General features: G+C 72.4%; 48 protein-coding genes and 1 riboswitch. Of the genes, 27 read left to right on the top strand and 21 right to left on the bottom strand.

All coding sequences use genetic code 11. The features are described 5' to 3' along the window. Positions 1 to 117: 117 nt before the first annotated feature. Positions 118 to 393 carry a DUF6343 family protein gene (locus AC07AL_RS02450; RefSeq protein ID WP_363585870.1) on the bottom strand — a complete coding sequence of 92 codons (276 nt, stop codon included), beginning with the start codon at positions 391 to 393 and terminating at the stop codon, positions 118 to 120. A 77-nt stretch (positions 394 to 470) separates the two neighbouring features. Here AC07AL_RS02450 and AC07AL_RS02445 point away from each other — a divergent pair, with 77 nt between their 5' ends. Beyond that, on the top strand, positions 471 to 671 hold the full coding sequence (locus tag AC07AL_RS02445; RefSeq protein ID WP_063350104.1) for an I78 family peptidase inhibitor: 201 nt from the start codon (positions 471 to 473) through the stop codon (positions 669 to 671). A gap of 32 nt (positions 672 to 703) precedes the next feature. Here AC07AL_RS02445 and AC07AL_RS02440 read toward each other — a convergent pair whose 3' ends face one another. Continuing rightward, positions 704 to 1,471: a phosphatase PAP2 family protein gene (locus AC07AL_RS02440; protein ID WP_363585871.1), complete on the bottom strand. Its 768-nt coding sequence runs from the start codon at positions 1,469 to 1,471 to the stop codon at positions 704 to 706. Positions 1,472 to 1,702: 231 nt separating this feature from the next. After that, positions 1,703 to 2,470, bottom strand: coding sequence for a 3-oxoacyl-ACP reductase FabG (fabG, locus tag AC07AL_RS02435; RefSeq protein ID WP_350875567.1), 768 nt, complete (start codon positions 2,468 to 2,470; stop codon positions 1,703 to 1,705). Positions 2,471 to 2,845: 375 nt separating this feature from the next. Here fabG and AC07AL_RS02430 point away from each other — a divergent pair, with 375 nt between their 5' ends. Further along, the gene (locus AC07AL_RS02430; protein WP_363585873.1) at positions 2,846 to 3,742 is read left to right on the top strand and encodes a MarR family winged helix-turn-helix transcriptional regulator; all 897 of its coding nucleotides are present in this window, start codon (positions 2,846 to 2,848) and stop codon (positions 3,740 to 3,742) included. 242 nt (positions 3,743 to 3,984) lie between these two features. Here AC07AL_RS02430 and AC07AL_RS02425 read toward each other — a convergent pair whose 3' ends face one another. Next, positions 3,985 to 4,848 carry an aldo/keto reductase gene (locus AC07AL_RS02425; RefSeq protein ID WP_478316531.1) on the bottom strand — a complete coding sequence of 288 codons (864 nt, stop codon included), beginning with the start codon at positions 4,846 to 4,848 and terminating at the stop codon, positions 3,985 to 3,987. 457 nt (positions 4,849 to 5,305) lie between these two features. On the opposite strand from AC07AL_RS02425, the gene AC07AL_RS02420 reads away from it, so the two are divergent. The 11 genes from AC07AL_RS02420 to AC07AL_RS02370 all read left to right on the top strand — a co-directional run bounded on the left by AC07AL_RS02420 (position 5,306) and on the right by AC07AL_RS02370 (position 16,150). After that, positions 5,306 to 7,078, top strand: a complete 1,773-nt coding sequence (locus tag AC07AL_RS02420) for an ABC transporter ATP-binding protein (RefSeq protein WP_363631513.1) — start codon at positions 5,306 to 5,308, stop codon at positions 7,076 to 7,078. A gap of 64 nt (positions 7,079 to 7,142) precedes the next feature. Next, positions 7,143 to 8,915: an ABC transporter ATP-binding protein gene (locus tag AC07AL_RS02415; protein WP_478316529.1), complete on the top strand. Its 1,773-nt coding sequence runs from the start codon at positions 7,143 to 7,145 to the stop codon at positions 8,913 to 8,915. A gap of 149 nt (positions 8,916 to 9,064) precedes the next feature. Further along, positions 9,065 to 9,310 (top strand): LapA family protein, encoded by a 246-nt coding sequence (locus AC07AL_RS02410; RefSeq protein WP_363616943.1) that lies wholly within the window; start codon positions 9,065 to 9,067, stop codon positions 9,308 to 9,310. Between the two features lie 47 nt (positions 9,311 to 9,357). Continuing rightward, the gene (locus AC07AL_RS02405) at positions 9,358 to 10,086 is read left to right on the top strand and encodes an amino acid ABC transporter ATP-binding protein (protein ID WP_363585905.1); all 729 of its coding nucleotides are present in this window, start codon (positions 9,358 to 9,360) and stop codon (positions 10,084 to 10,086) included. A gap of 10 nt (positions 10,087 to 10,096) precedes the next feature. Beyond that, positions 10,097 to 11,017 carry a glutamate ABC transporter substrate-binding protein gene (locus tag AC07AL_RS02400; protein ID WP_363585877.1) on the top strand — a complete coding sequence of 307 codons (921 nt, stop codon included), beginning with the start codon at positions 10,097 to 10,099 and terminating at the stop codon, positions 11,015 to 11,017. A 12-nt stretch (positions 11,018 to 11,029) separates the two neighbouring features. Continuing rightward, positions 11,030 to 11,674 (top strand): amino acid ABC transporter permease, encoded by a 645-nt coding sequence (locus tag AC07AL_RS02395; RefSeq protein WP_363585878.1) that lies wholly within the window; start codon positions 11,030 to 11,032, stop codon positions 11,672 to 11,674. Further along, on the top strand, positions 11,671 to 12,540 hold the full coding sequence (locus tag AC07AL_RS02390; protein WP_063350111.1) for an amino acid ABC transporter permease: 870 nt from the start codon (positions 11,671 to 11,673) through the stop codon (positions 12,538 to 12,540). The genes AC07AL_RS02395 and AC07AL_RS02390 overlap by 4 nt, the downstream gene beginning before the upstream one ends. Positions 12,541 to 12,647: 107 nt before the next feature. Continuing rightward, the gene (locus tag AC07AL_RS02385; protein ID WP_363585879.1) at positions 12,648 to 13,562 is read left to right on the top strand and encodes a LysR family transcriptional regulator; all 915 of its coding nucleotides are present in this window, start codon (positions 12,648 to 12,650) and stop codon (positions 13,560 to 13,562) included. A gap of 108 nt (positions 13,563 to 13,670) precedes the next feature. Then, positions 13,671 to 14,252: a cysteine dioxygenase family protein gene (locus AC07AL_RS02380; RefSeq protein WP_363585880.1), complete on the top strand. Its 582-nt coding sequence runs from the start codon at positions 13,671 to 13,673 to the stop codon at positions 14,250 to 14,252. Between the two features lie 13 nt (positions 14,253 to 14,265). Next, a complete protein-coding gene (locus tag AC07AL_RS02375; protein ID WP_363585906.1) occupies positions 14,266 to 15,357 on the top strand; it encodes a YeiH family protein in 1,092 nt (363 codons plus the stop codon). Positions 15,358 to 15,442: 85 nt separating this feature from the next. After that, the gene (locus AC07AL_RS02370; RefSeq protein ID WP_363631511.1) at positions 15,443 to 16,150 is read left to right on the top strand and encodes a spermidine synthase family protein; all 708 of its coding nucleotides are present in this window, start codon (positions 15,443 to 15,445) and stop codon (positions 16,148 to 16,150) included. Positions 16,151 to 16,290: 140 nt separating this feature from the next. On the opposite strand, the gene AC07AL_RS02365 is transcribed toward AC07AL_RS02370, so the two are convergent. The 3 genes from AC07AL_RS02365 to AC07AL_RS02355 form a co-directional block, all read right to left on the bottom strand. Next, positions 16,291 to 18,009, bottom strand: a complete 1,719-nt coding sequence (locus AC07AL_RS02365; protein ID WP_400805244.1) for a hypothetical protein — start codon at positions 18,007 to 18,009, stop codon at positions 16,291 to 16,293. Between the two features lie 129 nt (positions 18,010 to 18,138). Then, positions 18,139 to 19,050 (bottom strand): TetR/AcrR family transcriptional regulator, encoded by a 912-nt coding sequence (locus tag AC07AL_RS02360; protein WP_400805246.1) that lies wholly within the window; start codon positions 19,048 to 19,050, stop codon positions 18,139 to 18,141. Between the two features lie 33 nt (positions 19,051 to 19,083). Beyond that, positions 19,084 to 19,593, bottom strand: coding sequence for an NUDIX hydrolase (locus AC07AL_RS02355; RefSeq protein WP_400805248.1), 510 nt, complete (start codon positions 19,591 to 19,593; stop codon positions 19,084 to 19,086). Between the two features lie 157 nt (positions 19,594 to 19,750). On the opposite strand from AC07AL_RS02355, the gene AC07AL_RS02350 reads away from it, so the two are divergent. After that, positions 19,751 to 20,974 carry a serine hydrolase domain-containing protein gene (locus AC07AL_RS02350; protein WP_478316526.1) on the top strand — a complete coding sequence of 408 codons (1,224 nt, stop codon included), beginning with the start codon at positions 19,751 to 19,753 and terminating at the stop codon, positions 20,972 to 20,974. Positions 20,975 to 20,996: 22 nt separating this feature from the next. Here AC07AL_RS02350 and AC07AL_RS02345 read toward each other — a convergent pair whose 3' ends face one another. From AC07AL_RS02345 to AC07AL_RS02335, 3 genes are all read right to left on the bottom strand, one after another. Next, on the bottom strand, positions 20,997 to 21,320 hold the full coding sequence (locus AC07AL_RS02345) for a nuclear transport factor 2 family protein (RefSeq protein ID WP_363377241.1): 324 nt from the start codon (positions 21,318 to 21,320) through the stop codon (positions 20,997 to 20,999). A gap of 248 nt (positions 21,321 to 21,568) precedes the next feature. After that, the gene (gene exaC, locus AC07AL_RS02340) at positions 21,569 to 23,092 is read right to left on the bottom strand and encodes an acetaldehyde dehydrogenase ExaC (RefSeq protein ID WP_363585886.1); all 1,524 of its coding nucleotides are present in this window, start codon (positions 23,090 to 23,092) and stop codon (positions 21,569 to 21,571) included. Positions 23,093 to 23,361: 269 nt separating this feature from the next. Beyond that, a complete protein-coding gene (locus AC07AL_RS02335) occupies positions 23,362 to 24,309 on the bottom strand; it encodes a terpene synthase family protein (protein ID WP_363631502.1) in 948 nt (315 codons plus the stop codon). A gap of 323 nt (positions 24,310 to 24,632) precedes the next feature. On the opposite strand from AC07AL_RS02335, the gene AC07AL_RS02330 reads away from it, so the two are divergent. Together AC07AL_RS02330 and AC07AL_RS02325 are read left to right on the top strand one after the other, a co-directional pair. Then, on the top strand, positions 24,633 to 27,644 hold the full coding sequence (locus AC07AL_RS02330; RefSeq protein WP_363585887.1) for an ATP-binding protein: 3,012 nt from the start codon (positions 24,633 to 24,635) through the stop codon (positions 27,642 to 27,644). A 181-nt stretch (positions 27,645 to 27,825) separates the two neighbouring features. Beyond that, positions 27,826 to 28,890 (top strand): aldose epimerase family protein, encoded by a 1,065-nt coding sequence (locus AC07AL_RS02325; RefSeq protein WP_371521041.1) that lies wholly within the window; start codon positions 27,826 to 27,828, stop codon positions 28,888 to 28,890. Here AC07AL_RS02325 and AC07AL_RS02320 read toward each other — a convergent pair. Continuing rightward, positions 28,883 to 29,476: a GNAT family N-acetyltransferase gene (locus tag AC07AL_RS02320; RefSeq protein ID WP_371521043.1), complete on the bottom strand. Its 594-nt coding sequence runs from the start codon at positions 29,474 to 29,476 to the stop codon at positions 28,883 to 28,885. The genes AC07AL_RS02325 and AC07AL_RS02320 overlap by 8 nt on opposite strands. Positions 29,477 to 29,785: 309 nt before the next feature. Here AC07AL_RS02320 and AC07AL_RS02315 point away from each other — a divergent pair, with 309 nt between their 5' ends. The 5 genes from AC07AL_RS02315 (at position 29,786) to AC07AL_RS02295 (ending at position 35,921) form a co-directional block, all read left to right on the top strand. Continuing rightward, entirely contained in the window at positions 29,786 to 31,063 is a 1,278-nt protein-coding gene (locus AC07AL_RS02315) for an extracellular solute-binding protein (protein WP_063350123.1), read from the top strand. 109 nt (positions 31,064 to 31,172) lie between these two features. After that, positions 31,173 to 32,174: a carbohydrate ABC transporter permease gene (locus AC07AL_RS02310; protein WP_363616967.1), complete on the top strand. Its 1,002-nt coding sequence runs from the start codon at positions 31,173 to 31,175 to the stop codon at positions 32,172 to 32,174. Between the two features lie 40 nt (positions 32,175 to 32,214). Continuing rightward, entirely contained in the window at positions 32,215 to 33,120 is a 906-nt protein-coding gene (locus AC07AL_RS02305) for a sugar ABC transporter permease (RefSeq protein ID WP_363585891.1), read from the top strand. 37 nt (positions 33,121 to 33,157) lie between these two features. Next, positions 33,158 to 34,876, top strand: coding sequence for a glycoside hydrolase family 13 protein (locus AC07AL_RS02300; protein ID WP_478316522.1), 1,719 nt, complete (start codon positions 33,158 to 33,160; stop codon positions 34,874 to 34,876). Positions 34,877 to 34,901: 25 nt separating this feature from the next. Further along, positions 34,902 to 35,921: a LacI family DNA-binding transcriptional regulator gene (locus AC07AL_RS02295; RefSeq protein ID WP_208869121.1), complete on the top strand. Its 1,020-nt coding sequence runs from the start codon at positions 34,902 to 34,904 to the stop codon at positions 35,919 to 35,921. Between the two features lie 109 nt (positions 35,922 to 36,030). On the opposite strand, the gene AC07AL_RS02290 is transcribed toward AC07AL_RS02295, so the two are convergent. Both AC07AL_RS02290 and AC07AL_RS02285 read right to left on the bottom strand, forming a co-directional pair. Next, positions 36,031 to 37,413 (bottom strand): transglycosylase family protein, encoded by a 1,383-nt coding sequence (locus AC07AL_RS02290; RefSeq protein ID WP_478316520.1) that lies wholly within the window; start codon positions 37,411 to 37,413, stop codon positions 36,031 to 36,033. Beyond that, positions 37,400 to 37,570: riboswitch (cyclic di-AMP (ydaO/yuaA leader) on the bottom strand. (Overlaps the previous gene by 14 nt.) Before the next feature lie 424 nt (positions 37,571 to 37,994). Next, entirely contained in the window at positions 37,995 to 38,972 is a 978-nt protein-coding gene (locus AC07AL_RS02285; RefSeq protein ID WP_363631498.1) for a hypothetical protein, read from the bottom strand. 559 nt (positions 38,973 to 39,531) lie between these two features. Here AC07AL_RS02285 and AC07AL_RS02280 point away from each other — a divergent pair. Continuing rightward, the gene (locus AC07AL_RS02280) at positions 39,532 to 39,795 is read left to right on the top strand and encodes a DUF397 domain-containing protein (protein ID WP_363585895.1); all 264 of its coding nucleotides are present in this window, start codon (positions 39,532 to 39,534) and stop codon (positions 39,793 to 39,795) included. Between the two features lie 379 nt (positions 39,796 to 40,174). Here AC07AL_RS02280 and AC07AL_RS02275 read toward each other — a convergent pair whose 3' ends face one another. After that, a complete protein-coding gene (locus AC07AL_RS02275; protein ID WP_363585896.1) occupies positions 40,175 to 40,696 on the bottom strand; it encodes an ATP-binding protein in 522 nt (173 codons plus the stop codon). A 418-nt stretch (positions 40,697 to 41,114) separates the two neighbouring features. Here AC07AL_RS02275 and AC07AL_RS02270 point away from each other — a divergent pair, with 418 nt between their 5' ends. After that, the gene (locus AC07AL_RS02270; RefSeq protein ID WP_063350131.1) at positions 41,115 to 41,981 is read left to right on the top strand and encodes a helix-turn-helix domain-containing protein; all 867 of its coding nucleotides are present in this window, start codon (positions 41,115 to 41,117) and stop codon (positions 41,979 to 41,981) included. Positions 41,982 to 42,058: 77 nt separating this feature from the next. On the opposite strand, the gene AC07AL_RS02265 is transcribed toward AC07AL_RS02270, so the two are convergent. Both AC07AL_RS02265 and AC07AL_RS02260 read right to left on the bottom strand, forming a co-directional pair. Continuing rightward, positions 42,059 to 42,637: a TetR/AcrR family transcriptional regulator gene (locus tag AC07AL_RS02265; RefSeq protein WP_244293512.1), complete on the bottom strand. Its 579-nt coding sequence runs from the start codon at positions 42,635 to 42,637 to the stop codon at positions 42,059 to 42,061. 263 nt (positions 42,638 to 42,900) lie between these two features. Next, on the bottom strand, positions 42,901 to 44,415 hold the full coding sequence (locus AC07AL_RS02260; RefSeq protein ID WP_363585897.1) for an MFS transporter: 1,515 nt from the start codon (positions 44,413 to 44,415) through the stop codon (positions 42,901 to 42,903). 87 nt (positions 44,416 to 44,502) lie between these two features. Between AC07AL_RS02260 and AC07AL_RS02255 the strand changes: the two genes are divergently transcribed. After that, positions 44,503 to 44,934 (top strand): MarR family winged helix-turn-helix transcriptional regulator, encoded by a 432-nt coding sequence (locus tag AC07AL_RS02255; RefSeq protein ID WP_363585898.1) that lies wholly within the window; start codon positions 44,503 to 44,505, stop codon positions 44,932 to 44,934. A gap of 62 nt (positions 44,935 to 44,996) precedes the next feature. On the opposite strand, the gene AC07AL_RS02250 is transcribed toward AC07AL_RS02255, so the two are convergent. From AC07AL_RS02250 to AC07AL_RS02230, 5 genes are all read right to left on the bottom strand, one after another. Continuing rightward, positions 44,997 to 45,944: a M56 family metallopeptidase gene (locus AC07AL_RS02250; RefSeq protein ID WP_363585899.1), complete on the bottom strand. Its 948-nt coding sequence runs from the start codon at positions 45,942 to 45,944 to the stop codon at positions 44,997 to 44,999. A 140-nt stretch (positions 45,945 to 46,084) separates the two neighbouring features. Beyond that, positions 46,085 to 46,651, bottom strand: a complete 567-nt coding sequence (locus AC07AL_RS02245; protein WP_478316517.1) for a DUF5134 domain-containing protein — start codon at positions 46,649 to 46,651, stop codon at positions 46,085 to 46,087. A 207-nt stretch (positions 46,652 to 46,858) separates the two neighbouring features. Then, positions 46,859 to 47,614 (bottom strand): amino acid ABC transporter ATP-binding protein, encoded by a 756-nt coding sequence (locus tag AC07AL_RS02240; protein ID WP_063350137.1) that lies wholly within the window; start codon positions 47,612 to 47,614, stop codon positions 46,859 to 46,861. Further along, a complete protein-coding gene (locus AC07AL_RS02235; RefSeq protein WP_350875703.1) occupies positions 47,611 to 48,432 on the bottom strand; it encodes an amino acid ABC transporter permease in 822 nt (273 codons plus the stop codon). Before AC07AL_RS02235 ends, AC07AL_RS02240 begins: the two co-directional genes overlap by 4 nt. A 161-nt stretch (positions 48,433 to 48,593) precedes the next feature. After that, complete coding sequence (locus AC07AL_RS02230) at positions 48,594 to 49,487, bottom strand: ABC transporter substrate-binding protein (protein WP_478316515.1); 894 nt, start codon at positions 49,485 to 49,487, stop codon at positions 48,594 to 48,596. A gap of 516 nt (positions 49,488 to 50,003) precedes the next feature. Between AC07AL_RS02230 and AC07AL_RS02225 the strand changes: the two genes are divergently transcribed. From AC07AL_RS02225 to AC07AL_RS02215, 3 genes are read left to right on the top strand one after another with little or no spacing between them, the layout of a single operon-like run. Further along, the gene (locus AC07AL_RS02225; RefSeq protein ID WP_363585902.1) at positions 50,004 to 51,404 is read left to right on the top strand and encodes a DUF6421 family protein; all 1,401 of its coding nucleotides are present in this window, start codon (positions 50,004 to 50,006) and stop codon (positions 51,402 to 51,404) included. Beyond that, positions 51,401 to 52,159, top strand: a complete 759-nt coding sequence (locus AC07AL_RS02220) for an SDR family NAD(P)-dependent oxidoreductase (RefSeq protein WP_350875646.1) — start codon at positions 51,401 to 51,403, stop codon at positions 52,157 to 52,159. The genes AC07AL_RS02225 and AC07AL_RS02220 overlap by 4 nt, the downstream gene beginning before the upstream one ends. Further along, positions 52,156 to 53,232: a threonine aldolase family protein gene (locus AC07AL_RS02215; RefSeq protein WP_363585907.1), complete on the top strand. Its 1,077-nt coding sequence runs from the start codon at positions 52,156 to 52,158 to the stop codon at positions 53,230 to 53,232. Before AC07AL_RS02220 ends, AC07AL_RS02215 begins: the two co-directional genes overlap by 4 nt. Positions 53,233 to 53,343: the final 111 nt, after the last annotated feature.

The following is a 53,343-nucleotide window of genomic DNA, read 5'->3' as shown; positions in this document are numbered from 1 at the left end:
AGCGGGTGTGGGGGGGGGGGGGGGGGGGGGTGGGGGGGGGGGGGGGGGGGGGGGGGGAGGGGGGGGGGGGGGGGCCCCTCCCCCCCCCCCCCCCCCCACTCCGTGGGAGACACCGTGTCAGAGCTCGGTCCGGCGGCGCCGGATGACCACGATGAGATCGACGGTGGCGAACAGGGTGAGCAGACCGCAGGCGACGGCGAAGCCGGTCAGGGTCCCCTGGCTGGGGGCGCCGTTGGCGGGGGAGGCCGCCGCCCAGATCGCGAAGCCCGCCGTCGCGAGCGCGAACAGCGGTGTGAAGGTGAGCGACAGCAGGTAGCGGAGCTTGAGGTCGCTGCGGGCGGTGGCCGGCTCGGTGCCGCTGCGCCACGGCCGTCGCGGGGTGGTGGTGCGCATGGCCGTTCACCTCCGGGCCGCGCGGGTGGGGGCTACGATTCCAGCGTACGTCCGTGGGGGAGAGCGGGGGAGACGCGATGACGGGGTCGGACGCGGCGGCGGACGCCGAGGGCTACGCGGGGCTGCGGATCGAACGGGCCCGGGAGCTGGCCCGGCGGCACGGCTGGGCCTCGGTCCGGGTTCTGGAGCCGGGGGCGATGATGACCATGGACCACCGTGAGGGCCGGCTCAACCTCGCGGTGCGCGACGGCGTGGTCGAGCGCAGCTGGGAGGGGTAGGGCCGTCCTCCCGGTGGTCTTGGCGTGCGGGCTCAGTGGCCCGGCCGCCGGGCCAACCGCTGTTCGGCGGCGACGACCATCGGCTCCAGCAGCGGCAGCGAGAGCAGCACCAGCAGTCCGGCGGCCCAGCCGGCCAGCACGTCGGTGACCCAGTGGGTGCCCAGGTAGAGCGTGGTCAGGCCGATCGAGCAGGCGGTGGCGGCGGCGATCACCGCGCCGGTGCGCCGCCAGCGGACCGCGAGGTAGGCGAGCACGCCCCAGGTGACGACCGCGTTGGCGGTGTGACCGGACGGGAAGATGGTGCCGCCGGAGAACAGTTCGGGCGAGCCGACGTACTGGGCGTAGTGCGGGCCGAGCCGGCCGGTGACGATCTTGACCGCGCCGACCGTGACGTTGAGCAGCAGCAGCGCGACGGCCATCACCAGCAGCGGGCGCAGCCGCCCCAGCCGGTGCGCGCGCCAGCCGAGCCAGACGAAGGCGGCGATGGCGGAGGGGCCGCGTTGCCCGGCGACCACCCAGGTGTCGAGCAGCGGTTCCAGGCTGGGCCAGTGGTCGTAGGGGCGGAACAGCCGGACCGACCAGTCGAGGTCGACCAGGGCGGTGTTGAGCAGGACACCGGCCAGGACCAGCAGGTAGGCGACGCAGGTCACGGCGAGCAGGGCGGCCTGTCGGCGGCTCATCGGCGGCCAGCCGGGCTCGCGGCGGTGGACTCGTTCGGGGCTCGGGCGCTCGCGGTGGGTGGTGGTGAGCTGCTCCGGCCCCTGGTTGGGATAGGGCGCGGGGGTACTCGGGGCTTGCACGGGGGTGACCTTACCCATCCGGCCGGGGCTATTCCGGAGGGATTTGTCATTTTCCCGTGAAATCGACAATTGGCGGGGAGAGGTCCGCCCGGGGAGTGATTTCCGTGATTCTCGGATCGAATGCCAGTGTGGTGTTCGAATGATTCTGCAAAAGCCCCGGTAAAGAAAACGGAGTGGGAGGTCGGTGCGGCCGGCTTCCCACTCCGTGGTAACCCTGTGTAGGTTCCGTGCTCAGTCGAGGGGGCCGCCCGCGACGTAGATCACCTGCCCGGAGACGAAGCCGGCGCCCTCGCTCGCGAGGAAGGAGATGGTGTGGGCGACGTCCTCAGGCAGACCGACCCGCTGGACCGGGATCTGGGAGGCCGCAGCCCGCTTGAAGTCTTCGAAGTCCATGCCGACCCGGGCGGCGGTGGCCGCGGTCATGTCGGTGGCGATGAAGCCGGGCGCCACGGCGTTGGCGGTGATGCCGAACTTGCCCAGCTCAATGGCCAAAGTCTTGGTGAAGCCCTGCAGACCGGCCTTGGCGGCCGAGTAGTTGGCCTGACCGCGGTTGCCCTGGGCGGAGGAGGAGGACAGGTTGACGATGCGGCCGAAACCGGCGTCCACCATGTGCTTCTGCACCGCGCGGGTCATCAGGAAGGCCCCGCGCAGGTGGACGTTCATGACCGTGTCCCAGTCGGACTCGGACATCTTGAAGAGCAGGTTGTCGCGGAGCACGCCCGCGTTGTTGACCAGCACGACGGGGGCGCCGAGTTCGGCGGCCACCCGGTCGACGGCGGCCTGCACCTGGTCGGCGTCCGAGACGTCGGCGCCCACGGCCAGGGCCCGCCCGCCGGCCGCGGTGATCCGGTCGACGGTGTCCTTCCCGGCGGTCTCGTCCAGGTCGAGGACGGCCACGGCGTAGCCGTCGGCGGCCAGTTGCACGGCGGTGGCGGCGCCCAGGCCGCGGGCGGCGCCGGTGACGACGGCGACCCGGGGGGCGGTGCTCTGCTCGGTCATGCGCGCTCTCGTCTCTCTCGGGGTGGTCTCCGCGGGGAGCGCCCCGGGGAGGGTGGCCACACCCTACCCGCGAGTAGGGAGGGCGAACAGGGTCGGAGAGCCGCACGTGACGGTCGGTAAGGACCGACCGGTCGGCTTTCTACTGAGAACGGGTTACCGAGAGGGCGTGGCGGCCGCGTAAATATGCCAATGTTGCCGAACCTGCGTCTACTATCCGCCCCTGCCTGCCAGCAAGGGCCCGCCGTTTGTATAGTGTCCGCCAGCAGCCACCGGCTGCACGGCTGGAGCGCCCTCCCTCATAGCTGGACGCCCACTCGCCGTTACTGCCCCACCCGGGTGTCCCACACACACCGGGTGTGACATCGGGACGGATACATGGTGCTGGGGGAGATCCCGACGACCCGCGTGTCCGCGCGACTGCAACAGTCGCCCGGACACCTGATTCGCGTTGCACAGCAGGTTCACACCAGGCTGTGGTCCGAGCATGTCGGAGCCGATCTCACGGCTCCGCAGTTCGCCGTTCTGCTGGTCCTGGCCCTCGAACCGGGTGCCGACCAGCGGACGGTCGGCGAGCGAGCCTCGCTGGACAAGGCGACGATGGCGGAGATGGTCGCGCGGCTGGTCCGCCGCGGCTTGGTGCTGCGAAGGCGTGACCCGGCCGACGGCCGGCGAAAACTGCTCGCGCTCTCGCAGAGCGGTGCCCAGGCGGTGCGTGAGGCCACCGGTGGTGTGGTCCGCGTGCAGCGCACCCTGTTCGAGCCGCTGACGGCGGAGGAGCAGGTGGAGATCGTGCGGGTGATGGCCAAGATAGCCAGGCTGGAGCCCGCCGCGGTCGCCGTGTTCTCCGACGCGCGGCCGACACTGGACGCGCAGCGGGCGATCGGCTACCTGATCAGGGTGGGCCAGCAGGTGCACACCAAACTCTGGTCGGAGCACGTCGGTGCGGAGCTGACGGCTCCGCAGTACGCGGTGCTGGACGCGCTGGAACTGGAGCCGGGCGCCGACCAGCGTACGGTCGGTGAGCTGGCCTCGCTGGACAAGGCGACGATGGCCGAGATGGTCAGCCGGCTGGTGCGCCGCGGTCTGGTGCAGCGCCGGCGCGACCCCTCGGACGGGCGCCGCAACCTGCTGTCGCTCTCGCCGGCGGGCCAGGACCTGCTGCACCGTTCGACGGCCGGCGTGGCCGAGGTCCAGCGGCTGCTGCTCGCCCCGCTGGACGAGGGTGAGCACGGGCCCGCGCTGGCGCTCCTCGGCAAGGCGGCGCGGCTCTAGAGGGATCCTTTGAGCGCCAGCCAAAACGATTCGCCAACGTACGGAAGGCCCGGTGTGTTGAGGGCTTGAGGCGTTGGTGGTTCAAGGAGTTGGCGGCTCAAGGCGTTGGTGGCCTGACCCGCCGGAGGCCGTTGCTCGTTGGCGCCGGCGGATCGTGGCACACCGAAGACCGCCCACCCCTGATCGGGGTGGGCGGTCGTTCGACATGACCGCTCGTCAGAGAAGTCGGACGGCGGGTGCCGTCAGTTCCAGTCGAACTCCTGCGGGTCCGGACCGATCCGCGTGCCGGTGGCGACACCGGCGATCGCGGCGAGGTCCTCGGCGTCCAGCTCGAAGCCGGCGACGTCCAGGTTCTCCCGGATGCGGGCGGGGGTGACCGACTTCGGGATCGCGATCACGCCGCTCTGCAGGTGCCAGCGGAGCACCACCTGGGCGACCGTGCGGCCGTGCTTCTCGGCGATCTTCGCCAGCGCCGGCTCGGCGAGCAGTTCCTTGCCCTGGCCCAGCGGGCTCCAGGCCTCGGTGGCGATGCCGTGCTGGGCGTGGAAGGCGCGCAGCTCGGTCTGCGGGAAGTACGGGTGCAGCTCGACCTGGTTCAGCACCGGGACGACCGAGGTCTCGTCGAGCAGCCGGGTGAGCTGCTCGGGCCCGAAGTTGGAGACGCCGACCGACTTGACCCGGCCGTCCGCCTTCAGCTGCTCGAAGGCCTTCCAGACGTTCAGGTAGCTGCCGTGCTTCGGGCGCGGCCAGTGGATCAGGTAGAGGTCGACGTAGTCGAGGCCGAGCTTGGCCAGCGACGCGTCGAACTCGCGCAGGACGGCGTCGCGGCCCTGCGCGCCCGACCAGTCGCGGGTGCCCGAGTTCCACAGCTTGGTGGTGATGTAGAGGTCCTCGCGGGCCACGCCGCCGGACAGGGCCTCGGTGATCGCCTGGCCGGTGCCGGCCTCGTTCTCGTAGATGGCCGCGGTGTCGATGGAGCGGTAGCCCGCCTCGATCGCGGTGCGGACGGCGGCCGTGGCCTCGTCGTCCGGGACCTGCCACACGCCGAATCCGAGCTGCGGGATCTGCGCGCCGTCGTTCAGCGTGACGTTGGGGATGTTGCTCACGGGAAGGGGTGCCCTCCTGGTCGTCCGTGTGATTCCAGAAAGGGGCAACTGGCACCCGGGCGGGATTGTTCCCGCCGTTCGGGGGAATCTTGCGGGGCCGGAGGCCCGCTGCGGCGGGGATTCAGGGGCCGGGTAGCGAAAAAACCTGTTGCGCGGATCACATCGGGGTTGGCAGGCTCGCGGCCATGACCTCCTGAGATCCGGGCCCTTCATGCCCTTCCCGCCTCCGCCCGGCCGTCCCGTCCGGCGCCGCTCCGGACGCGCCGATGCCGCCGGGGCGAGGTGCCGCGCTGTCGCGCGCCGCCGTCCGGCTTCCGTCGTTCGCGCGAGCCGGGCCCGCCGTGCCGCGAGACCCGCGCCTCCGGCTCGTGACCTTCTCCCGGCGTGTCCGCTCACGCCTGTTCGCACCCTCCAGCACCCTCCAGTGCCGTCCCGCACCCTCCTGTATCGGAGCGTCATGCTGCTGACCCCCCTGCCGTTGGCCGACCCCGGCAGTCCCGACCTCTCCTCACCCCTGGCCTTCCTGCGCTGGCTCCAGCGCGGCCAGCGGCGCGGGCAGGTGCTCGCCACCTGCTGGGCGCTGCTGGAGATGGGCGGCCAGGCGGCGCTGCCGATACCGCTCGGGTGGGGCGTGCAGGCCGCCGTCGACGGCGAGGCCGCCGGGATCTGGCGGGCCGGCGCCCTCGCGGTGGCGCTCGCCGTGCTGTCCGCGCTCGGTGCCGTGCTGCTGCACCGCCAGGCGGTCTGGAACTGGATCCACGCGGCGTGCCACGTGCGGCAGCTGGTGGCCCGGCAGGCCTCGCACCTGGGCGCCGGGCTGTCCTGCCGGATCGCCACCGGCGAGGTCGTCGCGGTCGGCAGCGGGGACGTCGAGCGGATCGGCTGGTACGTCGAACTCGTCGCCCGGGTCCGGGCCGCGGTGATCGTCTGGCTGGCCGTCAGCTCGGCCGTGCTGGTCGTCGAACCGGTGCTCGGGGTCGGGGTGCTGCTCGGCGTCCCGGTGCTGGCAGCCGCCGTCTGGCCGCTGATCGGGCCGTTCGAGCGGCGGTACGAGCAGCAGCGCACGCTCGGCGGCAAGGCCACCGAGCTGGCCGCCGACACCGTGGCGGGGCTGCGGGTGCTGCGCGGCATCGGCGGCGAGGAGCTGTTCCTCGACCGGTACCGGGCCGCCTCCCAGAAGGTCCGGGCCGCGGCCGTCCGATCGGCCCGGCTCTGGTCGCTGATGCAGGCCCAACAGGTCCTGTTGCCGGGCCTGTTCGTGATCGGGGTGACGTGGTACGGCGCCCGGCAGGCGGCCGCGGGCGAACTCGCCGTCGGCACCCTGATCGCCGTGTACGGCGCCACCGCCTTCCTCGCGGCGCCGCTGCGGATCCTGGGCGAGGCCGCACACGCCTGGAGCGTCGCCCGGGTCTCCGCCGGGCGCGCCGTCCGGGTGCTCTCGCTCAGCCGTACCAGCGGCGTGGCCGAGGCCTCGCTGAACAAGCCGGGGAACGCCGACCTGTTCGACCCGGCGACCGGGCTGACCGCGCGGGCCGGGGAGCTGACCGCGGTCGTCTGCGGGGACCCGGACTTCGCCGGGGCGCTCGCCGGGCGGCTCGGCGGGCACGTCCCGGCCGCCGGCGACGAGCCGGAGCAGCCCTCCGTCCGGCTCGGCGGGACGGAGCTGGACGCGGTACCGCTGGCCGAGGCCAGGGCGGCGGTGCTGGTCCACGACAAGGAGCCGGTCCTGCTCTCCGGCACCCTGGCCGGGCTGTTCGACATCCCGTCCTCGGGGCGGGTCTCGGTGGCCGAGGCGCTGGCCGCCGCCCGGTCCGACGACGTGCTGGAGGCTCTGGTGGACGGCTCGCCGGAGTGCGAGGGCGACGCGATGCTCGCCCGGATCACCGAGCGCGGGCGCTCGCTGTCCGGCGGGCAGCGCCAGCGACTGGCCCTGGCCCGTGCGCTGCTGGCCGACCCGCCGGTCCTCGTCCTGGACGAGCCGACCAGCGCGGTGGACGCCCACACCGAGTCCAGGATCGCCACCGGACTGCGGGACACCCGGGCGGGGCGCACCACCGTGCTCTTCGCGACCAGCCCGCTGCTGCTCGACCAGGCGGACCGGGTGGTGCTGCTGCGCGACGGCCGGGCGGCCGTGGCCGGGCGGCACCGCGACCTGATGCGGACCGAGCCGGCCTACCGGGCCGTGGTCACCCGCGAAGAGCAGCCGGAACCGGTGGGGGAGCCGGTATGAGCGGCCGCGTGGGCACCCGCGCCGTCCGTCCCGCCCGACCCGCCGCACACCTGAGGAGCACGTCATGAAGCCCCCCGTCCATGAGGAGCAGGGGCCGGCCACCACCCTGCCGGTCGGCTCACCGGCCGCCGTGCGCGCCTACCTGCGCCTGCTCGCCCGGCGCCACCGCGGCGGGTTCTCCGCGGTGGTGGGGTTGCACTCGGTGGCCACCGTGGCCGGGCTGGTGGGCCCCTGGGTGCTCGGCAGCCTGGTCGAGTCGCTGGCCACCGGCACCGCCGAGGCCACCATCGCGGTCGCGGTCGGCTGGTACCTGCTGGCGCTGGTGGTGCAGTCCGCCTTCACCGGCTGGTCCCGGATGCGCGGTGCCGTCCTCGGCGAGCGGGTGCTGGCCGACCTGCGCGAGGACTTCCTGGTCCGCTCGGTCGCGCTGCCCACCGGCGTGCTGGAGCGGGCCGGCACGGGGGACCTGGTCTCCCGGGGCACCACGGACATCGACCGGCTGGACAAGTCGGTGCGCGAGGCCGTGCCCGAACTCGCCGTCGCCATCGTGTCGTTGCTGCTGGTGATCGGCGCCCTGCTGGTCACCTCGCCGCTGCTCGCGCTCACCTCGCTGGTCGGCCTGCCGCTGCTGCTGGTCAGCTCCCGCTGGTACTTCAAGCGCGCGCCGCAGTCCTACCGCAACGAGTCGGCCGGGTACGCCGCGGTGAACACCGTGCTGGCCGAGACGGTGGACGCCGGGCGGACGGTGGAGACGCTGCGCCTGGGCGACCAGCGGATCGCCCTGACGGACCGCAAGCTGGGCGAGTGGCTCGCCTGGGAGCGCTACACCCTGTGGCTGCGCTCGGTCTGGTTCCCGACCATCGACGCGTTCTACTCCTCGGCGGTGCTGGCCACCCTGCTGCTCGGTGGGCTGTTCACCTTCAAGGGTTGGATCACCGTCGGCGAGTTGACCACAGGAGTGCTGTACGCGCAGATGCTGACCGGTCCGGTCGACCTGATCCTGCGCTGGTACGACGAACTGCAGATCGGCCAGGCCTCGCTGGCCCGACTGGTCGGCGTCCGCGAGGTGCCGGAGCACGAGGGCGACGAGTCCAGCCACCCGGACGGCCGCCGGGTCGAGGCCCGGGACGTCCGGTTCGGCTACCGGGAGGGCGCCGACGTCCTGCACGGCATCAGCCTGGACGTCGCGCCGGGCACCCGGGTCGCGCTGGTCGGGCCGTCCGGGGCGGGCAAGTCCACGCTGGGGCGGCTGCTGGCCGGGATCTACGCTCCCGGGCGCGGCAGCGTGACGCTCGGCGGGGCGGCACTGGCGCGGATGCCGGCCGAGCGGGTGCGGGCGGAGGTCGCCCTGGTGAACCAGGAGCACCACGTCTTCGTCGGCACCCTGCGGGACAACCTGCGGCTGGCCGCGCCCGGGGCCGAGGACACCGAACTGCGCTCCGCGCTGGACGCGGTGGACGCCGGCGGCTGGGTGGACGCGCTGCCGCACGGCCTCGACACCGAGGTCGGCTCCGGCGGCACCGTGCTGACTCCGCCGCAGGCCCAGCAGCTGGCGCTGGCCCGGCTGGTGCTGGCCGATCCGCACACCCTGGTGCTGGACGAGGCCACCTCGCTGCTGGACCCGCGCGCCGCCCGGCACCTGGAGCGCTCGCTCGCCCGGGTGCTGGAGGGCCGCACGGTCATCGCCATCGCCCACCGGCTGCACACCGCGCACGACGCGGACGTGATCGCGGTGGTCGAGGGCGGCCGGATCAGCGAGTACGGCAGCCACCCGGAGCTGGTCGCGGCCGGCGGCCCGTACGCGGCGCTCTGGCGCTCCTGGCGGGACGAGCGGTAGCGGGCCGGCGCCGTTGAACCCGTACGGCGCCGTTGACCCGTACGGCACTTCAAACCCGCACGGGGCCGGATTGCCCCGTGCGGGTTACTACCTCACCCATCAGGGCGCGTAACCGGGCAAATCGGAGCCCCGGCCCGCAGACTGCTCCGGTGACCAAGATTTCGGACGGCTCGTCCGGCTCCAAACGCAGCGAGATCGCTGGGATCCCCACCCGGTACATCGGGATCGGCGTCATCGTCGTCCTCGCCGTGTGGTTCCTGTTCGCGAACCTCGACAAGGTGAAGATCCAGTTCTGGGTGTTCACCGTTACCGCGCCGCTCTGGATCGCACTGCTCGCCACGCTGCTCGCCGGCGGCGCGCTGGGCTGGCTGCTGAAGGGGCGTCGCGGCCGGTGACCAGCGCTCCCGGGCCGGCCCAGGCGGGGCCCTCGGCCTTCACGCCGCTGATCGAGGTGCGCGGCGTCAACAAGCACTTCGGGGACCTGCACGTCCTCCAGGACATCGAGCTGACCGTGGGCCGCGGCGAGGTCGTCGTGGTCATCGGACCGTCCGGCTCCGGCAAGTCGACGCTCTGCCGGGCGATCAACCGCCTGGAGCCGATCGAGGACGGCACCATCCTGATCGACGGCGAGCCGCTGCCCGAGGAGGGCAAGGGGCTGGCCCGGCTGCGCGCCGAGGTCGGTATGGTGTTCCAGTCCTTCAACCTGTTCGCGCACAAGACCGTGCTGCAGAACGTCTCGCTCGCGCAGATCAAGGTCCGCGGCCGGCCCCGGGCGGAGGCGGACGCCAAGTCCCGCGCCCTGCTGGAGCGGGTCGGGCTGGAGGCGCACGCCGACAAGTACCCGGCCCAGCTCTCCGGCGGCCAGCAGCAGCGGGTGGCGATCGCCCGGGCGCTGGCGATGGACCCGAAGGCACTGCTGTTCGACGAGCCGACCTCGGCGCTCGACCCCGAGATGATCAACGAGGTGCTGGACGTCATGCGCCAGCTCGCGCACGAGGGCATGACGATGGTCGTGGTCACCCACGAGATGGGCTTCGCCCGGGCCTCCGCCAACCGGGTGGTCTTCATGGCCGACGGCCGGATCGTCGAGGACCGCGCCCCGGAGGACTTCTTCAGCGCTCCGGAGAGCGAGCGCGCCCGGGACTTCCTGTCCAAGATCCTGAAGCACTGAGGCGGCGCCCGTGACGAGGAAGACCACGCCCGCCGCCCGGAGCCGGACGGTGCTCGCCGCCGTCCTGCTGCTCGCCGTGCTGGCCGCCGGCTGCGGCAAGCCCGGCACCCCGCCGCCCAAGGGCCCGCAGGCGAGCGCGCTGCCCAGCTACCAGGTGCGCGACGCCGCCTCCATCACCGGCTCGCCGACCCTGGACGCCGCCCGGAGCCGGGGCCACCTGGTGGTCGGCGCCAAGGAGGACCAGCCGTACCTGGGCGAGAAGAACCCGGCCACCGGCGTGTACTCCGGCTTCGACATCGAGATCGCCAAGATGGTCGGCGCCTACCTCGGCTTCCCGCCGGACCGGATCGAGTTCAAGACCATCGCCTCGGCCAACCGCGAGACCGCGCTGCAGAACGGCCAGGTGGACTTCTACGTCGGCACCTACACCATCAACGACAACCGGAAGAAGCTGGTCGGCTTCGCCGGGCCGTACTTCGTCGCGGGGCAGTCGCTGCTGGTGCGCAGGAACGACAACACCATCCACGGCCCGCAGGACCTGGACGGCAAGAAGGTCTGCTCGGCGGCCGGCTCGACCCCGTACCAACGCATCCAGTCGCAGTACCCGAAGGCGAAGCTGATCGGCTACGACACCTACTCGGCCTGCGTGGACAACCTGATCACCGGCCAGGTGGACGCCGTCACCACGGACAACGCGATCCTGCTGGGCTACGCGGCCAAGGTGCCGGACGAGCTCAAGGTGGTCGGCCCGCTGTTCTCCCAGGAGCCGTACGGGATCGGGACTCCGAAGAACGACACCGTGCTGCGCCTGGCCCTGGACGACGCGCTGGCGCAGAACGAACAGAACGGCGACTGGAAGAAGGCCTACGACGCGACCCTGGGCCTGTCCGGGGAGCCGGCGCCGACACCGCCGCCGATCGACCGGTACTGAGAGGGCCGCGCCGTGAAAACGCTGACCGACAACTGGTCGACCTACTGGGACGGCTTCCTCGGCACGCTCTCGCTGTTCGCGGTGAGCGCCGTGCTGTCGCTGGTGCTGGGAGTGATGATCGCGGGTTTCCGGGTCTCGCCGGTCCGGCCGCTGCGAGTGTTCGGGACGGCGTGGGTGACGCTGCTGCGCAACACGCCGCTGACCCTGCTGTTCTTCATCGTGGTGCTGGGCCTGCCGCGCTTCAACATCACGCTGCCGTTCTTCGTCTTCGCGGTGGCCGCGCTCAGCTGCTACACCTCGGCCTTCGTCTGCGAGGCGATGCGTTCGGGCATCAACACCGTGCCGGCGGGGCAGGGGGAGGCGGCGCGCAGCCTGGGCATGAGCTTCGGGCAGACGATGAGCGTGGTGGTGCTGCCGCAGGCGTACCGGTCGGTGGTCGCGCCGATCGGCAGTGTGATGATCGCGCTGGCGAAGAACACGGCGATCGCCGGCTCGTTCAGCGTCACCGAACTGCTCGGCACCTACCGGACGATCAACGAACTGGGCTACAGCATCATCTGGACCTTCGTCTGGATCGCCGTCGGCTACCTGATCATCACCCTGGCCGTCAGCGCCGTCTTCAACCTGCTGGAACGACGAGTGGCGGTGTCGCGATGACCGTTGGATCCTCGGCGCTGTACGACATCCCCGGTCCGAAGGCGCTCGCCCGCCACCGGCTGTACGGCGGGATCGCGCTGCTGCTGATCGCGGCGCTGATCGGCTGGATCGTCTACATGCTGTTCCACACCCACCAGTTCACGTACCAGAAGTGGATGCCCTTCGAGTACCGGGGCGTCCAGGACCTGCTGCTGAGCGGGCTCGGCAACACCCTCAAGGCCTTCGGCTGGACGGTGCTGTTCGCGTTGCCCTTCGGCGCGCTGTTCGCGGCCGGGCGGCTGTCCGACCACAAGGTGGTGCGGGTGCTCTCCACGGTGGTGGTGGAGTTCTTCCGGGCCATGCCGCTGCTGGTGATGATCTTCTTCGTCTTCGTCGCGCTCAAGGTGCAGCCGCTGTGGGCGCTGGTGGCCGGGCTGGTGCTGTACAACGGCTCGGTGCTGGCCGAGGTCTTCCGGGCCGGCGTGCTCGCGGTGCCCAAGGGCCAGCGCGAGGCGGCCTACGCGCTCGGCCTGCGCAAGACCCAGGTGATGACGTACGTGCTGGTGCCGCAGGCCAACCGGGCCATGCTGCCGGCCATCATCAGCCAACTGGTGGTCGCGCTCAAGGACACCTCGCTGGGCTTCCTGATCACCTACGAGGAGTTCCTGCACGCGGGCAAGCTGATCGCCACCAACCTCGACTACGACCTGCCGTTCATCCCGGTGGTGATCGTGATCGCGCCGATCTACATCGGCATGTGCCTGCTGCTCTCCTGGCTCGCCCGCTGGGTCGAGCGCCGCAGCCGGCGCAGCCCGAGCATGCGGGGCGGGGCGCCGGTGGTCAAGGCCGGGGTGGCGATGGGGCTGCCGCCGTCCGCGCAGCAGTGAGAGGCCTGGTTCGATCCTGAACCATAGGTGTGGGTGGGGATAGAGCGGGCATCTCCAATTTCCTCTTATGATTGCGGAGGTTCGACGACGACGACCGGGGGAGGGCCATGGAGCCGGTATTCGACTCGCGGCACATCAGGACGTTCCACGAGGTCGTCAGAGCGGGCTCCTACTCGGCCGCCGCCCGCGAGCTCGGCTACACCCAGCCCGCCATCACCCAGCAGATGAAGGCGCTCGAACGCACCGTCGGCGTGGCGCTGTTCACCCGGGCCGGGCGCGGACTGCGGCTCACCGAGGCGGGCGAGGCGCTCTCCCGGCACGCCGAACTGATCCTCGGCAGCCTCTCCGCCGCCCAGCAGCAGCTCGCCGCGCTCGCCCGGCTGCGGGCCGGGCGGGTGCGGGTCTGCGCCTTCCCCAGCGCCAACGCCACCCTGATACCCGAGGCGATGGCCCGGCTGCTCGCCGAGCATCCCGGTGTGCGGGTCGAGCTGCTGGAGGCCGAACCGCCGGACTCCGTCCAGCGACTGCTGCGCGGGGAGTGCGACATCGCGCTGGCCTTCCGCTACCCCGGCGGCGCGACCGAGGTGCCCGACGGGCTGGACGAGATCCCGCTGATGGAGGACCTGCTCACCGTGCTGCTGCCGGTCGGACACCCACTCGGCCGTCGGCACGCCGTTCGGCTCGCCGACCTCGACGGCGAGCGCTGGATCGCCGGGTGCCCGCGCTGCCGGGCCAACCTGCTGAACGTCTGCGCGGAGGAGGGCTTCGCGCCGGACATCGTGTTCTCCACGGACGACAACCTCGCGGTGCAGAGCCTGGTCGCCGCCGGGGTCGGGATCGCGCTGATGCCCGCGTTGGTGCTCTCCTTCATGTGCCACCGCAAGGTCACCGGGCGGGCCGTCGAACCGCACCTGCGCCGGCAGGTGAGCGCGTACGTGCTGCGCGAGCACCGGCGGATACCGGCCACCGGGCTGGTGCTGGACCACCTGCGGCGGGCGGCGGCGAGCCGGATCGGGTGCTGAGTCGTGGCTCCGGTGGGTGCTCACCGGGGCGATTCATAAGCTGAAGTTGGGGGGAAGCTTAAGAACCATCGTTGGACGTGATAGGTCGGTGCAGCCGAACCTGCTGGCATGACACCCCCAGCCACGGTCGGCAGCGACCGGCTCACCGAGCGGATGACCGCCCTGATCGGCGAGATCCGTGCCGTCGTGGACCGCGGACTGCCCCCGGAACTCACCGCCTACCTGGTCGGCGAACGCCTCGCCCCGCACCTGCGCGCCGACCCCGACGGGCCCGACGCGCTGCTCACCCCCGCCCAGCGCGAGGGCGACCCGACGCGCTACCGCCAGCACGTCCTGCACGCCGAGGAGGATGGCGGCTTCTCCGTCGTCGCCCTGGTCTGGCTGCCCGGCCAGCAGACCCCGATCCACGACCACGTCTCCTGGTGCGTGGCCGGCGTCCACCAGGGCCAGGAGAGCGAGACCCGCTACCGGCTGGTCTCCGACGGCCGCACCGCCCACCTCGTCGAGACCGAGCACGTCGCCGGCCCGGCCGGCACCGTCGCCGCCTTCGCCCCGCCCGGTGACATCCACCTGGTGCGCAACGCCTGCAACAGCACCGCCATCTCCATCCACGTCTACGGCGCGGACGTCTCGCGGCTCGGCACCAGCATCCGGCGCGTCTACCGGCTGCCCGCCGACCAGCAGCAGTGAGGGCGGCGTGGCACTGACCCTCCGGGAGCGCGCCACGCGCACCCGCTCACTGCCCCCGCTCGGCGGGGACGCCCCCGGCCTGCTGCTCGCGGCGGCCGGGGTGGCCGCCGCGATCGCCGTCCACGCGGCCGTGCCCGCCGTGCCCAAGCTGACCGCAGCCGTCGTGCTCGGTATGGCGGCGGCCCACCTGCCCGCGCTGCGCCCGGTGGTGCGCGGGGTGGCCCGGCCAGGGCTGTCCATGGCCGGCAAGCGGCTGATGCGGCTCGGGATCGTCCTGCTCGGGCTCAAACTCAGCCTGGACGACGTGCTCGGCCTCGGCTGGGCCACCGTCGCCATGGTGCTCGCGGTGGTCGCGGCCACCTTCACCGGCACGCTCTGGCTCGGCCGGCGGCTCGGCCTGCCGGGCGACCAGCCGCTGCTGGTCGCCACCGGGTACTCCATCTGCGGAGCCTCGGCGATCGGCGCGGTCAGCCAGGCGGCCGGCAGCGAGGAGGAGGACGTCGCCGCCTCGGTGGCCCTGGTCACCCTGTGCGGGACGCTGGCCATCGCCGTGCTGCCGCTGCTCCAGCAGCCGTTCGGGCTGGGCGACGTGGAGTTCGGGCGGTGGGTCGGCGCCAGCGTGCACGACGTCGGGCAGGTGGTCGCCACCGCGCAGACCGGCGGGGCGGGCGCGTTGCGGGAGGCCGTCCTGGTCAAGCTGATGCGGGTGGTGCTGCTGGCGCCGCTGGTCGCCGGGATGGCCGTCGCGGTACGGCGCCGGGCGCGACGGGCCGGGGAGGCCGTCGTCGGGGCCGGCCAGGAGTCGGGGGAAGGCCCTGCGAAGAACCCGGGCACCATCGGCAGCCGCCCGCCGATCGTCCCGCTGTTCGTGGCGGGGTTCCTCGCGATGATCGTGCTGCGGACCACCGGGGTGCTTCCGGAGCGGGCGCTCACCCTCGCCGGGGACGCCCAGGAACTGCTGCTGGCCGCCGCGCTGTTCGGCCTCGGCAGCGCCGTGCACCTGCCGACCATGGTCCGCACCGGCGGGCGGCTCGCCCTGCTCGGGCTCGGCTCCTGGGTGGTCGTCGCGGGCGTCTCCTACGCCGGGGTGCTGGTCACGACGTGACGGGCGCAGGGGCGGACTCGGCTATTGTCGGGCGGGTACTCGTCCGCCGGGACGCTCCTGCACCCGAGTCCGCTGAGGAAGCCGCATGTCCACCGCACTGCCCGAACGGGACGCTCACGAGGCCGTCGTCACGCTCGACCGGCGGGACGGCCCGTTCGGCGAGGTGGTGCTGCGCCGGCGCGGTCGGCACTTCGAGATCATCGCCAACGGCTGCTTCCTGATGGACACCGCCGACGGCCGCTCCGAACGCCTGCTGATCCAGGCGGCGCTGGACGAACTGGACCGCACCGGCGCCCCCGCGGAGCCCTCGGTGCTGATCGGAGGCCTCGGCGTCGGCTTCTCGCTGGCGTACGCGGCGGCCGAGCCGCGCTGGGGGCGGATCGCCATCGTCGAGCGCGAGAGCGCCGTCATCGACTGGCACCGGAGCGGGCCGCTCGGCGCCTTCTCCGGCGGCGCGCTGGAGGACCAGCGGGTCCAGGTCCTCCACACCGACCTGCTGGAGTACCTGGCGGCGGCCGACGGCGAGCGCTACGACGCGCTGTGCCTCGACATCGACAACGGCCCGGACTGGACCGTCACCGACTCCAACGCCGGGCTGTACGGCGCCGACGGGCTCGCGGTGCTCTGGCACCGGCTGCATCCGGGCGGGGTGCTGGCGGTGTGGAGCGCGCAGCCCTCCGCGGACTTCGAGGAGGCACTGCGGGCGGCGGGCTTCTCCGACGTCGTCACGCACGAGATCCCGGTCAGCCGCGGCGTGCCGGACGTGGTCCACCTGGCCCGGCGCGCCGGCTGACGGCGTAGGGCCTCCCAACCTTCCTGTCGCGTCCGGGCGTTGTCCACAATGGCGGTCAACTGCCGGCTCTCGGCGTCGCGTTGTCGCGGCCTCCTGTCGATCCTGCGGTTGGATCCTGGCGGAGGGGCAGTGGTCGGGGCTCAGCCGAACGGCCTGGTCTCCGGGCCCGAAGCCTCCGCCGCGTCGGTCTCCGTCGCTTCGTCCGGGGTGGACGGGAGGCTTTCCGGGGCGAAGGGGTTGAAGTCCGGCGGAGGCACCATGACCGGCGTGCCCTTCCGCGGGGCGTCCTGCGCGGGAGCAACCTGCGCGGGAACGGCCGGCGGTGCGGAGGGCGGCGGTGGGACGGCCGGGCCCTGCGCCGCGAGCGTGGTGCCGAACGGGTCCGACTGGTCGGCCGTCACCGTGCCGAACGGGTCGGTGGCCGGGGCGGCCGCCGCCGGGGACGTGTCCGGGGTGGACGGGAGGCTTTCCGGGGCGAAGGGGTTGAAGTCCGGCGGGGGCACCATGACCGGCGTGCCCTTCCGCCTGGCCGGCGCCGCCTGTGGCTCGGCGTCGGCCGGGGAGGCCTCCGCGACGGGCGCGAACGGGTTGAAGTCCTCGGGCGGGAGCTGCGCCGGCACCTCTTCCGGCTCCTTCTCGACGGGAGCGGGAGTGGGAGCGGCGGCAGGCGTGGCGGGCACGGGCGCGCGCACGGCGCCGGACACCTCCCCGTCCCAGCCGAACTGAACGCTCTTCAGCAGCTCCGCGAACGCCTGCGTGTACAGGTCCCAGTCCTCCGGCTGCGCCGTGGACAGCTGGACGCAGAGCACGGTGCCGCCGTCCGGCAGCGGGACGAAGGCCTCGACCGCCGAGGTGACCACCCAGCGCCGCTGCCCGTCGGCGGACAGCGGCCCCGGCACCGGGACGGTCCGTCCCTCGACCAGGACGGCGGCCGGCCCGGCCGGCAGCAGGACCGTCCACACCTCGGCGTGCCGCCGGACGGTGGCGAGCTCGGTGGCGAGCGCGGTGATCGGCAGCGGGTGCCGGGCGAGCGAGACGACCAGGGCGGCGTCGGAGGCCCGGCCGTCCACGTCCAGCGCGCAGACGCCGGCGTAGACCGTGCCGGCGTCGTGGACCAGGTCGGCGAGGGTGGCGGAGATGACCGCGAAGTCGCGGCGCTGCTCCGGACCGTCACCGCTGAACAGCTCCTCGGCGACCTCGGCCAGATGCCCGGTCAGTTCCTCGGCGGCCGCGGCGGTGGCCGGGTCGACGCCGTCCGCCCCGCCCGCCGGCGCGGGCACCGTACGGGAGCAGACCCCGGCGGGACCACCGGGGGAGGTCAGCGGGTGGAAGCCGGGCGGGACCACCAGCCGGACCTCGGCGCCCGCGCCGGTGGCCAGTTCGACCGGCTGGCGGGTCTGCTGCCCGGCGGCCAGCGCGGCCAGCGCCGGGGCGAACGGAGGGCGCAGCTTGGGGTCGGCGAATTCGCCGGTGACCGGCAGTTGGAACAGCGCGGCCGAGGTGGTGCCCCGGTCGGCGATCGCGCCGCGCACCGCCCCGCCGCCGTAGCGGGTGTGGAGGGCGGTGGTCACCCGGTCGGCGACCCGGGCGCCGGTACCGGGGCGGGCCGTGCCGGCGGTGAGCACCGTGCCGAGCCGGTCCACGGCCGCGTGCACCGGGCCGTTCGGGGCCAGTGGGAGGCCGAACAGCGCCTCTGAGGCGGGGTGTTCGGCCGGACGTAGGGCGCTGAGCGAGGCCGCCGGATGGCGGGAGGTGCGCTCGTCGAAGAGGGCGTCGGTGAGCGTGCCGAGGGTCGCGCAGACCTGCTCCGCCGCCGCGAAGGGATTGGCCTCCGCGCTGAACTGGACGTCCTGGGTCAACTGTTGAGCCCCCCGCTCTGCTGCGTCTGCGGTCCGCTGGTTCGGGTGGGTCCGCGCGCGCCGTGGCGGCGTGCCGTCGGATCCGTGCTCATTCCTATCAGAGCCCGCTGTCGGGACCGAACCGGCGGATCACCCGATGGGAGCCGCGGCCGTTTCGCCCGTGGCCTGCGGGGACGTTTCGCCGGACGGTGCGGTGGCGAGCGCGGTGACCGCCTCGGCGATCCCGGGGACGGCGAACAGTCCGGCGAGCTCCCGCACCAGGCGCCCGGTCGGGCCGTCAGGACGCTCGTCCGCGAAGAACGAGGCGAGTTCGGCGGCGAGCGCCGGCTCCCGGGCGGCGGTGAGGGTGAGGGAGGCGACGAACTCCTGCACCAGGTGCAGCTGCAGTTCCTCCAGCGGCACCGAGCGTTCGGCCAGCCATTCCAGCGAGGTGATCTCGGCGTTGGCGATCCAGGCCCGGACGGTCAGCCGCAGCCCGGGGCTCGGCGCGGGGATCGCCAGGTGGGAGAGGATCTGGTCGTGGGCGGCCCGCCGCACCTCGTCGATCACCGCCGAGGTGCCCGCGCTGGCCGCCACCGAGCCGCCGCGCAGCAGCGCCGCGAAGCCGGGCCCGTGGCTCTGCACGAAGTCCAGGTAGCGGCCCATCACCCGGTACAGCCGCTCGGACAGCGGCCCGTCGGCGGCCTCCTCGAAGCGCGCCGAGAGCTCCCGCCCGGCCCGCCGCAGCGACTCCTCGTACAGCGCCTGCTTGCCGGGGAAGTAGTGGTACACCAGCGGCCGGGAGGCCCCCGCGGCGGCGGCGATGTCGTCGATCGACACCTCCTCCGGCGGGCGGCGGCTGAACAGCTCCAGCGCGACGGCGATCAGCTGCTCGCGCCGCTCGTCCACGCTGAGCCTGCGGCGCGGCCGCTCACCGGCAGCCGCCCGGGCCGGTGCCCGGTCCGGCGCCTGGGCCGGTGCCTGCTCCGGGGCCGGTGCCTGCTCCGGGGCGGGGGTCCGTGCAGCGCGGGCGGCCGTCGGCGACGGCGTACGGGAGGCCATGCGCGCCACCCTATCCGCCGTCCGGGGCGGGGCCTACGCGGCGTGGAGGTCCAGGTAGCGGCGGTAGGCCTCGCGGCCGTCGGGGACGAAGTGGTCGCGGGCGAGGCGGTCGGCGAGCTCGGCGGGGGTGAGCCAGGCGTGCCAGGCGACCTCGGACTCCTGCGGCTGGACCGGGCCGTCCCACTCGGCCTCGTACATGTCGCTCCACCAGGAGAGCCGGTCCTGCCGGAAGAGGAACTTGAAGAGCGGACGCGGGCTGATCCCGTGCACGCCGAGCTCCTCCTCGGCCTCGCGTACGGCGGCCTCGGCGTACGTCTCGCCGGAGCCGACCACGCCGCCGACGAACATGTCGTACGCGCCGGGGGCGAACAGCTTGGTGCCGGTGCGGCGGTGGACGAAGATCCGCCCGGCCGGGTCGCGGACCAGGATGAAGACGCACCGGTGGGTGAGCCCCTGCCGGTACACCTCCCCGCGCAGCGCCGTCCCGATCACCCGGTCGTGCTCGTCGACGACGTCCAGCAGTTCTTCGGCAGGGTTGGTCATGATGGACAGGTTAGGGTTTCGGGGCCCGCTTCGAACGCTTTTCGAGTGCGATCCGAGCTCGATTCGCATGTGATGCGCAATGTGATTCGTGTGTGATTCGTGTGCGATCCGACGCGGGCGGGAACGCAGGAACCGGACAGGCTGAGGGCGGCGCGCGGTGGTGGAGATCTGGGGCGAGACGGCCGAGGGGTTCGAGCCCGTACGGGAGGCCTTCGCGCGGAACTTCCGCGAGTACGGCGAACTGGGCGCGGCCTTCGCGCTGTACGCGCGCGGCCGCAAGGTGGTCGACCTGTGGGGCGGTGACGCCCGGCCCGAGGTCGGCGGGCGGCCCGCGCCGGCGGTGCCCTGGACGGCGGACACCGCCCAGGTGCTGCGCTCGGTCACCAAGGGCCTGACCGCGGCCACCGCGCTGCTGCTGGCCGAGCGCGGCCTGCTCGACCTGGACGCCCCGGTGGCCTCCTACTGGCCCGAGTTCGCGCAGGCCGGCAAGGGCGGGGTGCCGGTGCGCTGGCTGCTGTCGCACCAGGCCGGGGTGCCCGCGCTGGACGTGCCGCTGCGGTTGGAGGACGTGCTGACCTGGGAGCGCGCGGTGGCCGCGGTGGCCGCGCAGGCGCCCGCCTGGGAGCCGGGCACCGCGCACGGCTACCACCCGTACACCTTCGGCTGGCTGGTCGGCGAGGTGGTGCGGCGGGTGAGCGGGCGCACGATCGGCCAGTACTTCGCCGAGGAGATCGCCCGGCCGCTCGGGCTGGACCTGTGGATCGGGCTGCCGGCCGGGGCCGCGCCGAGGGTCGGCCGGCTGGTCGACCTGCCCGCCCCGGAGGCGGCCCGGACCGGGCCGAGCGGGCTGCGACTGCGACCCAAGCAGTCCGTCCGGGACGCCTACCAGGACCCGGCCTCGCTGACCGCGCGGTCCTTCGCCTCGGTGCGCCCCGGGGTGGACCTCAACGACCCGGCGGTGCAGGCCGCCGAGATCCCCGGCGCGGGGGGCATCGGCACCGCCCGCTCACTGGCCCGGTTCTACGCGGCGCTGATCGGCGCCGCCGACCGCCCGGACGGCTCCGGCGCGCTGCTGCCGCCGCTGCTCGGGTCCGGGGTGCTGACCCGCGCGGCCGGGCCCGAGGTGAGCGGGCCGGACCGGGTGCTGATCGTCAACTCTACTTTCGGCCTGGGCTTCTGGCGGCACGGCCCGACCGCGCCGATGGCCTCCCCGGCGAGCTTCGGCCACCCCGGCCGGGGCGGCTCGCTGGGCTTCGCCGACCCGGAGCTCGGGCTGGGCTTCGGCTACGTCACCAACGGCATGCAGCCGGGTGTCACCGGCGACATCCGCTCGCGCAACCTGATCCGCGCGGTGCGGGGGTGCCTGGGGCTGTCCGGGTAGCGGCGGGCCCGGTCCCGAGCCGTCAGGCCTGGCCGGTCTCGAAGCGGGTGATCTTGGGGCCGGTGAGGGTGAAGCGCCAGGCGGTGCGCATCTCGCCCCAGGTGTCGTTGGTGAAGTTGGCGATCAGCGCGTGGCCGCCGTCCGATTCGGTCTGGACGTCCATCCGGCCGCGGACGGTGAAGATCTCCTTGTCGATCCACTGGGGCAGGTCGCGGTCGGAGCCGTCGTCGGACATGGTCGCGTCCGGGGTGAGGGTGGCCAGGAAGGCGTCGCGGTCGCCCGCGTTGACCGCGGCGACGAAGGCGCGCACGGTGGGGTCGGAGAGCTTGGCGGGGGAGATGGTCATCGGGACTCCCGGGGGTGAGGGACGGGGAGTCCTGTTTACGGCGTTCGCCGGGTGTGTTCGGGCATGTCGGCGGCGCGTCGAGAAAATCGCGCATTCATGTGCTTAGATCCCGAAATGGGCGTTTTGCCCTACGGAGGGTTGCGCAGCGTGGACGTCCCAGCGGGCGTTCGCGGTGCGGCCACGGGGAGTGGCGGCGGAGCGGGAGGCCGGGACCGGTCTCCCGCTCCGTGTTTCGTGAAGGCCGTGGCCTAGAAGAGGCCGACCGCGTCCGGGGAGTAGCTGACCAGCAGGTTCTTGGTCTGCTGGTAGTGCTCCAGCAGTGCCTTGTGGTTCTCCCGGCCGATGCCGGAGTTCTTGTAGCCGCCGAAGGCCGCGTGGGCGGGGTAGGCGTGGAAGCAGTTGGTCCACACCCGGCCGGCCTGGATGGCGCGCCCGGCGCGGTGGGCGGTGTTGAGGTCGCGGGTCCAGACGCCCGCGCCGAGCCCGTACTGGGTGTCGTTGGCGAGGCTGATCGCCTCGGCGAAGTCCTCGAAGCGGGTGACCGAGACGACCGGGCCGAAGATCTCCTCCTGGAAGACCCGCATGCTGTTGACGCCCTCGAACACCGTCGGCGTCACGTAGTACCCGCCGGCCAGGGCGCCGCCGAGGTCGGCCCGCTCGCCGCCGGCCAGCAGCTTGGCGCCCTCGGCCTGGCCGATCTCGAAGTAGGAGAGGACCTTCTTCAGCTGTTCGGCGCTGGCCTGCGCGCCGACCTGGGTCTCGGTGTCCAGCGGGTCGCCCTGGCGCATCGCGCGCACCCGCTCCAGGCCGTCGGCGAGCAGCCGCTCGTAGACCGAGGACTGGATCAGCGCCCGGCTGGGGCAGGTGCACACCTCGCCCTGGTTGAGGGCGAACATCGCGAAGCCCTCGACCGCCTTGTCGTAGAAGGCGTCCGAGGCGTCGGCGACGTCCGCGAAGAACAGGTTGGGGCTCTTGCCGCCGAGTTCCAGCGAGACCGGGATCAGGTTGTCGCTGGCGTAGCGGGCGATCAGCCGGCCGGTGGTGGTCTCGCCGGTGAAGGCGATCTTGCGGATGCGGTTGCTGGAGGCCAGCGGGGCGCCGGCCTCCTCGCCGAAGCCGGTGACGATGTTGACCACACCGGGCGGCAGCAGGTCGGCGGTCAGCTCGGCCCACAGCAGCACCGAGGCCGGGGTCTGCTCGGCGGGCTTGAGCACCACCGCGTTGCCGGCCGCGAGCGCCGGGGCGAGCTTCCAGACCGCCATCAGGATCGGGAAGTTCCACGGGATGATCTGGCCGACCACGCCCAGCGGCTCGTGGAAGTGGTACGCCACGGTGTCCTCGTCCAGCTGGGACAGGCCGCCCTCCTGGGCGCGCAGCGCGCCCGCGAAGTAGCGCAGGTGGTCGACCGCGAGCGGGAGGTCGGCGGCCAGCGTCTCGCGCACCGGCTTGCCGTTCTCCCAGCTCTCCGCGACGGCCAGCCGCTCCAGGTTCGCCTCCATCCGGTCGGCGATCCGCAGCAGCACCTGGGCCCGCTCGGCGGGCGGGGTGCGCCCCCAGCCGGGGGCGGCGGCGTGGGCCGCGTCCAGCGCGGCCTCGATGTCCTCGGCGGTGCCGCGGGCGACTTCGGTGAACACCTCGCCGGTGACCGGGGTCGGGTCGCCGAAGTACTCGCCGCGCGCCGGCGGGGTCCAGCCGCCGCCGATCCAGTGCTCGTACCGGGAGCGGTAGGCGACGATGCTGCCGGGCGTGCCGGGGGGCTGGTAGACCGTCATGCTCTGGTGTCTCCTCGCGACGTCGGGCGCCGCCCGGACCGGGTGGCGGGGGCGGCGCGCCGGGCCGCGCCCGGCGCGGGGCGGCCCGGCGGGAGGGTGCGGACACGCAATTCGGGGCGGATGCCCGCCGGGGCTTCCGCCGTCGAGCACGATAGCCGCCCGGCGCGGGGCGCGGCTACGGTCCGTGCGCCCGGCCCGTACGGAGGGTGCGCGTTCCGGCCGCCGCGCGGGGGCGCGCACCGTGTCTCCGCGCTCCGGTCGGGACGGTGTCAGACCGCGTGGTAGCGGCCGGTGCGGGACTCCCAGTACAGGTAGCCGGCGAGCCAGGTGACCAGCCCGTCCGCGTACCGCTGGGCGATCGTCCGTTCGACCCGGGAGAGCCCCAACTCCCGGTAGACGTCCGGCAGTCGGCCGTGCAGGTCCCGGCAGCGCTCGACCATCAGCTGCGCCTCCTCCAGCACCACCGCGCAGGCCTCCTCGGCCGAGCAGCGGCGCTCGCGCTGGACGATCATCACCAGGTTGTTGACGTCGCCGCGCGGGGCCTCCAGCGGGAACGACCGGACGTCGTTGCTGAGCGAGGGGATGTCGGCGGCCAGCTGGCGCAGTTGACGCAGCACCGGGTGGTGCAGGACGGCGGCGGGGACCTCGAACTGGCCGAGGCGTTCGACCATGTCGAAGATGGTCTCCATCGCCGCGGTGCCTCGTCTGAGCACCAGGTAGCCGTCGCGGTCGGGTGGCCGGGTGGAGATGCGGCCGGCGGCCTCGGCGGGGTGACTGGCCAGGTACCACTCCCAGTTGTACGCGGCGCGGGCCTGCCAACGGGCGGGCATGCCGCGCACGCTGCGGTCCCAGAGGTCGGCGAAGGCGGTCTCGACCGGCGAGTCCTGGTCGGGGCGGGCGCCGTGCAGGACGGCGATCAGCCGCTCGCAGATGGGGGCGACCTCCGTCGGGCGGCGGCCGAGCGGGCCGTCGAACTGGTCGTCGAAGAGGAAGTAGAAGCCCATCAGGTCGGCGGCGAGGGAGAGTTCGTCCGGGCTGGTGTCGGGGTAGCCGAGGGCGGCGAGGTCGACCACCTCCCAGTGGGCGTACCCGGGGTGGTCGACGTCGGGGAGCAGCGGGTGGCGGACCAGCCAGTCACGGTGCAGTGCGGTGGCCTGCGGGCCGTGCGGGCTGCGGCGGTGCGGGAACGGAATCTGAAGTGAGGTGTCGTCAGACATCGGACTCCCGGTGCGGCGAAGGGTGGGGGCACTAGTGGTTCGAACGCTCGGTGTGGGGGGAGTTGACGCGGCGAGGCTTCCGGGGAGAGGGTGGTAGCGAAAGATCATCTTCGCCTCGCGGGCCGTAGGGTATCTGATGTAATGATCGGACGTTAGGGGTATAGGGCAATTGCCCTTGGCAAGGCGTCCGAACCCTCACCGTCCGCCCCAGCCTGCGCGAATGCCCCACAGTGAGTGCCACGCAGCGCTAACCTCGGCTCCACGGGCAGTGATGCGAGCAGCGACACGGGCTGTGACGCGAGTGGCGAGGCGGAGGCACGACGGTGACCGAGCAGGACAACGAACTTCGGACGGGATCAGGTTCCGGCCGGGACGGCGACAGCACCTCGCCGAGGGTCAGGCTGCGCGACCGCGACGCCGAACTGCGCTCCGTCGAAACGGCCGTCGACAAACTCTGCTGCGAATTCGCGGCCGGCGGCACCGAGATCGGCGAACTGCTCGCCTTCTCCGGCCGCCCCGGCATCGGCAAGACCAGCCTGCTGCACGAGGTCCGACGGGTCGCCAAACTCCGCGACCGCGCCACCGTGTTGTTCGCCCGCGGCGGCGAACGCCAGTTCAACGAGCCCTACCACGTGCTGCGCCAGCTCCTCCAACCCCTCCTCACCAGCCTGGAGCCCGACGAGTTCCGCCAGGTCATGGGCACCTGGGAGGAGGTCGTCGGACCGGCCATGGGCCTCAAGCGGCCCAAGGCCGGCGCCCGCCGCCTCGACCCCCAGGGCGTGCGCGACGGCCTCGACTACGTCCTCACCCAACTCGCGCCGCGCCGGGCCCCGCTGGTCATGATCGTCGACGACCTGCACTGGGGCGACCACGAGTCGCTCTCCTGGCTCACCCAGTTCGCCGTCCGCTCCCGCGAACTGCCCGTCCTGCTCGTCTTCGCCTTCCGCGAGGACGAGAACGACTGGCCGACCGAGATCCAGCAGCACCGCAAGGCCGTCCTCGGCCTCGCCACCAGCAAGCACGAGCTCAACCGGCTCTCGCTGGTCTCCGTCACCGACATGATCCGCGCCGAACTCGGCGACAAGGCCGAGGACGCCTTCTGCTACGAGTTCTGGAACGTCGTCAACGGCAACCCCTTCGAAGCCGTCGCCCTGCTCGACCAGGTCCGCGACCAGGACCTCGAACCGGTCGAGGAGAACTCCCAACAACTGCGCGAACTCGCCGTCGACGCCACCGGAATGACCCTCAAGAGCTGGATCGACCGGCTCGGCTCCGGCACCCTGCGCTTCGCCTGGGCCTGCGCGATGCTCGGCACCGACATCCGGGTCGACCTCGCCACCCGGATCTGCGCCCAGACCACCGAGGGCGCCCGCGACGCCATCAAGCAGCTGCGCAAGCAGCGCGTGCTCACCCAGACCCCCAACGGCAACCTGGAGTTCGTCCACCCGCTGATCGGCAGCTCGATCTACAACACCATGCCGGAGGCCACCCGCACCGGCATGCACGGCGTCGCCGCCGCCGAGATCGAGAACGCCGGACTCGGCCTGCTCGCCGCCTCCCGCCACCTCGTCGAGACCTTCTCCGGCGAGGGCGACGACAAGACCGTCCGCAAACTGCGCCGGGCCGCCGTCGAACACCTGCTGATCGGCGCCCCCGAAGCCGCCCAGCGCTGCCTGCACCGAGCCCTCAACGAACCCCCGGCCGACGACATCCGCGCCGAGGTGCTGTACGAACTGGGCTGCTCCGCGCTGCTCACCGACCCCGTCGCCACCGTCAACCAGCTCAAGCTCGCCCTCGACCCCGACGAGGGGCCGCTGCGCCCCGAACTGCGGGTCGACGCCACCTTCCGGCTCTCCGAGGTGCTCGCACACAGCGGCGAACTGCGCCAGGCCGCGGTGGTCTGCCAGGACGAGGCCGAGCAGACCGCCGACCCGGCCGGCCGACTCCGGCTCCAGGCCGCCTCGTTCATGTGGCACGCCTTCCGCAAGTCCGAGGACGACGGGCCCGGCCGCTCCACCCGGCTCGGCCTCATGTGCGACGGCCTCAGCACCCGCGACGCCGCCGACCGGGCCGTCCTCGCGATGCGCGCCTGGGACCTCACCCTGCGCGGCGCCCCCTCCGCCGAGGCTCTGACCTACGCCGACTCGGTCCTCGACGCAGGCCGACTGCCCAAGGGACTCGGCTGGACCAACAGCACCTGGGGCTTCGAACTGCCCTCCATGCTCGGCCTCACCTACACCTACAACGACCGCATCGCCCAGGCCGAGCGGCTGTTCGCGGACGCCATCATCCAGTTCGAGGTCGCCGGGTGGAGCGGTGCCCACCGGGGCTTCGCGTACTTCCTGATGGGCCTCGCCCGCTTCCGCCGCGGCCTGCTCGCCGAGGCCGAGGACTTCCTGCGCCGCGCGCTGCGACTGTCCGAGCGGATCGGCCCCAAGCTGCCGCTCGCCTGGGACGCCGTCGGCGTCCTGGTGGACACCCTGCTCGCCCGCGGCCGGACCGAGGAGGCCTGGGAACTCGCCGTCAAGTTCGGCTTCCACCCGCCGTACCACGCGACCGCGATGGTGCTGCCCGACGCGCCCTCGCTGTACGGCAAGCTGCTGATCGCCAAGAAGCGCTACGCCGGGGCGGCCGCCGCACTCACCGAGGCCGGCGCCCAACTGGAGGCCCGCGGCTGGCACAACACCGTCTGGGCGCCCTGGGCCGGCCACCTCGCCATCGCGATCGCGGCCGACGAGCCCGACCGGGCCCGCGAGTACGCCCACAAGGCCGTCCAGGACGCCCGCACCTTCGGCACCGCCTCGGCGATCGGCACCGCGCTGCGGCTGAACGCCCAGATCGAGGACGGCCAGCAGGCGGTCGAGCTGCTGGAGCAGGCCGTGATGTACCTCGGCCAGTCGCCGGCCGGGTACGAGCACGCCGTCGCGCTGGTCGACCTCGGCGCCGCGCTGCGCCGGGTCGGGCGGCTGGAGGACGCGCAGGAGTACCTGTACCAGGGCATCGAACTGGCCCAGCACTGCTCGGCCGAGGGGCTGGTCGACCAGGCGCGGCGGGAGCTGGCCAACTACGGCCTGCGGCCCAACCGGCTGGGGCTGCGCGACTTCCGGGAGACGCTCAGCCAGCCCGAGTGGGAGGTCGCCAACCTCGCGGTGCAGGGCGTGCCGCCGCAGCGCATCGCCGACGAGCTCGGCGTGCACCTCAGCCTGGTCAACCGTCGACTGGCCGCGGTCTACCGCAAGGCGGGCAGCGGGCCGGACGGCCTGGCCTCCGCCCTCGGGCTGCCGACGCAGCCGCGCGGGGCCACCCGGCCGGGGGCGGAGCCCGAGGAGGAGTAGCCGTGGCGGCCCGGGCGCGCGGGCGGCGGGCGCCCGGGCGGCGCGCGGAGGCACGGGAGCGCTCCCGGGGCGGTCGCCGTCGCTAGGCTGACGCAGACGTGGGGTCGCCGTGGCGACCCCCTGGACGGACCCGGAACCGGGGCGGTCACGGCACCCCGCGACCGCCAGTGAGGAGCAGGCCATGGCGAGCGAGGCCACCAGCGTGCGGCACGAACCCCTCGACCCCTCGGGCGCGGGCGCCGCGATCGAGCGTTGGACGCTCTCCGCCGGCCCGTACGAGGCGAGCGTGCTCACCCTCGGCGCCACCCTGCACACCCTCACCGGGCCGGACCGCGCCGGGCGCCCCGCCCAACTGCTGCTCTCCACCGACCAGCTGACGCAGATCCTCGGCCCGGCCCGGCACTACGGCACCGTGGTCGGCCGGTACGCCAACCGGATCGACGGCTCCAGGATCACCATCGACGGCGAGGAGCACCCGCTCGCCCCGACCGGCGGCGGCATCACCATCCACGGCGGGCCGGACGGCTTCGCGCAGCGGATCTGGGAGGCCGACGGGATCGAGGGCGGGGTGCGGCTGCGGCTGCACAGCCCGGACGGCGACCAGGGCTTCCCCGGTGCGCTGGACGTCACCGTCTCCTACACCCTGGACCCGGCCGGCGAGCTGGTGATCGCCTACCGCGCCGCCACCAGCAAGCCGACCGTGGTCAACCTGACCAACCACGCGTACTTCAACCTTGCGGGTGAAGGGAACGGCGACGTCCTCGGCCACCTGCTCACCCTCGACGCCGACGCCTACACCCCGGCCGACGAGCGGCAGATCCCGTACGGGCGGACCGAACCGGTGGTCGGCACGCCGTTCGACTTCACGGTGGCCACGCCGATCGGCAAGTCGGTGCACGACGACCACCCGCAGCTGGCCGGGCCCGGCGGCTACGACCACAACTGGGTGCTCAGGGCCCGGCCGGCCGACGGCGGCCCGGCCCGGGCGGCGCTGCTGGAGGACCCGGTCAGCGGGCGCACCCTGGAGGTGCTGACCACCGAGCCGGGCGTCCAGGTCTACACGGCCAACAAGTTCCAGGGGGCGGTCACCGGCGCGAGCGGCGTCCCGTACGGGCCGTTCGCCGGGATCGCGCTGGAGACCCAGCACTTCCCGGACTCCCCGAACCACCCGGCGTTCCCGAGCACCGTGCTGCGGCCGGGGGAGGAGTTCCGCTCGACCACCGTGCTGCGGCTGGGCGTCAGCTGAGCGCTCCGGGCGCGTCCGGGGTGAGGTCCCGCTGGGGGTCCCGTGCGAGGTCCCGGCGCATGCAGAGCCGGGGCCAGCGGTCGAGACCGTGCTCGGCCTCCTTGCGGCGGATCTCCCGCAGGCCCGGGGTGAGCTCGTGGTCGGCGAGCGGGCGGAAGCCGCAGCGGGCGTAGTAGGGGGCGTTCCAGGGGACGTCGGCGAAAGTGGTGAGGGTGAGCGCGGGGGCGTCGGTGCCGGCCGCGAGGTGTTCGATCAGCGCCCGGCCGATGCCCCGGCGGGCGTGGTCGGGGTGGACCGACACCTGTTCGATGTGCAGGGCGCCGTCCACCGGCTCGGCGAGCAGGTAGCCGGCGATCGGACCGGGACCGGGCTGCTGGGGCAGGTCGGTCACGTGGGGCAGGTCGGTCGCGTCGGGGACGGCGACCAGGGCGACGCCCGCGTCCAGGTAGTGGGCCAGCTCGTGCGGGGCCGGTGGTTCGTCGTCGGCGATCTCCGGCATGCCGATCGCGGCGAAGGGGGCCCCGGCGGCCCGCTCCAGTTCGCACAGCAGCGGTAGTTCGTCCCTCATGGCGGCTCTGATACGCATGCGTTCAGTCTGCTGCAAGCGGTTTTCGGCCAGGGATGGTGGTGCTCTCGGCCATCCGGTACCGGATCGAAGCGGGCGAAGCCGGACATTTGGTCGCACTGTCAACTACCGTGCGGCTACGTCCAGGACACGTGGGCGTAACGATCGCCGTTTCTTGCAGAAACTTGCTGCAAGGACTTTCCGTCGCTATTGCACCGCTGTTAACTTCCTTCCGAGCCCGACGGCAGCAACGGTGCAGTCGGCACGAGGCAGCCATTATGCGCCTGTCTCCGAAGATCTCGGGCACCCCCACCCTCCCAAGGAGTTCTCATGCGGCGTGGCATCGCGGCCTCTGCCCTCGTTGTGGCCCTCGCGGTCTCGATGGCTGCCTGTGGCAGCAGCGGCTCCAGCTCAAACGGCAAGGCCGACGGGCCGGTCACCCTCACCTACTGGGACACCTCGAACGCCACCAACGAGGCGCCGAACTACCAGGAGCTGGTCAAGAAGTTCGAGGCCGCCAACCCGAACGTCAAGGTCGACTTCGTCAACGTCCCGTTCGACCAGGCGCAGAACAAGCTCCAGACCGCCATGGGGGCCAAGGGCGCTCCGGACGTGTTCCGCTCCGAGGTCGGCTGGACCGCCGCCTTCGCCAAGGCCGGCTACCTGGAGCCGCTCGACGGCACCCCGGCCGTCGCCGACACCTCCGCCTTCCAGCCCAGCCTGATCCAGCAGGCCAAGTTCGACGGCAAGCTGTACGGCGTGCCGCTGGTCACCGACACCCTGGGCCTGCTCTACAACAAGGAGCTGTTCGCCAAGGCCGGCATCACCGACGCCCCCAAGACCTGGGACGAGCTGAAGACCGACGCCGCCGCGCTCAAGGACAAGGCCGGTGTCGACGGCTTCTGGCTGAAGGCCGCGGACGGCTACTACGCGATGCCGTTCCTGTTCGGCGAGGGCACCGACACCGTCGACGCCGCCGGCAAGAAGATCACCGTCACCTCGCCGGAGGCCGTCAAGGCCATCGAGACCTACAAGACGATGTTCACCGCGCCCGGCATGGCCAAGGCCGACGTGACCACCGACGCCTACGCGCACATGATGGACGCCTTCAACAACGGCAAGGTCGCGGCCATCGTCCAGGGCCCGTGGGAGATCACCAACATCTACAAGGGCGCCGCGTTCGCCGACAAGAACAACCTCGGCATCGCGCCCGTCCCGGCGGGCTCCAGCGGCAAGTCCGGTGCGCCCACCGGCGGGCACAACATCTCCGTCTACGCCGGTGCCGACCAGGCCCACAAGGCCGCCGCCGAGAAGTTCGCCGCCTTCATGACCTCGGCGGAGAGCCAGGCGTTCATCGCGCAGAAGAACTCCACCCTGCCGACCCGCTCCGACGCCTTCACCGCCGACGTCAAGGCCGACCCCGGCATCGCCGGCTTCCAGGCCGTCCTCGGCAGCGCCAAGCCGCGCCCCGAACTGCCCGAGTACAGCTCGCTGTTCTCCTCGCTCGGCACCAACCTGGGCAAGGCCGTCCAGGGCACCGGCACCCAGGACGCGCTGAACACCGTCGCCACCGACTACGCCAAGCTGCTGCCGGGCTTCGCCAAGTAGTCGCCGTCGGCCGTCCGGGCCGCCGCCGCTCTCGCGGCGGCGGCCACCCGGCGGGCCCGGCGGCCGGACCCGCTCTCCCCGAGACTTCCCCCCGAGAAGGTGTCAATCGATGTCAGTCGCCGTGCAGGGCGCCACCGGCAAGGGCAGCCCGGAGCGCGAGCAGCGTCCGGGCCTGCTGGAACGCGTCAAGCGCTCCTACGCCAAGCACTGGTACGCCTACGCGATGATCGCCCCCGTGGTGCTGGTCCTCGGTGCGCTGGTGCTCTACCCGCTGGTCCAGGGCCTCTGGCTCACCCTGACCGACGCCAACAGCCTCAACGTCGCCCGCAAGATCGGCGTCAACGAGATCCCGGCCAGCTACGACTTCGTCGGCTTCCACAACTACGCCGACATCCTGTGGGGCCCCGGCTCGTACGACCGCTTCTGGTCCCACTTCGTCTGGACCATCGCCTGGACGGCCATCTGCGTCTGCCTGCACTACACCCTCGGCCTGGGCCTCGCCCTGCTGCTCAACAAGAAGCTGCGCGGCCGCGCCGTCTACCGGATGCTGCTCATCCTGCCCTGGGCCGTGCCGACCTTCGTCACCGTCTTCTCCTGGCGACTGATGCTGTCCGACGGCGGTGTCGTCAACAGCATGCTCGCCTTCCTCCACCTGCCCGAACCCGGTTGGCTCACCGACCCGTGGGCGCAGAAGTCCGCCGCGATCCTGGTCAACACTTGGGCCGGCGTGCCGTTCATGATGATCTCGCTGCTCGGCGGCCTGCAGTCGATCCCGGCCGAGCTGTACGAGGCCGCCGAGATGGACGGCGCCACGCCGTGGCAGCGCTTCCGGTACGTCACCCTGCCCGGGCTGCGGGCCGTCTCCTCCACCGTCGTCCTGCTCGGCGTGATCTGGACGTTCAACCAGTTCAACGTCATCTTCCTGCTCTTCGGCACCGGTGCGCCCGACGCCCAGCTGCTGGTCACCTGGGCCTACCGCCTCGGCTTCGGCCAGATCCCCCGGGACTACGCGCAGTCCGCCGCCTACGGCGTGATCCTGCTGTCCATCCTGATCGTCTTCACCGCCTTCTACCGGCGCTGGCTCGCCCGCAACGAGCAGGCCAACGGCTGAGGCCCCGGACCCAGTTGACCCACGAAGGCAGGTACCCCCGATGAGCACCACCACCGAACTCCCCACCCCCGCGACGACCGTGGCCCCGGCCGCCCGGCCGGCCAAGGTCCGCCGGCGCGGTGAGAGCAGCCTGCTGGCCAGGGCGCTGTCCCACGGCACCCTGATCGTGGCTGGCCTGATCGCGCTGTTCCCGGTGGCGTGGATCCTCTTCGTCTCGCTCGGCCCGGACAAGACCGACTACCTCCACCCCGGCGCGATCCTCGACAAGCTCACGCTGTCGAACTACCACCACGTGCTGTTCGACACGGACTTCTTCACCTGGTTCGGCAACGCCCTGCTGGTCTCCGGCGTCACCACCGTGTTCGGCGTCCTGGTCGCCGCCACCACCGGCTACGCCGTCTCCCGGATGCGCTTCCCCGGCCACCGGCCGCTGATGTGGTCGCTGCTGGTCACCCAGATGTTCCCGATCGCGGTGCTGATCGTGCCGATGTACACGATGCTCTCCGACCTCGGCCTGCTGGACAGCTACCTGGGCCTGATCCTGGTCTACTCGACCACCACCGTGCCGTACTGCGCGTGGCTGCTGAAGGGCTACTTCGACACCATCCCGGTGGAGATCGACGAGGCCGGCCGGGTCGACGGGCTCAGCCCGTTCGGCACCTTCTGGCGGCTGGTGCTGCCGCTCGCCCGCCCGGGCCTGGCGGTGGCCGCCTTCTACTCCTTCCTCACGTACTGGGCCGAGGTGCCGTTCGCCTCCACCTTCATGCTCAGCTCCGACAAGTACACGCTGGCCGTGGGCCTGCAGACCTTCGTCAGCGAGCACGACGCCCAGTGGAACCTGATGGCCGCGACCGCCGTGCTGATCGCGATCCCGTCGGCAGCCTTCTTCTACCTGGTGCAGCGCCACCTGGTCACCGGTCTGACCGCCGGTGCCTCCAAGTCGTAACGCTCCTCGCTCCTCTAGTCCCCAAGGGATACCGTCCATGACCCAGAACCTGGCCGACACCTCCCGGCCTGCCGCCGACGCCGCCGCCCACGAGGCGGTCACCCCGGCTCCTGCGACTGGCGGCGCGTCCAGAGGCTGGTGGCGAGACGCGGTCATCTACCAGGTGTACCCGCGCAGCTTCGCCGACTCCAACGGCGACGGCATGGGTGACCTGCCCGGCATCCGCAGCCGCCTGCCGTACCTGCGCGACCTCGGCGTGGACGCGGTCTGGCTCTCGCCGTTCTACGCCTCGCCGCAGGCGGACGCGGGCTACGACGTCGCCGACTACCGCGCCGTGGACCCGATGTTCGGCAGCCTGCTGGACGCCGACGCGCTCATCCGGGACGCCCACCAGCTGGGGCTGCGGATCATCGTCGACCTCGTCCCCAACCACTCCTCGGACCAGCACGAATGGTTCCAGCGCGCCCTGCGCGAGGGCCCCGAGTCCCCGCTGCGCGAGCGGTACCACTTCCGCCCCGGCAAGGGCGAGAACGGCGAACTGCCGCCCAACGACTGGGAGTCCATCTTCGGCGGCCCGGCCTGGACCCGCAGCGAGAACCCGGACGGCACCCCCGGCGACTGGTACCTGCACCTGTTCGCCCCCGAGCAGCCCGACTTCAACTGGGAGAACCGGGCCGTCGCCGACGAGTTCCGCTCGATCCTGCGGTTCTGGCTCGACATGGGTGTCGACGGCTTCCGCATCGACGTCGCCCACGGCCTGGTGAAGGCCCCCGGCCTGCCCGACCTCGGCGGCTCCGACCAGCTCAAGCTGCTCGGCAACGACGTCATGCCGTTCTTCGACCAGGACGGCGTGCACGAGATCTACCGCAGCTGGCGCAAGATCCTCGACGAGTACCCGGGCCAGCGGATCGGCGTCGCCGAGGCCTGGACCCCGACCGTCCAGCGCACCGCCAACTACGTGCGCCCCGATGAGCTGCACCAGGCCTTCAACTTCCAGTACCTGGGCACCGGTTGGGACGCCGCCGCGCTGCGCGAGGTGATCGACGTCTCGCTCGACTCGATGCGCCCGGTCGACGCCCCGACCACCTGGGTGCTGTCCAACCACGACGTCACCCGGCACGCCACCCGCTTCGCCAACCCGCCCGGCCTCGGCACCCAGATCCGCACGCCCGGCGACCGCGAGCTCGGCCTGCGCCGCGCCCGCGCCGCCACCCTGCTGATGCTCGCGCTGCCCGGCTCCGCGTACATCTACCAGGGCGAGGAACTCGGTCTGCCGGACGTCACCGACCTGCCGGACGAGGTCCGCCAGGACCCGTCGTTCTTCCGCAAGGCCGGGCAGGACGGCTACCGCGACGGCTGCCGCGTCCCGATCCCGTGGTCCGGCACCGAGGCCCCGTACGGCTTCGGCCCGGTCGCCGGCGGGCCGTCCTGGCTGCCGCAGCCGGCCGAGTGGGCCGAGCTGAGCGTCGAGGCGCAGACCGGCGACCCGGCGTCCACCCTGGAGCTGTACCGCAGCGCGCTCGCCGTCCGCCGCTCCCAGGACGACCTCGGCGCCGGGACGGCCGTGGAGTGGCTGGAGGGCCCCGAGGGGACCCTGACGTTCCGCCGCGGCTCCTTCGTCTGCACCGTCAACGCCACGGACGCGCCGGTCCGGATAGCGGCGCCCGGAAAGCTGCTGCTCTCCTCGGTGGAGCTGGTGGTCGACGGCGGCGAGACGGTGCTCGCGCCGGACAGCACCGGCTGGTGGGCGGTCTGACGTGGTTGCAATAGGCTCTGGGACCGTGACTACGGCGCGACTCTCAGACATCGCGGCGCAGGCGGGGGTCAGCGAAGCCACCGTCTCCCGCGTACTCAACGGCAAGGCGAACGTCTCCGCCGCCACCCGGCAGACCGTGCTGGCGGCGCTCGACGTGCTCGGTTACGAGCGGCCGACCCGACTGCGCCAGCGCAGCGCCGGCCTGATCGGGCTGATCACGCCGGAGCTGAGCAACCCGATCTTCCCCGCACTGGCCCAGGTGATCGAGCAGGTGCTCAGCCGGCACGGGTACACCCCGGTGCTGTGCACCCAGACACCGGGCGGGTCCACCGAGGACGAACTGGTCGAGATGCTGGTCGACCGGGGCGTGGCGGGCATCGTCTTCGTCTCCGGGCTGCACGCCGACTCCACCGCCGACCACGACCGCTACGCCCGGCTGACCGGGCGAGGGGTGCCGTTCGTGCTGATCAACGGCTACAGCGAGCGGATCGACGCGCCGTTCATCTCGCCGGACGACCGGGCCGCGATGTGGATGGCCGTCCAGCACCTGGCCGAACTCGGGCACGAGCGGATCGGGCTGGCGGTCGGGCAGCGGCGGTACGTGCCGGTGCTGCGCAAGATCGAGGGCTTCACGGCGGCGATGCGCGAGGTGCTGGGACGGAGCCAGGAGGAGGCCGAGGAACTCGTCCACCACACGCTGTTCAGCGTGGAGGGCGGGCACGCGGCGGCCGGCGCGCTGCTGGACAAGGGCTGCACGGCGATCGTCTGCGGCAGCGACATGATGGCGCTCGGGGCGATCCGGGCGGTGCGGCAGCGTGGGCTGTCGGTGCCGCACGACGTCTCGGTGGTCGGCTTCGACGACTCGCCGCTGATCGCCTTCACCGAGCCGCCGCTGACCACGATCCGCCAGCCGGTCGAGGCGATGGCGACCGCGGCGGTGGACGCGCTGCTGGAGGAGGTCGGCGGAAACGCGGTCCAGCGCGGGGAGTTCATGTTCCAGCCGGAGCTGGTCATGCGCGGGTCCACGGGGGCCTGCGCGCGCTGAGGACGGTCAACGGACGGGCCCCGGAGAGCAGTTGCTCTCCGGGGCCCGTTGTGTGCCGCCCGGGTGCCGGGTCAGCCGTCAGTTGTCGGCTGTCACCCGTCGGTCGTGCTCAGACCCGGCCGGCGAAGTCCGGCGCCCAGTTGGCGACGGTCTGCAGGCGCACGCCCGAGCTCGGGTTGGCGGCCTCGACGTACTGGCCGCCGCCGATGTAGATCGCGACGTGGTAGACGCCGGAGTTCTGGCCGTTGTTGGACCAGAACAGCAGGTCGCCCGCCTGCAGGCTGTCCAGCGAGACGCGGGTGCTGGCGGCGGCCTGGTCGGCGGCGACGCGCGGGACGGAGACGCCCGCGGCGCGCAGCGCGGCCTGGGTCAGGCCGGAGCAGTCCCAGCCGCCGTTGCCGGTACCGCCGTAGACGTACGCCTGGCCGACCTTCGACTGGGCGAAGGAGACCGCGGCGGCCATGCTGCCGGTGGCGGCCGGGGTCTGAGCCGGGGTCTGAGCCTGGGCGGCCGGCTTGGAGGCCGGCTTGGTGGCCGGGGCCTGGGGCTGGGCGGCCGGCTTGGCGCTCGCGACAGCGCCGTTGGAGGTCTGGCCGGACTTCTGCGAGCGGTCGAACCAGGTGAAGTCCGAGCCGGACGTGGCCGACGAGCCGGAGCCGGACCGGTCGGCCTGAGCCGACTGCTGGGCCTGGCCGCCGTCCTTGAACGAGAGGCGCTGGCCCGGGTAGATGGAGTCCGGGCCCTCGGTCAGGGTGCCGCGGTTGAGTTCGTACAGCCGCTGCCAGCCGCCCTGGAGGTTGTGCTTGTCGGCGATCGAGGACAGCCAGTCGCCGGAGGCGACGGTGTAGTCGTCGGCCTGGGGCTGGGCGCTGTTCCGGGCCTGGCTCTGGCCCTTCTGGGCCGAGGTGCCGTTGGTGGAGTCGGCGGGGGTCTGCGCCTGGTCCTGGGCCGGTGCGGCCGGCTTGGCGGGCTTCGCGGCCGGGGCCGGGGTCTGGGTCTGCGCGGGCTTGGCGGCCGGGGCGGCCGGCTTCGCGGCGGGCTTGGTGGCGGTCGAACCGGCAGCCGAGCCGGCCGAGGTGTCGACGGCGGCCGGGGTGCCGCCCTTGGTCAGGCCGGCCTGGACCGAGCACACCGGCCAGGCGCCGGGGCCCTGCGAGGCGAGGACCTTCTCGGCGACGGCGATCTGCTGGTCCTTGGTGGCCTGGTTGGCCTGGGGGGCGTAGGCGGTGCCGCCGAAGGCGGCCCAGGTGCTGGAGGTGAACTGCAGGCCGCCGTAGAAGCCGTTGCCGGTGTTGATGCTCCAGTTGCCGGTGCTCTCGCACTGGGCGACCTTGTCCCAGGTGGCGACGGAGGCGGCGGAGGCGGTGCCGGAGGTGAGGCAGGGGATGGTGAGGCCGACGCCCGCGACGCCGACGGCGGCGATCACGCGTCGGGTACGACTGGACAGACGGGTGCCGTTGGTGGGCAGCATGAAGACGCAGTCCTCTCCCACGCCTGCGAGGTGAGCTGTCGGATTCGGGCTGGAGTTGCCCGGCCGCGCTGTGGGCGCGGCTTCACCCCTAGCCCTGGATCGTTCCGGGGAACGGTCCGGGGCGACTTACCTGTGGGTCCCCCGCTCCTGCCGTGGTGCGTTTTCGCGCTGCCAGGACATCCGACGGCAGGACTCGGCGTCGCGGATGAACTGGGTTCGTGTGGCCACGAACGGGGAGCACGTTAAGCAGACTTAAGTTCAAACTGCAAACACCTGTGACGCGCATCACGGTTTGGCGAGAACGGTCGTTCTCCTCACTTGTCATGATCGGAAATGACCGATTTCCGGCAACGCCGCGAAGGGTGCGCGCAACTGTCTGCGTTTCAGGAGGCGGGTGACGGTGGGTCGGGTCGCCCGGGGGCCTGCCCGCCGGGAGAGCGGCGTGTCCGCACTGTGGCCGTCGGGGGGTGCGTCGAGCGATGGTGAACAAATGCGGATAGAACGGACATCACACCTATTCGTCCTTTAACTCCCTTACGGGACAAGCGGGAAGGGCCCGGAACGTAGCCGTTCCGGGCCCTTCACACGTACGGTGACCGCTACTATTGGCCGGCCGACTCCTCGGCGGCGGCGTGAGCGGCGTGAGCGGCGCGACCACCCCGGCCGGAGTGGTCGGCGTGGGTGCCCTCGGCGGCCTCCGCCGCCTCGGCCTCGGCCCGCGCCAGGGCCTCGGGGGAGGGCGCCGGCAGCGCGGCCAGGTAGGTGGAGGCGATCAGCTGGCCGACCGTCGGGTAGGCGCCCAGCGGCGCCGCGGACGGGCAGCCGGTCTCCTCGGCGGCCGTGGCGAGCAGCTCGGAGTCGGCCTCCGGCCCGATCACCAGCGGGGCCAGCGCCGGGCGCTGGGAGCCGGTCTCCTTGAGGTGGTTGACGGCCGCGGCGACCGAGCCCGGCACGTCGAGCGCGGCGGGCACGACCGGGACGGCCAGCCGGGCCGCCAGCAGGACACCGGTGATGCCGGCAGCGGCAGCGGCCTCCTCGCCGCCGACGGTGGTCAGCACGACACCGTCCGCGGCGGTCGCGATGGCGAACAGCCGGGCCCGGTCGGCACGCGCCAGGCCGGCCTCGGACAGGCGCACGTGCACGGCCTCGGCGAGCAGCGGGTGCGGGCCGAGCACGTCGGTGACGGGGGCTCCGTACTCGGCGGCGAGGGCGTGGAGTTCGGTCAGGAATCCGTGCGGGCCGGGTACCAGCGGCACCAGGACCGGCGCGGGCAGGCCGGCCTCGGCGGCCATGGCCAGCAGTTCGGCGACGGTGCGGTCGTCGCTGTCGGCGCCCTGGGCGGCTTCGCCCGGGAGGTAGCCGACGGCGGTCTGGATGTCGCCCTGCTCGCTGCGGACGATCGACAGCAGCTCCTCGACGACCGAGCGGGACTCGGGCCCGGCGGTCGCGGGCACGGCGAGCACCAGGGCCGGGGATCCGGCCGGGATCTCGGGGCGCTCGGGGCGACGGTGGCGCCCCCGCGCACGGGAGCCTGGAGTGCGGACGGGCAGTGGCGCGCCCGGGATGGCTGCGGTGCTCATGCCGGAGATCGTAGGACATCGGCCCGTCAGGCCTGCATTCGGCTGCCGTTCGAGTTTCACGTGGTCATGGCGGGTGCGCCGCGCTCCCGTCGTGTCCGTCCGGGCGGTTTGCCCGCAATCCGGACATATCTCACCCAGCCTTCGAGCGATCACCGCTGGTTGCCCTGACGTGTCCGACGGGGCGTCGAGTTGCTTCTGTGGCGCGTGAGATGTCTCACAGCCGGGAGGTCGCCTGACGGAGGGTCACGAAGGCGCGACTCCGGGCGTCTGAAGATCAACATTCAGCGGGGAATCGCTCACGGCCGGTTATCGAGAATCTGGCGATTCACTCGGCTATGTCCGTTTACGTACCGTCAGGAGAAGGGTCCGTGAAGAGTTCAGAACTGCCGGTGAAAGGCCTCGTGCACCTGCAATGTCCCGTGCTGATGCACGTGCACAGCAGCTATCATCGCGTCAAGTGAGGCGTTGTGCCGGGCCGGTACGGGGCCGGTCCGTTCGTTCGGCGGGTGCCGGGAGCGCCGCGCTGGACGACCACTCCGGAGCTCTTCGGGAGATTTCTATGCACGACTCGCAGGACACGTACGGCTCGTACGACACCTACAACGGGATGGCGGCCGCCGACCTCAAGGGGGTTGTCTGGCAGAAGAGCCTGCACAGCAACTCCCAGGGGAACTGCGTCGAGTTCGCGGCCCTGCCGGGGGGCGATGTGGCGATGCGCAACTCGCGCTTCCCGGAAGGTCCGGCGCTCATCTACACCCGGGCCGAGATCGCCGCCCTGCTGCTGGGGGCCAAGGACGGGGAGTTCGACCACCTGGCGGTCTGACCGGCCGCCGTCCTGCCATCGGGGGGCCGTCGTGGGTGCTGACACCGCGACGGCCTTTGTCTTGTCCGGGGCCGGTCCGGGGCCACATGACGGGCGCTCTCGTGGCGGCCGTTCTCGCGGCCGACCGCGCGCAGGTGTGGCGGGTGGTCCCGCGCACGGCTGGGGGCCCGGACGTGGACGGGAGTCGGGCCGCCGGGGTGCCCGGCCGTCGGTCCGGCCGGCTCGTCCGGGAGACAGGCCCGGGAATCGTCGCGGGAATCGCCCTGAGGGCTGGGCCGGAGCCCGTGGCGCACCTGTGCCAGGCCCGTCGATCCGCTCCGCGGAGCCCGGGGTGCGGTCCTCCCGGGGCCTCCCTCGGCCGGCCGCGCGCCGCCTGGCGCTAGGCCGAGCGCCGGTGCCGTCCACCGAGTTCGGAACCGGTGGCCGGCTCTGCCTCGAACAGGGCCCAGACCACCTTGCCGCTGCCCAGCGGGTGCCAACCCCAGGAGCGGCTGAAGGACTCCACCAGGTGCAGTCCGCGGCCGGACTCGGCGACGAAGTCCGCCTCCCGGGCGACCGGGCCGATGCAGCTCGGGTCGCTCACCGCGCAGACCACCTGGGGGGAGCGGTGGACCAGGCTTATTCGGATCGGCAGCCGGCCCTCAGGGGTCGGCTGTATGGGAAAGTCGTACTCGCCCTGGACGCCACCCGCAGGGTCGGGCCGTGCGCCGATCGCATGCCGCAGTGCGTTGGTCACCAGCTCCGAGGCCACCAGCGCGACGTCGTCGAACAGCTCCATCAGGCCCCAGCGCTGAAGAGAGGTTCTGGCGAAGTCGCGCGCGGTTCTGACGGCTTCGAAGCGAGGAGCGAGCGTACAGGTGACCACATGGGGGTCAACCGCCAAAGCCGTACCGGTGCTCATGAAGAGCTCCTCCCATAAGGGGGCGGACACGGCTGGACCCGCCGGGGTCATGCCGGTCACCTCCGACTCGCTCGGCCGCTCGGCCGCCCCCTCGACCAGCGCGCGCGCACACGAACCCCCGGTGGCGCGGGGGAACGCTGCCGGGTCGGTGCACGGAGTCGCGCGTGGGGTCGACGCGGAGCCCGCGGGAATGCCAGGGATGTGCAGGTGCACGTGCACCATGGTGGTGTGCGCTCACTGCAGATGCAAGAGTCGATTCACGTGCAGTCGCACTATTGGCATATGCAAGCGCCGGATGCACGTGCATCCTGGTGTGTGGAGTGTGGAACTGATAGGAACATCCGTCAGTATCGGCACCGTGAGCGCTCAACTGATGGCAGACTGTGCGCTGTTTGCCCTAGGTGGAGGTTTCGACCGCATGACCACAGTTCAGCCGGGCGGCGGCTCGATGGTCCGCCGGATCCTCCTCGGTTCTCAGCTGCGTCGCCTGCGTGAGACGCGCGGCATCACGCGCGAGGACGCCGGCTACGCGATCAGGGCCTCGGAGTCCAAGATCAGCCGCATGGAACTCGGCCGCGTCAGCTTCAAGGAGCGCGACGTCGCCGACCTGCTCAGCCTCTACGGCGTGGACGACGGCCTGGAGCGGGAGGCACTGCTCGGGCTGGTCCGCGAGGCCAACAAGTCCGGCTGGTGGCACAGCTTCAACGACGTGCTGCCGGGCTGGTTCCAGACCTACGTCGGCCTGGAGGAGGCCGCCCAGCTGATCCGCACCTACGAGGTGCAGTTCATCCCCGGACTGCTGCAGTCCGAGGAGTACGCACGGGCGGTTTTCGGCCAGAGTCGGCCGGTCGTCAGCGAGGAGGAGATCGAGCGGCGGGTCAGCCTCCGCCTGCGTCGCCAGAAGCTGCTGACCGAGGGCGCCAGCCCGCGACTGTGGGCCGTGATCGACGAGGCCGCGCTGCGCCGCCCCGTCGGCGGGCCCAAGGTGATGCGCGGCCAGGTGCAGTACCTGATCGACGTCGCCGAGCAGGCCAACGTCGTGATCCAGGTGATGCCGTTCCGATTCGGCGCGCACGCGGGGGAGTCCGGGGCGTTCACGATCCTGCGCTTCCCTGAACAGGACCTCGCGGATGTCGTCTACCTGGAGCAGCTCACCAGCGCGCTGTACCTCGACAAGCGGGACGACGTCGACGCGTACATCCAGGTCATGGAGCGGCTCTGCGTGGACAGCCTCACGCCGGAGCGGACCGTGGACCTGCTGGCGTCGATCCTCAAGGAGCGCTGAGAGGAACTCCCGGCAGAGCGTACGGGTCCGGCTCCCGCGATCGGTCGCCCGGACACCGAGCCGCCGTCCACCCGCCGTCAGCCGCGGGCCGGCGGCCGTTCGCGTTCCGGCGGCAGTGCCTGCGGCGGGGTGCCCAGTTCCCAGGGCAGGTCGTAGCGGCGGAACAGGTCGGCCCGGATCAGTGCCAGCGGGAGTTCGGCGCCCGGCAGCAGCACCCCGATGCAGCCGCCCATCAGCGCGCTGCGCAGCACCGCGTGCTCGGCGGCCGGGTCCGGTGCGCCCCAGTCGAGCAGCAGGCCTTGGAGGATCGCGCCGAGCTGCTGCTGCTCCGGGTCCTGGACGAAGGCGCCGGAGTCCGGGTCCAGGATCAGCGCGAGGTGCGAGCGCATCACCCGCGGATGCTCCAGGGCGAGGGTGAGAACCGCGTCGATCGCGCGGGCCAGCCGGGCCGCCGGCGTGGCGTCCGGGGTCAGCTCGGCGAGCGCGCCGGAGAGCGACTGGTGCATCATCCGGTGCGTCGCCGACTGCATCAGCAGCCGTTTCCCGTCGAAGTAGTAGGAGAGCAGCCCGCGCGCGAGCCCGGCCCGCTCGGCGATGTCGGTCAGCGTGGTGCCCGCGTATCCGTGCCGGTCGACCAGTTCGACGGTGGCTCGCATGATGCGCAGACGGGAGCGTTGCCGCATCTCCTCATTGACCGAATCCCCGCGAGGTGCCATCGTGTCTGCTCCGAACGTTCGTTGGCTCCGGGCCAATATACTGGCGGAGCCGGTAGTCGCACCGTGAAACCGCGCGCCGGTGGGCGCCGCTCGGGCGCCCGGTACAGAAGACGGCCGGCTCCACCAAAACGGGGGTTTGGTGGAGCCGGCGCCATTGTCCGACGGCGGGGGCCGGGGGGCCGGCCCCGGGCGGCGGTCGACGGTCAGCGGTTGGTCAGGACTTCGGTCCGCGCCGTGCTCGACCCGACCGGGGGGTAATCGTAGTCCCGCACCGGCGCGGGAGCTGACGTCCGCCGCCGGTCGACCAGGGCGCCCACCGCGGCGATCAGCAGGCCGAACAGCGCGACCGCCGTGACGAACACCAGGGCCGGCCGGTAGCCGTCCAGCTGCGCCTGCGGGCTGTCGCCGCCGGCACTGCCGGCGGCGATCATCGCGGTCGCGCCGGCCAGGACCACCGCGGTGCCGACCTGGATCGCGGTGTTGACCAGGCCGGAGGCCAGACCCTGCTCCTCGTCGCCCACGCCGTCGGTGGCGGCGATGTTCACCGAGGGGAAGGCCAGCGCGAAGCCCACGCCGAGCAGCAGCATCGAGGGCAGGACCAGACCCAGGTACGAGCTGTGCTCGTCCAGCCGCAGGAACAGTGCGAACGCGCCGACCAGGGCCAGCAGGCCGATCGGCAGCAGCCTGCCGGTGCCGAAGCGGTCCACGATCGGGCCCATGAACGGTGCCGAGAGCGCGATGAACGCGCCGGCCGGCAGCAGCCCGAGGGCCATCTGCAGCGCCGACCAGCCCAGCAGGTGCTGCAGGTAGAGCGTGACGACGAACTGGAACCCGCCGTACGCGCCGGCCATGGCGAAGGCGATCACGTTGGCCCGGGCGACCGAGCCGTTGCGGAAGATGCCGAGTCGGACCAGCGGGTGGGCGGTGCGGCTCTCCACCAGCAGGAAGGCGGCGGCCAGTGCGGCGACCACGACCAGCGAGCCGACGGTGCGCAGGCTCAGCCAGCCGACGCCCTGCGCCTCGGTGACGGTGAACACCAGCAGCAGCACGGTCGCGGTGCCGGTGATCGCACCCAGCACGTCGTAGCCGCCCTTGGCGCGCTCCTCGGCGGGGCGGGGGAGCAGCCGGACCGCGAAGAGCAGGGCGAGCAGTGCGACCGGAACGGGCATCAGGAACGTCCAGCGCCAGCCGACCGAGGTGAGCAGCCCGCTGAGCACCAGGCCGAGCGAGAAGCCACTGGCGCCGCAGGTGGTGTAGATCGACAGCGCCCGGTTGCGGGCGGGGCCCTGGGCGAAGGTCGTGGTGATGATCGACAGGCCGGCGGGGGCGGTGAAGGCGGCGCTGACGCCCTTGAGGAAGCGGGCGGCGATCAGCAGCCCGCCGTCGTCGACCAGGCCGCCGAGCAGCGAGGCGGCGGCGAAGACGCCCAGGGCGACGAGGAAGACCCGGCGGCGGCCGAGCAGGTCGGCGGCGCGGCCGCCGAGCAGCAGCAGGCCGCCGTAGCCGAGCACGTAGCCGGAGACCACCCATTGCAGGGCGGAGGTGGAGAGGTGCAGCTCGGAGCCGATGGACGGGAGGGCGACGCCGACCATGGAGACGTCCAGGGCGTCCAGGAACATGGCGGCGCAGAGCACGATCAGGGTGCCCCAGAGGCGGGGTGTCCAGCTCAGCCCGCTGGTTGACGGGGCGTCGGGTGACGTGGCGGTCGCGGTGGTCATGGGGAGGACAGTACATGCACGTGCATTCAATGCAAATGAATAAGATGTGAACACATAATTTTACGGCGCACGTGCTAGGGTGGCACCGTGGCTGATCTCGACTCCCCGGCGGAGGCCGGTCTCGTCGCGCAATGGCGCGACCTGCTGGCCCGGCATGCCGCCACGGCCTGCATGCTCGATCGCGAGCTGGGTGACAAGTGCGGACTGGGCGTGAGCGAGTTCGAGGTGCTGGAGCGCCTGGTGGAGGGGTGCCAGGGCGGCGGTCATGCGCTGCGGGCGCAGGAGCTGGCCCACACCGTCCACCTCAGCCAGAGCGCGCTGTCCCGGGTGATCGCACGCTTGGAGAAGGGCGGGCTGGTCACCCGGGCGATGTGCGAGAGCGACCGGCGGGCCATCGTGATCACCCTGACCGGGACCGGTCGGGAGCGGTACGAGCAGGCCAGGCCGCTCCATCGCGAGGTGCTCGAACTGACCCTCGGCGCTCCGCTCGGGCCGCTGGGCGAGCCGCCGGCAAGCTGACCTGGTGTCAACTCGGTGGGCCGACGCCCGGATCGGACCTTTCCGAAGGGGTGCGGGCCTTCTCAGAGGAGCGAGGTCAGCCCCGGGGCGACGGCCAGCAGGACGGCCGCGGCAGGTGCGGCGAGGGCGACGACGGTGAGCCGCAGCCGGTGCGGGACGGACAGCCGAGGACGGCCCGCGAGCAGCCGGTCCACCCGCCGCGGGGACTGCGCCAGACCAGGCGGGCAGGAGCCGAACACCCCGCGGTCCAGGTTGAGTTCGGCCAGCGCGAGGGCGGTGGTGTGCCGGCCGTGCCGGCGCGCCGCCCGGTCGTCGGCCGCCAGCTCCACCAGCTCCTCCACCTGGGCCCGGAAGGCGCTGAACACGCCGACCCCGGGGAAGCCGGAGGCGAGCGCCTGTGCGCACTGCTGGAGCCAGTGGTGCCGGGCCCGGACGTGCCCGCGCTCGTGGCTCAGGACGGCGGCCAACTCCCGGTCGGTCAGCTGTTGGAGGGCGCCGGTGGTGACCACCAGGCGGGAGTCCGGGCCGGGCAGCGACCACGCCTCCGGGCGGACGTTCTCCAGCACCACCAGCCGCTCCCGGCGGCTGCGGGCGGACGCGATGGCCTCGGGCAACTCCGGAGCACGGACCGTGAGTTGAGCATGTCGGTGGTCGCGGATCGCCTTCGCGGAACGGACTTCGCGGGTGAGCGCCAGCACCGTCTGCAGGCCGCCCGCCGCCAGCACCGCGGCGCACAGTCGGCCCCAGCCCTCGGCGTCCTGGAGGCCGTACGCGGCCTCGACGCCGTGCGGGGCGCCCGAGAACACCAGGGCGCGCAGTTCGGGCAGCGCGGCGGAGGCGGCCAGCAGCAGGCCCAGGACGCAGCACAGCAGCACGGCCACCACCAGGCACTGCCACGCCAGCAGCGCCAGCACCGGTTCGCGCTCCGCCCAGCGGGCCCGGGCCAGCAGCCGGGGCGCGACGGTCGAGAGCAGCAGTCCGAGCAGCAGCAGGCCGATCAGGGCAGTCATCGCATGGGCTCCCCGAGTACGCACGGAACGCGACAACGCGCTCCCTGCCAACCTATGCGCTGATGACGTCCGGAGGAACGGCTTTCGACCGGCCAGTGACCAACGCCACGTCAGGGATGGGCTCTTGGATCGATCCGGGCTCACATGGTCAGGAGCATGGCGAACATGCCGATGCCCATCGTGAGCCGGCAGGCCCGGGGCAGGCCGGCGGTGCCGAGTGCCACGGTCCCGGAGGCCGTGTGCAGGAGCCGGGTGCCGGCCCACAGGGAGTAGCCGCCGAAGTAGAGCAGGAGGGAGCCGGTCAGCAGCGGCGTGCCGGCGTCGGCGGCGTGGTGGTGATGGCCGGGGGTGGCGGTCATCGCGAGCGCCATGTACGTCATGGCGAGCGCACCGATCGCGTGGTGCAGCCGGTGTGCCCGGCGGGCCGGGGCGCGTACGGCGGCGAGCAGGAAGGTGGTGGCGGGGAGACCGAACACCCAGGCCCAGACGGTGGCCGGGACGGCGCCGCCGGTCACGGCCATGGCGGCCATGCCGAGCCCCATCAGGGCCTCGGCGGCGTCGGACTCCCGGGCGAGCAGGCGGCGGGCGCCGAAGTGGTGAGTGGTGTCGGCGGCGCAGGGGGAGTGGCGCAGCCGGGTGAGACAGTAGGCGCCGGCGGTGGCGGTGAGGAGCGCGAGCAGCCAGCTGATCAGCGAGGGTCCGTGCAACGGCGGCCTCCCGGGGCGGAGAGGGCGGGCGGCCGGCGGCGGTGCGGTGCGGCCCGCCACACCGTCGCCCGCCGACCGCGGTCTGGACGGTCGTCCAGTCCACGATCACCGCTGTGGCCGGGGCGCGGGCAGGGCGCGCACCGGGGCGCACAGTGGTGCCCCCGGTGTGCGGCCACCGGGCACACGCTCCGCCGCCCCGGCCGGTGCTCAGCCCGCGAGCCGCCCCGAGGCGACGACCCGGCTGAGGAACCGTCGCGTCCGCTCCTCCCGCGGATCGCCGAACACCTGCTCCGGCGGCCCCTGTTCGAGCACCACCCCGTCGTCCAGGAAGCAGACCTGGTCGGCCACCTCGCGCGCGAACCCCATCTCGTGGGTGGACAGGACCATCGTCATGCCCTGCTCCTTGAGGTCGCGCACCACCGAGAGCACCTCCCCGACCAGGACCGGGTCGAGCGCCGCGGTGATCTCGTCGAGCAGCAGCAGCCGGGGCCCGGTGGCCAGCGCCCGCACGATGGCGACGCGCTGCTGCTGTCCTCCGGAGAGCCGGTCCGGGTACTCCTTCGCCTTGGCCGCCAGCCCCAGCCGGTCGAGCAGCCCCAGCGCCTCCGCCTCCGCCTCGGCCCGCCCCCGTCCGTGCACCCGGCGGGGGGCGAGCGTGATGTTCTCCAGCACGGTCAGGTGCGGGAACAGGTTGTAGGACTGGAACACCACGCCGATCCGGCGGCGGACGGCGTCCTGGTCCGCGCGCGGGTCGGTGATCTCCTCCCCGTCCAGGAAGACCGCCCCGTCGTCGATCCCCTCCAGCAGGTTGACGCACCGCATCAGCGTGGACTTGCCGGAGCCGGACGCCCCGATCAGTGCCGTCACCGAGTGTTCGGGCACCGCGAACCCCACGTCGCGCAGCACCACCTGGCCGCCGAAGGTCTTGCGCACGGACTCCAGTCGGAGCACGTCCCCGCTCACACCGCACCTCCCTGGAACTGCCGACGGTTCGTCCGTGCGGTCAGCCAGTCGGCGAACCGCGTCAGCGGAATGGTCAGCACGATGAACACCAGTCCCGCCACCAGGTACGGCGTGAAGTTGAACGACCGGGCCGCGATGATCTTGGCCGCGTACACCGCGTCGATCGCCCCGCCGATCGACACCAGCCCGGTGTCCTTCTGCAGGCTGACCAGGTTGTTCAGCAGCGGCGGCACCACCCGCCGCACGGCCTGCGGGAGCACCACGTACCGCATCGCCTGCGCGTTGGTGAGCCCGAGCGACCGGGCCGCGGCCCGCTGGCTGGGGTGCACCGACTCGATGCCGGAGCGGAACACCTCCGACACGTAGGCGGAGTACGTCAGCACCAGCGCCGCCCCGCCGAGCACCAGCGGATCGGTGGTCACCCCGCCGAGCCGCAGCGCCGGCACCCCGGTGATCATCACCAGCAGGCAGATGATCATCGGCAGCCCGAGGAAGAAGTCCACGTACGCGGTGGCCAGCAGCCGCACCGGCAGGAACACCGGCCCGCGCAGCGTCCGCAGCACCGCGAGCAGCAGGCCGAACACCAGGATCAGGGCGCCGCAGCCGAGCATCAGCTCCAGGTTGAGCCGCAGCCCCTTCAGTACCTCGGGCAGCGCCTGGCGGGCGTAGTCGGCGTTGAAGAAGGTCTTCCGAGTCACCTCCCAGCCGGGGGAGTTGACGACCAGCAGGTAGAGCGCGACCGCCGTCGCCAGGGTCGACCCGGCGGCCATCAGCGCCGACCGGCGGGCCCGGCCGCGCCGGTACGCCTCGTGCGCCAGCCGCCGTTCGGACGGACGGTAGCCGTCGTCGTCCCCCTTGCCCCCGCCGCCGTCGAGGCCCTCCCCGTCGAGGTCACCCCCTTCGAGCCCCTTCCCGGCGCGGCCCTTCCCGTCCCGGCCCTTGGCGACCGACGCCGGACCGGCCGCCACCGCGTCGCCGCTCACTTGAGCACCGGTGCCGAGACGGCGTCGGAGAGCCACTGCTTCTCCAGCCTCGCGAGCGTGCCGTCGGAGCGCAGCGCGTCCACCGCCTGCGACACGCAGCCGGTCAGCTTCGAGCCCTTGTCCAGCACCAGGCCGAACTGTTCGCCCTGCGTGGCCCCCGCGAACTGGCCGACCACCTGCGCCTCCGGCACCTCGGCGCCGGTGATGTAGAAGGCCGTCGGCAGATCCACCACGAGCGCCTCGACCTGGCCGTTCTTCAGCGCGGCCTTCGCGAGGTCGTTGGAGTCGAACACGGCCGGCTGGACGCTCGGCTTGATCGTGTCGGTGATGGTGTCGAGGCTGGTGGTGCCGACCTGCGCGCCCAGCTTGGCGCCCTTCAGGTCGGCGATGCTCTTCGCGCCCGCCGCCTTGGAGTTCTTCAGCGCGATGACGGCCTGGCGCACGTCGTAGTAGCCGGAGGAGAAGTCGACGGCCTGCTTGCGCTCGTCACTGATGGACACCTGGTTGACGTCGAAGTCGAAGTCCTTGGCCCCGGGCGAGGTGGCCTTGCCGAACGGCGCGACCACCCAGCTGACCTTCTCCTTGGGGTAGCCCAGCTTCTCCGCCACCGCGAAGGCCACGGCGGACTCGAACCCCTTGCCGTTCTCCGGCTTGTCCTCGGTGAACCACGGGTCGTACGCGGGCTTGTCGGTGCCGACGGTCAGCGTCCCCGCCGTCCGGGTCGCCAGCGCTCCCGGCGCGCAGCCCGCGGCGGTACCGGCCGCACCCGAGGAGCCCGAGGCGGCGGCCCCGTCGGACTTGGCGTCCTGCGGCGCGCACGCGGTCAGCGCGGCGGCCACGGCGAGCAGTGCGGCGAGGGGCAGTGCGGCGGACGGCTTGCGGATGGTCATGGCAGGGCTCCAGTGAGGAAGGGCCGGGCGGGACAGGGAGGAGGCAGGGGCCGGGTGGGACAGGGGAGGCGACGGGCGGGCCGGGGCCGGCCGCGGGCCCGGCGGGTCACTTCCCCCCGGTGGCGGCGCCGGAACACACACGGCATGGTCGGCGTACGGGCCCGCGTCCGCGGCGCCCTCCGAGCCGGATCAGCGACAGCGGCGGCAGAGGCCGCGCACGCGACAGCAGGCGTGACAACAAGAGGGCGCCCGGAAAAGGCCGATGTGGCACTCGGTCACCGTGATCACCGCCGGGAGCATGGCGGGAGGTTCGCATTCCGACAGTGCGTCTGTCCAGAACATCCAGATCCCTGTCCACATGGCGGACGCCCGGCCGGCGGGCCCGCGCCCCGTGGCCCCACCAGGGTCTCGGCGGAGCCACGCCGAAGCTTTGTCGGTCGCGACCCCCTTGAACAGGAGAACCTTTCGTACTTATGGTGTCTCCGTTGAAATAACTCCTGTCGAAGTGAGTCCCCGATGCAGAATCTTTCGCCAAGGCTCGCTGCGGCGGCCGACGCCCCGGTCTCGACCCTCGCCGGCCACCCGGCCTGGCTGCGCCTGAAGGAGGCCGTCGAGACGCTGCGCCCGCTGCAGTCCAAGGACGGTTCGATCGACCTGTCCGCCGTCCAGCGGCACACCGTCGACCCGCTGCTGGCCACTGTCCGCGGCGCCGTCGAGGAGCTCGCCCCGCTGTTCCCGCACGACGCCGCCTACCTGGCCGCCGTCGACGCGGACCTGGCCAAGTGGGCCGACACCGGCTACCGGGAGCCCGACTTCCTGGACTCGCTGCTCGCCTTCCACCCCGCCGACCAGCGCGAGGACGGCCTGGAGCACCTCGTCGTCTTCCCGATGTACACGCAGAACGGCAACCCGGACCGCAACCTGGAAGCCGTCCTGCTGAGCGTCGTGTGGCCCGACTGGCTGGCCGAGCTGGAGCGGACCCGCTTCGACAACCCGATGTTCGTGCCGATCACCTTCACCGACTTCACGGCCGGCTACGACACCAACTCCGCCGTGCTCTTCCCCGAGACGGTGGCCGTGCGCAAGGCGCCGGAACGTTTCACCTGGGGCGGCATCTTCTGCGACCGCGAGGCCGCCCGCTTCCGCGCCGTCACCACCAGCGCCGTCCAGCAGCTCGGCCTGGAGATCCCGGCCGACGCCGAGGGCCTGCTCAAGGACCAGGACCGCGCGCAGGAGACCTTCGTCCTGTGGGACCTCGTCCACGACCGCACCCACAGCCACGGCGACCTGCCGTTCGACCCCTTCATGATCAAGCAGCGCAGCCCGTTCTGGATGTACGGCCTGGAGGAGCTCCGCTGCGACCTCACCACCTTCAAGGAGGCGGTGAAACTGGAGGCCGAGGGCAACACGCACGCCCGCGACGTCCAGTACGCGATCCTCTTCGACCGCCTGTTCCGCTTCCCGGTCAGCGGCGACCGCGTCCGCAACTACGACGGCATGGGCGGCCAGTTGCTCTTCGCCTACCTGCACAAGCACGACGCGCTGCGCTGGCGCGACAACCGCCTCAGCATCGACTGGGACCGGGCCCCGCAGGTCACCAACGCGCTCTGCGCCGAGATCGAGACCCTCTACCGCGACGGCATCGACCGGCCCAAGCCGGCCCACTGGATCGCCGCCTACCAGCTGGTCTCCCGCTACCTCACCCCGCACCCCGCCTCCACCTGGGCGAAGGGCTCCGAGGCGCTGCCGCTCGACATCACCGATGGCAAGGCCCTCAACAAGGCGCTGTGCGACGCGGTGCTCCCGGACGAGTTCCCGCTGAGCATGTTCTACGAGGCCCTGTCCAAGAAGCTCGGCGGCGTCATCGCCGCCACCGCCGGCATCACCGGCACCGGTATCCAGGGAGCCGCCGCGTGACCACGACCACCAAGTCCCCGCTGACCGGCAAGGTCATCGCCGTCGCCGGAGCCAGCGGCCCGGCCGGCCAGGCGGTGCTGCGCCGCCTCACCGCCGACGGCGCCACCGTGATCGGTGCCGACATCGACGCCCAGCGCCTCGAATCCGCGCTGGACGCCACCCGCATCGCCGTGCGCGGGGCCAAGGTCAGCGGACAGGTGATCGACCTGCTCGACCCGCAGGAGGTCCACGACTGGGCCGACCACCTGGAGGCCGAGCACGGCCATGTCGACGGTCTGTTCCACCTGGTCGGCGGCTGGCGCGGCAGCAAGACCTTCTTCGACACCCGCCTGGACGACTGGGACTTCCTGCACGACACCGTCGTGCGCACCCTCCAGCACACCTCGCTGGCCTTCCAGCCCGCCCTGGTCCGCAGCTCCGCCGGCCGCTACGCGATGATCTCCGCTGCCGCCGCGCACAAGCCCACCGCCGGCGGCGCCGCCTACGCGGCCGCCAAGGCTGCCACCGAGGCCTGGACCCTCGCCATGGCGGACTCCTTCAAGAAGGAGACCACCGCCCCCGACGGCGAGCCCACCGCAGCGGCTGCGATCCTGGTCATCAAGGCGCTGGTCAGCCCCGAAATGCGGGCCGAGAAGCCGGAGGCGAAGTTCGCCGGCTTCACCGACACCGCCGACCTCGCCGGACACCTGGCGGGCCTCTGGGACCGCCCCGCAGCAGAACTGAACGGACAGCACCTGTGGCTGACAGCCCGATGACCGACCTCACCCGTACGGACGCGGTACGGCGGCACGACCCCGCCGTCCGCGGCTTCGCCAGCGACAACTACGCCGGCGTGCACCCGGAGATCCTCGCCGCGATAGCCCTCGCCAACGGCGGCCACCAGATCGCCTACGGCGAGGACGACTACACGGCCCACCTCCAGGACGTCTTCCGCCGCCACTTCGGCGACAAGGCCGAGGCCCACCCCGTCTTCAACGGCACCGGCGCCAACGTGGTCGCCCTCCAGGCGCTGCTCCCGCGCTGGGGTGCCGTGGTCGCCGCCGAATCCGCCCACATCAACGTGGACGAGGGCGGCGCCCCGGAGAAGATGGGCGGCATCAAGCTGCTCACCGTCCCCACCCCGGACGGCAAGCTCACCCCCGAGCTGCTCGACCAGCAGGCCTGGGGCTTCGGCGACGAGCACCGCGCGCAGCCGCTCGCGGTCTCCATCACCCAGAGCACCGAGCTCGGCACCCTCTACACCGCCGACGAGATCCGTGCGATCACCGAGCACGCCCACCAGCTCGGCATGCTCGTCCACGTCGACGGCTCCCGCCTGGCCAACGCCGCCGCAGCGCTCGGCCTGCCGCTGCGCGCCTTCACCACGGACGTGGGCGTCGACGTGCTGTCCTTCGGCGGTACGAAGAACGGCCTGCTGTTCGGCGAGGTCGTGGTGGTGCTCAACCCCGAGCGGGTGCGGAACATCAAGTTCCTGCGCAAGACCTCGATGCAGCTCGCCTCGAAGATGCGCTTCCTCTCCGTCCAGTTCGAGGCGCTGCTCTCCGGCGACCTCTATCTGCGCAATGCCGGGCACGCCAATGCGATGGCCAGCCGGCTGGAGGCGGCCGTTCGCGGGATCGACGGCGTCGAGATCGTGCGCCCGGTCCAGGCGAACGCGGTGTTCGCGATCCTCCCGCGCGAGGTGAGCGAGCGGCTTCAGAAGCACTACCGCTTCTACTTCTGGAACGAGCACACCGGCGAGGTGCGCTGGATGTGCTCGTACGACACCACGGAGGCCGACATCGACGGCTTCGTGGCAGCCATCGCCGAGGAGATGGGCCGCGTCTGACGGCGCCTGAACATCGGATCGCCCCTGCCCGGGACCCCGGGCGGGGGCGATTTGCATGTGGCGGTCCTGTCCCCGTACAGTTCCGGAGTCGCCGCGAGAGAGCGGGGGCAA

This window comes from Kitasatospora sp. NPDC043949 (assembly GCF_056435365.1).
Note: the sequence above shows the minus strand (reverse complement) of the source record. Positions and strands in the feature narration are given on the sequence as shown.

Excerpts from the sequence above, each read along its gene's own strand:
- AC07AL_RS02450 (WP_363585870.1), bottom strand. The coding sequence starts at position 393 with ATGCGCACCACCACCCCGCGACGGCCGTGGCGCAGCGGCACCGAGCCG.
- AC07AL_RS02445 (WP_063350104.1), top strand. The coding sequence starts at position 471 with ATGACGGGGTCGGACGCGGCGGCGGACGCCGAGGGCTACGCGGGGCTG.
- fabG (WP_350875567.1), bottom strand. The coding sequence starts at position 2,470 with ATGACCGAGCAGAGCACCGCCCCCCGGGTCGCCGTCGTCACCGGCGCC.
- AC07AL_RS02430 (WP_363585873.1), top strand. The coding sequence starts at position 2,846 with ATGGTGCTGGGGGAGATCCCGACGACCCGCGTGTCCGCGCGACTGCAA.
- AC07AL_RS02420 (WP_363631513.1), top strand. The coding sequence starts at position 5,306 with ATGCTGCTGACCCCCCTGCCGTTGGCCGACCCCGGCAGTCCCGACCTC.
- AC07AL_RS02415 (WP_478316529.1), top strand. The coding sequence starts at position 7,143 with ATGAAGCCCCCCGTCCATGAGGAGCAGGGGCCGGCCACCACCCTGCCG.
- AC07AL_RS02390 (WP_063350111.1), top strand. The coding sequence starts at position 11,671 with ATGACCGTTGGATCCTCGGCGCTGTACGACATCCCCGGTCCGAAGGCG.
- AC07AL_RS02385 (WP_363585879.1), top strand. The coding sequence starts at position 12,648 with ATGGAGCCGGTATTCGACTCGCGGCACATCAGGACGTTCCACGAGGTC.
- AC07AL_RS02380 (WP_363585880.1), top strand. The coding sequence starts at position 13,671 with ATGACACCCCCAGCCACGGTCGGCAGCGACCGGCTCACCGAGCGGATG.
- AC07AL_RS02370 (WP_363631511.1), top strand. The coding sequence starts at position 15,443 with ATGTCCACCGCACTGCCCGAACGGGACGCTCACGAGGCCGTCGTCACG.
- AC07AL_RS02360 (WP_400805246.1), bottom strand. The coding sequence starts at position 19,050 with ATGGCCTCCCGTACGCCGTCGCCGACGGCCGCCCGCGCTGCACGGACC.
- AC07AL_RS02355 (WP_400805248.1), bottom strand. The coding sequence starts at position 19,593 with ATGACCAACCCTGCCGAAGAACTGCTGGACGTCGTCGACGAGCACGAC.
- AC07AL_RS02345 (WP_363377241.1), bottom strand. The coding sequence starts at position 21,320 with ATGACCATCTCCCCCGCCAAGCTCTCCGACCCCACCGTGCGCGCCTTC.
- exaC (WP_363585886.1), bottom strand. The coding sequence starts at position 23,092 with ATGACGGTCTACCAGCCCCCCGGCACGCCCGGCAGCATCGTCGCCTAC.
- AC07AL_RS02335 (WP_363631502.1), bottom strand. The coding sequence starts at position 24,309 with ATGTCTGACGACACCTCACTTCAGATTCCGTTCCCGCACCGCCGCAGC.
- AC07AL_RS02325 (WP_371521041.1), top strand. The coding sequence starts at position 27,826 with ATGGCGAGCGAGGCCACCAGCGTGCGGCACGAACCCCTCGACCCCTCG.
- AC07AL_RS02320 (WP_371521043.1), bottom strand. The coding sequence starts at position 29,476 with ATGCGTATCAGAGCCGCCATGAGGGACGAACTACCGCTGCTGTGCGAA.
- AC07AL_RS02315 (WP_063350123.1), top strand. The coding sequence starts at position 29,786 with ATGCGGCGTGGCATCGCGGCCTCTGCCCTCGTTGTGGCCCTCGCGGTC.
- AC07AL_RS02310 (WP_363616967.1), top strand. The coding sequence starts at position 31,173 with ATGTCAGTCGCCGTGCAGGGCGCCACCGGCAAGGGCAGCCCGGAGCGC.
- AC07AL_RS02305 (WP_363585891.1), top strand. The coding sequence starts at position 32,215 with ATGAGCACCACCACCGAACTCCCCACCCCCGCGACGACCGTGGCCCCG.
- AC07AL_RS02300 (WP_478316522.1), top strand. The coding sequence starts at position 33,158 with ATGACCCAGAACCTGGCCGACACCTCCCGGCCTGCCGCCGACGCCGCC.
- AC07AL_RS02285 (WP_363631498.1), bottom strand. The coding sequence starts at position 38,972 with ATGAGCACCGCAGCCATCCCGGGCGCGCCACTGCCCGTCCGCACTCCA.
- AC07AL_RS02280 (WP_363585895.1), top strand. The coding sequence starts at position 39,532 with ATGCACGACTCGCAGGACACGTACGGCTCGTACGACACCTACAACGGG.
- AC07AL_RS02275 (WP_363585896.1), bottom strand. The coding sequence starts at position 40,696 with ATGAGCACCGGTACGGCTTTGGCGGTTGACCCCCATGTGGTCACCTGT.
- AC07AL_RS02270 (WP_063350131.1), top strand. The coding sequence starts at position 41,115 with ATGACCACAGTTCAGCCGGGCGGCGGCTCGATGGTCCGCCGGATCCTC.
- AC07AL_RS02265 (WP_244293512.1), bottom strand. The coding sequence starts at position 42,637 with ATGCGAGCCACCGTCGAACTGGTCGACCGGCACGGATACGCGGGCACC.
- AC07AL_RS02260 (WP_363585897.1), bottom strand. The coding sequence starts at position 44,415 with ATGACCACCGCGACCGCCACGTCACCCGACGCCCCGTCAACCAGCGGG.
- AC07AL_RS02250 (WP_363585899.1), bottom strand. The coding sequence starts at position 45,944 with ATGACTGCCCTGATCGGCCTGCTGCTGCTCGGACTGCTGCTCTCGACC.
- AC07AL_RS02230 (WP_478316515.1), bottom strand. The coding sequence starts at position 49,487 with ATGACCATCCGCAAGCCGTCCGCCGCACTGCCCCTCGCCGCACTGCTC.
- AC07AL_RS02225 (WP_363585902.1), top strand. The coding sequence starts at position 50,004 with ATGCAGAATCTTTCGCCAAGGCTCGCTGCGGCGGCCGACGCCCCGGTC.
- AC07AL_RS02215 (WP_363585907.1), top strand. The coding sequence starts at position 52,156 with ATGACCGACCTCACCCGTACGGACGCGGTACGGCGGCACGACCCCGCC.